Raw genomic sequence first — 57,671 nt, forward strand, 5'->3', positions numbered from 1 at the left:
TTATATTTATTGAGAATGTATTTTATTCCCTGAAACCATACCAGGTCTACCACACCGGTGCCATCGGAAAAGTGAGCAATCAGGCGCCGCTGACGTCCTTCGCCTAATGTTTCGAAACCCAGTATTTCTCCTTTCAACTGAATATAGGGCATATTACCGTCGATTTCGTGAACATAGTAAATCCGGCTACGGTCAACGTATTTATAAGGGAAATAATAAAGTAAGTCGTGTAAGGAGTAGACTTCTAATTCCTTATTCAGTAAAGCCGCTTTTTGTGGCCCTACTCCCGAGAGGTATTTTATATCGCGTGTACTTAAATCGAACATTCCAATAGTGCATTGGCTATTTTCAGGTCAAACGGTGTAGTTATTTTAATGTTTTCGCGGTTTCCTTCCGTCAGATGTATGGCTATTCCTATTGCTTCTACTACAGAGGCATCGTCGGTGAACGCATCGGTATATGGTTGATTGTAGGCTTGCTTTAAAAGAGTACTATTGAATACCTGCGGGGTTTGAACCAGTTTGTACTGATCCCGGTTTACTGTAATACTGCCGGCATCTTCTATTTTCCGAACTGTTTCAACAACTCCGATAACAGGAACTACAGCTTTGTGTTTGGCAGCTAAAGTATAACAGTTTTCAATAACCTGCTGTGATACAAAAGGACGAACACCATCGTGCACACCAACTAAGCCATCATTATCTACATACTGTAATCCGTTTTTCACGGAGTGATAGCGTGTTTCGCCTCCATCGGCTATTATATGAGGAATAGCAAAATTATGTTCCTTGCATAACCCCTTCCAATACTCCTGTTGCGAAAGGGGTAATACAAGAATTATTTTAATATCCTTATTATATAGATAAAAGGCTTCGATTGTGTACATCAGTACTGGTTTACCCGTACCAATGGGAATAAATTGCTTGGGTAATTCTCCTCCCATGCGTAACCCTTTGCCACCGGCAACAATCAAAGCGTATTTCATCATAATTATTTAATACACATTGCTTCAACAAGTTCGGCAACCTTTTCTTTACCACAAAGTTTATCAACAACAGTCAAAGCGAAGTCCATAGCAGCACCCGGGCCTTTGCCTGTTATAATGTTGCCATCCACTTCTACCATTTCTCCGGTACAGTTAGCGCCTTCCATATATTGTTCGAAGCCGGGATAGCAGGTTACGGTCTTTCCCTTAGCTAGTCCAAGTTTTCCAAACACCATAGGAGCGGCACAGATGGCTGCTACCGGTTTATTGGCTTTAAAGAATTCTGTAACAAGTGCTTTCAAACCTTCGTGATTAGATAATGTACCTGCACCGGGCATTCCACCAGGAAGCAACAATAGATCTGCATCAGCAAAATCATTATCTTTAAAGAAAGAATCGCATACAACAGGAACATCATGAGCGCCCATAACAACTTCTTTGTCTGTTATACTAACCATTTCTACATTCAGGCTGGCGCGTCTTAAAACATCAATTGATGTGAGGGCTTCGATTTCTTCGAAACCGTCAGCAAAGAAAACATAAATAGTACTCATAAGCCAATTTTTTTATTTACGATTAGACGATTAAACTATTTAAATTCAAATATATAAGTAATCGTCCCCATTTGGTTATCTACCCTGTTCACAGCGTTGAAGCGTGCTTTTTTGGCTGCTTCTTCGGCTGCTTTGCGTAATTGGGGGTTAACCGTATTTGTTAATCTGTTAATGCTGGTAGCTACCACGTAGCCTCCGGGATTAACAGTTATATTTACTACAACTTTTCCTTCTTCCTGAAGGTTAACTACCGGAACAGGTAATTTACCACCACCAAATAAAGAACGTCCATCCAAATCAAAACCACTAGAACCTCCACTTTTTGCATTCGATGAATTGTCTGATGGGGTTCCTGTTGGTGTGCCTTGAATACCTTCGCCTGTGGTTTGTCCACGGCTACCCATTTCCGAACCTTTGTTAAAAGCACCTGTCACAAGTTTATTGGCTGCTTCGGCTGCTGCTTTTCTTTCTTTCTCGGCTTTCTCTTCTTGCAATCGTTTAGCCTCGGCTGCTTTTTCGGCAGCTGTTTTCTCCGGTTTGGGTTTTTCTTCCGTTTTCTTGGGTTCAACAACTACGGTTTCTTCTTCGGTCTGGGTAATAAGATCCTGTTCGGATGGAAGTTCGGGAGTAACTCCTTCGTTTGGTTGCGATATCACATCTACCTCTACAAGGGTTGAAGGTTCAACTGCTCCTAAGGCTTCTTCTGCATTACCCATTACTACTTGTACCCCACTCTCCTCCTCTCTTTCGGGAGCAGTGATAACCATAAAGAGCAAAAGAGCAATAATAGCCACATGCACCAGTACTGCACCGATCATTCCTATGTATTTCCCTTTCTGATCTCTCATTATTTTTTCTCCGGTGGTCGTGTAGCCAACACCATTTTAAACTGGTTTTCGTTAGCTATATTCAATACTTTAACAATCTCTCTGTATGGAACAGATTCGTCGGCATACAGTGCAATATACATTTCGGGTTCTTTCAAAGCCGAGCTTTGAAGAAAGAAAGTCAGGTCTTCCTCAGCAAGCGCTTGCTCTTTCTCATTACCGAAAGCTGCAAAATAGTTAAGATCTTTGTCTATAATTACCCGTGTTAACGGTTTTGCCGAAGTTTGTTGCTTTCCTTGTGGTAACAGAACCTTGATGGCATTTGGCGATACTACTGTTGAAGTTATCATAAAGAAGATAAGCAACAGAAAGATAACATCCGTCATTGATGCCATACTGAAAGCAGGTGATATTTTATTTCTTCGTTTTAGCATTTTTTGAGTATTGAGTGGTGAGTGGTGAGTTATGAGTGGTGAGTTATGAGTTAAAGAATCATGCGGCATCGTTAACTCATAACTCAAAACTCATAACTCATTACTTCCTTGCCGGTTCATTAAGTAAATCCATGAAAGCCATTGTTTTGGATTCCATTTTGTTTACTACTCCATTAACCAGGGTTACTAAGTAGTTATAGGCAAACATGGCGATGATACCTACAATCAAACCTCCTACAGTGGTAATCATTGCTTCGTAAATACCACCCGATAGAACAGTTATATCAATATTGTTTCCGGCACTGGCCATTTCGTAAAAGGCGCGTACCATACCGGTTACTGTTCCAAGGAAACCAATCATAGGAGCACCTCCGGAGATGGTTGCCATAATAGTAAGTCCTTTTTCCAGTTTAGCTACCTCCATGTTACCTACATTTTCGATAGCTGCCTGAATATCGTTTACCGGACGTCCTAAACGGTTGATTCCTTTTTCAATCATCCGGGCCGACGGGGTATTTACCCGTTCACAATAATTGAGTGCCGATTTAATTTCGCCACTAAGCATATAGTCTTTAATACGATCCATAAAGTCGGGATCTTCTTTTCCGGCTTTACGAATCACATAGATTCTTTCGAATAAGATATAAAAGCAGATTACCGATAGTACAGCCAGTACAATCATTATCCATCCTCCCTTTATTGCCATATCGAGCATATTCATTTTTTCGGGAGTTACCGGTGTTAGTATCGGATTTTCAGTAGCTAAGGAGTCAGCTAGGTTTGTGCCCACCTGGGCCAGCATGATTAACAGATTCATTTAGTTAGGCATTTTTTATATTCTTGAATAGTTTTTTCTAACCCCAGATAAAGCGCATCACTAATCAGTGCATGGCCAATGGATACTTCGTCCAACCAGGGGATATTAACATATAAATAGTTCAGATTTTCCAGGCTCAGATCATGTCCGGCATTCAATCCCATTCCTAAGCTACGGGTAATTTTTGCTGCTTCAACAAAAGGCATCAGTGCTTCTTCCGGGTTTTTAGGATAAGCAGTGGCGTAAGGCTCGGTATATAACTCTACCCTATCAGCTCCGGCTTTTGCAGCATATTCAATCATTTCCTTATCGGGTGCTACAAAAACGGATGTACGGATATGGGCACTTTTAAATATGTCTAATACTTCGGTTAGCAATTCTACATTCTTTTTAGTATCCCATCCGGAATTCGATGTAATTTGTGCAGGTAAATCGGGCACCAATGTTACCTGATTGGGTTTTACTTTTAATACAAGGTCGATAAACTCTTTATCGGGATAGCCTTCGATATTAAATTCGGTTCTAAGCAAAGGGCGAAGTTCGTACACATCGCTTCTGCGTATATGTCTTTCGTCGGGTCTGGGATGAACGGTTATACCTTCGGCACCAAACTTTTCACAGTCTAATGCTACCTGAACCACATTTGGCACATTACCCCCACGGGCATTGCGTAAAGTCGCCACTTTGTTTATGTTTACACTTAATTTGGTCATATTCATCAAAGATTCACATCAAAATTACAAAATTTTCTTTACCAGGGAGTATATATACAAAAAAAATCCCACTTTTGCACTAAATTACATTGCAAATGTAATATGAATTATGTGATTTACGATTGAAATTAGGCTTATTTACCATTTTCACAAATCAAAATTATATGCGGTTTGCCATTTTTGGAAATACTTACCAGGCTCAGAAAGCCTTTCACACAAGAACCTTGCTCAAAGCACTTGAAAGCAGGGATGCAGAAATATTTATTGCCAGAGACTTTTATGAGTTTCTGGTATCTGAACTTAAATTAAACATAAAGGCAACCGGATTGTTTGATGAAAACAATTTCGATGCTGATATGGTAATCTGCATTGGTGGCGATGGTACTTTCCTCAAAGCAGCAAACCGGGTAGGCCGAAAAGGAATCCCCATTCTGGGAATCAATACAGGCCGATTGGGTTTTCTGGCGGATGTTTCGCCGGAAGAAATTGAGTCGACCATTGACGATATTTACCAGCAGCATTATACTATCGAAGAAAAAAGTGTTATTCAATTGGTGTGCGAGGATAATAAAATACTCCAAACGTCTCCTTATGCCTTAAATGAAATTGCGGTATTGAAACGTGATAGTTCGTCAATGATCACTATTCATACTTCTATTAATGGTGAAAATCTTATTACTTATCAGGCAGATGGTTTGATTCTGGCAACACCTACAGGCTCTACTGCTTATTCGTTGAGTGTTGGTGGCCCTATCTTAGTACCTCAACTAAATGCAATTACCATTACTCCGGTTGCTCCGCATAGTTTAAATGTTCGTCCTGTAGTTATCCGGGATGATTGGGAAATTACTTTAGACATTGAAAGCCGCAACCACAGTTTCTTAGTAGCTATTGATGGCCGGAATGAGACTTTGAAGGATAGTAATATTTTGACTATAAGAAAAGCTGATTATATGATTAAAGTTGTAAAAAGAGCTGATCAAAGCTTTTTTAAAACACTAAGGGGTAAGATGATGTGGGGGATTGACAGTAGAGACGCAATGCATTGCGTCTCCACAGAATAACCTAGAATCACAAATAAAATTTATCAAGAAATTTATCCATACAACTCCTCCAACTCCAATTTCTTAATCCTCGACCGGATTGCCCCATTAGTACGTTCAAAGTGTACTGCCATTTCAGCAACACTTACACCATTGCAATACATGATAGTAAGTTCATCATCTAACTCGGTAGTCCAGGGCTCATATGCTTTTTTATGAATTGTTCTCTGTCTTTGAGGGATAAGTGGTGTTAAGTTTCCGGTTCGATAAATTTCATCTCCCAATACCTTAATGTTATCGGTTGGTAATGTTACAAGTGGTATCAACTCATCTGGTAAATAAAGTAAATTCTGGGCACGGGTAACAGCCACATACAGCAAATTTATTTCTTCATTTAGCTTTGCAGGGCTGATAGGTTCCTCATTTTCTCGCTCAGCTTCTTGTATTTGCTCTTCTTTTATAAAATCTGGTGTGAGTTCCACACAATCGTATTCCATACCTTTGCAGCGATGTACTGTCGAGAATATTACTTCTGCCTCATGTTTATCCTCATCGCTTACATGCTTACCTTTTAGTTCTTCCAATATCTGCGGCATTCGTCTGCCGTATTTTTTTACCATGTGCACCATCATTGATAACTGCATATCGCCTGTATTATCAATATACTCTTCCAGTTCGGCCATGCTTTTCATTGCACGAATCAATTTATCTCTGATTCGTTCCGGTTTGTTTAAGTACAGATTAAGGATATCATACAATGATGCACCTTCATCAGCATAAGTGTACGAATTTATATTGCCTTCAAAATATATTTTCTTTACTTTACCCGATTCAATGGCATATTCAATAGCTTTCAGTAATAATCCTTGGTTGGTTCGGCCAATTACAGCTTTCGATGTGGTAGCTTGATTGTTGCCTTTACCTGTTATTTGTATGGATACAGGATTCCCGATATACGATTTCCAACCCAGATAGGTCATGGCCAGGTTTGCTAAATTCTGATTGAAACGGAAACTTACCGATAAATCGAAAGTACGAAAATCGACTTTCTCCATAGAGTTAACGGCAAATCTCCAGGCATATATTTGTTGATGAGTATCGCCCACAATAACTTTAATGGCCTTATCTTGTTTCAAAAACACATCGAGCATAGCAGGTGAAGCGTCCTGCCCTTCATCAAATAAAATATAGTCGTAAGGAAGTAAGGGAGATGATAATTGAAATTGCTTCAAATAAAAATCGTGGGTTATTTCGATTTCACCTTTATACATAAGAGCCAGATACTCACGAGTTTTTTCCAGAATAAATTTATAACGGAACTTTACATAACCTCTTGCTTTTTCGTCCGAAACAATATCCAGATAATTGAGTTCACTAACCTTATTTTTATTGCTGTTACAAAAGTAGGCTGCATATTTATCTACATGACTAGCTACAATGTAAGCATCTAGTCGACCAATCTTCTTGGTTAGCTCCAATATTTCTGCAATCTCGTGACTTTTATATCCGTTTTTCTTAATCTTATAGCCTCTTCCATATACAACATAACTATATGCCAATGAGTGGGCTGTTTCTACCCTAACATTAGCCACTCCTAAATTACTGAATTTATAAACGGCCTCATTCTTTACCGATTTATTGAAAGCCAGATATAGGATTCTGCTGGTAGGGCGCGCTTTGGCATATTCTATTATCGTTGTTGTTTTTCCGGATCCCGCAACAGCATTTATCTTTATATTACCTGTAGACTGAATAATAGCTAATTGTTGTGGTGTTAATGTCATCTGATTGTTTTTTCGATTAATCTGACAACAAACTTAGATAAAATCTTCGATTTATAAAAACATTCACCACAGTACACAGAGGACACAGAGTTTGTTTTTTCCTCTGTGTCCTCTGTACTCTATTCATAGGTTTCTTTTGTTTTTTTATTTTTTGATCCTCCCAGTGGCACCGATACCCCCAGATACACATTTGCATTCTTCGTACTGTCTCCCAGATACATATAATCTGTAGCCAGGAATAACGGTCCAACCTTTACTCCCAACCCAAAAGTTTTTAACCCGCTTTGAAGTAACGAGTAGCTAAATGTTGCATTAAACCAACTTTTCGGACGATAGTTTGCTGATAGGGTTATTTCCGATAATGTTTTTGGGTTTCCAAAGCGGGTTACAGATAAGAGTCCTGCACTTAATTTATTATTCAAAAAAGCATATTCGCCACCAACAACAAAAGTTGCTGCCAATGAAGTTGTACGCGATTTAGAGCCTACTATTTCATAGCCCGGCAACTCCAGATCGAATATTCCATCGCTACCCAAATAACCAGTACCATCATAATCTACACGGAAATCTTTTGCTGCTTTTCCACTGGTGGTTGAACCTGCGCTCCATGATATAAAACCCAGATCGAGCAAAGATGCAGATACGGTAAGATTATCTAATACGCGGTAGGTAGCTCCTAAATCTAAACCTGCACCATAGCCCGCAAAACCAAATTTATCGAAATCAATATCATCAATATATTCCTTGCCATCGTCTTCGTCAATAGAAGTTTCCAAGTCCATACCCGACATAGATACATCAATATGTCCCTTACTGCGAATCTCGGTGTAGGTACCACCTTCGTCGATGTAAAGCTGATCAAGCTTAATCTCAGCATTAGCAATTCCTAAAAGAAACTTTACCTTAGCACCTACAGTAAGTTTGTCAGTTATAATTCTGGAATAGCCCACACCAACTTCGGTATATGCATTGAGGTTGACTGATTGATTACGAATATCATAAACGCCCGTTTTTCCAACTCCTTCGTTATAGAAATCGCGTGCATATTCAAACATCCCTTTGGGTATTGATGCGCCTATATCAGTACGTAAACCAATATTTGCACTCCAAAAGCCTTTGCCTTTATAAAAACCAAAAGAAATTATATCCGTGTTTAAATTTACATTCAAACGGTTATCTTCTTTTAATCGGTTATACATTTTAGAACGGTTGTAGAATTCGTCTTCCGAATCAATAAAAGTTGTTATATCGCTTACACTAATAGCATTTGTTGATGCCGATACATTTAATGCTCCGATAGCCAGAATGTCAACAAATCCTTTTGTTGGACGCAATGCTGGGTTTAATTGAATTCTTTGTGATGCACCTTCCATGAAATAGGAAGTACGAGAATACTGTGCCGACGCATAAAAAGAGACGAATAGCACCAAAAACGTAGTGATTGTTTTCTTCATTTTCATAATATATTTTTTATTTATTCACTATTTTTTAGATTTCGGGTGCAAACATAAGAAAAAACCATTATTTATGTAACAAAACAGGCTTTTAAATACTTAAATGTAAAACAGGAGTGTTTGGGGTTACCTCCTTTACATTCTGACTTGAACCATAATACAGGGTATTAAGAAAATAAACACAATTGGTAATCAAAGACTTACAGTACCAACAGTTTTTTACCTGTGAGAAAAAAGTATCACGCCTGTGGTACAAAAGTATCATAGGCAAGATACAAAAGTGCCACAGGCAAGATACAAAAGTGCCACAGGGAAGATACAAAAGTATCTTAGGGAAGAGTATTTAGCGTTTCAATATTTATTCGTAAATAGACCTCTTTTCTTCCTTCACCTTACCCACATTATGTAATTCTTTCCTAACCACATCGAAAGACACTTCTTCCTGCGGATTAAACTCCGATGATTCCATATACTTCATCAAACTATAACGCAACTGACGGGCTACAGGGCGAGACTCCAATTGACTCGACAAATCGGAACTGCTTACTAACAGTTTTCCCTTTCCGGCTTTGGCCTCGAATACCAATCCCAGATTCCGGTTCTTATAGAAGTTATCAACCATACGGATAATAGGTTGCATGTTCTGTTTCAAGCCATCCAGTTCCATTGTCTTTGCATTTTTGCAGATATCCCACCATTGCCAGTTGCTGTGCATTTCGGTGGGGAAGTGTGCCAATGCCGGATGCGACGGATCGCAAAGTACACCCATTGTTCCCGGCTGATTGGGGAAATGAACCGGGCTCCAGAATACCTGTACAAACTTTCCTTCCAGTCCGTTGATATCCTCCTTTTTAGGATTAAGCAGTACTTTTTTACCTTGTTGAAGCGCTTTCTCTGCCTCGGCAAAGCTTTGGGTATAGAAAACTTCGTTACCTGCTGCTGGAATATCCTGCGGATATACCCACAAATCCCATGAGTTCTGATAATCGGTTCCTTTGAATTTCACAGATAGCGTTAGTTTATCAGCTGTAGTAACCGTATTTAACGGAACAGAGATGTTACCTAGTTTAAATCCGTTTCCTATAGCTACATCTTGTTTGTTTAATTCGCCTTTTGCTATAACCGTTCCGGTTGGATTGCTTAAACTCCATTCCGGTTGAATGCCACTTATTGCCCTATTGCTGAAATTAGCCACCTCGAATGCGGCTTCAAAGGTTTCATTATTCATATAAGTTGCCTTTGCAAATCGTACCAAAGGTACTACAGGTGCACAAAAACGACGGAACTCTTCGGGGGTAATTAATCCTTTGCTTTCCCAGAAAGCATCAATAATACCTACAAGCGCGGTACCTTGCCCGGGGAAGTCGTGTAAATCCAATAACTGGAAGCCACTGAAACCGGGAGTTTTAAGTGCCCGTTCTATTTCCTCTTTATACAGAATAACGGCTAGTTTACCACTTGCCTTTAAATTATCTTCTGCCAGATGCAAACGGCCTTTCTTTTCCAGGTCCTTTGCTACGGCTTTGAAGTTTAATGGCATAAGGTTACCTGTGTATTTATCAATCTCTTTCAGGTTAGGGAATACACTGTACTGACCTATTTCGTGGGTAATCAACGGAACAGGCAATCCCTGAATAGATGCAGAATAATCCATATTGAAGCCGGCCGGCTGATCATCGAATATACCCTGACCGCGAACCCAACCATTGTTTGTCCACTGGGTAACCCAGAAGTCATCGTTTGGTTCAGGCCATCCGCCATGTCCCTGTTCAAAGGTGAAAGAAGTAGTCATATACAGATGCCGGTTATCGCGTTCCTTTATATTGGTAAGTAATTTATCCATTGCAGTAAAGTCGCCTTGCAGTTCGTTACCCAAACTCCAGAAGCAGAACGACGGATGGTTTCCGTATTCTTTCATAATGCGGTTGGCCTCATCATAGAGGAAATTCATTGTTGGTTCGTCTTTGCCTACAGTCAACACCCACAATGGAAGTTCTACTTGTAGGTAGAATCCCATGCGGTCGGCTACCTCAAAAGCTGCTTTAGGAGGGCACCATGAATGGAAGCGGATATGGTTTAATCCGTAATCGCGTGCAGCATTGAATACCTTTTCCCATCCGGCTTTATCGGTTGGTGGATAGCCTTTCAATGGGAAGATACAGCATTCTAACGTTCCGCGAAGGAATATTCTGTTGCCGTTTATTTGTAACAGTGCATTGTTGTTGGTTAGTTTTCGCATACCAAAGGTTTCGCTCTTAGAGTCAATGCCGTTATCTGATTCTAATGTAGCAGTTGCTTCGTAGATATTGGGATTGAATTCATCCCACAACAATGGGTCTTTGATAGCATACTCAAAGCTTGTTTCCTTTCCATCAACTTGTACTTTTACAGCAGGTAATGTTTTTCCGGATGGACTTTTTACTGTTAACTGCATCTGTCCTGATACGGGCGAAGATACTTTTACGGCTACATTTACTTTGGCATTGTCTACATCGGGAGTTAGCCGTAATTCCTGAATATATGCTTTTTCCTTTACCGTTAGTGCTATTTGCCCCAAAATACCGTTCCACATGGTTTGTGTATCGTTGGTATAGGCATGGGCAAGGTCTCTCACAGAGATATCGTGTTGCTTACTGTTATCAATACGGATGGCAAGGATGTTACTTTTGCCTGGTTCAAGGTATTCGCCCAAATCGAAATAGTGCGGGGTGCTCAAACTTTGGTTAAAGCCTTCTACCTTCTTGCCGTTTATCCATACCTGCGAGTTCCATATCACCCGTTCAAGGGTAAGAATTATATTACAGTTTGCCCAATCGGTTGGAATAGTTATTTCTCTTTTGTACCAAGCCACACCTACATAATCGTACTTGCGTTTCAGGTTGAGGAATATTTCTTTCTCCATCACTGGTTCAAGGGTACAGGGAGTACCATATCCGGCATCGCAAAGGGTTCCGGGAAGGGTTATTTTATCCTGAAAAGTTTGCTCGTACCATTTCTCGGTTATGCCACGGTCGAGGCTATCGAGTGCTACTTCCCACTGACCGGACAGATTGATTTCATTCGCGGGTTGAGTGCACGACACTGCTATTGAAGCAATGATGCTTAATACAAGGAGAATCTTACTTTTTTTCATATAGCTTTATTTTATAATTTCCATTCGGTTTCTACTTTTATATTCTTGTCCTTTACCCGGATAATCAATGGGTAACAAAGGTGTGTGGGATATTTCTCATTAACCCGTTCGTTGCCCGGCGGTATACCCGGAGCTTCTCCGGTGATGATTTCGAATGTTTGGTTTTCGGGTAGCCGGATAATCAGTTCCGTACTTCCTGTTTTACAACTAACGGGTGCCGATGCTGTTCGGGTTTCTGCTTTTGTTATATAGTTGTAAACCGGGGCATCGTTCAGTGTAATTGGTTTCCCTGTTGCTGCAAAGATAGGTTTATCTGTTAATATCAATACATAATCGTATGTATGTTTATCTGTAGAGCGGGCGGTGAATACATCTGTTAGTTTGTTCTTTTTCAGGGTGAGTTGCCTGTCCATCTCTATGCCCGGATATGCATCGGACGATGCTGCACGAACCTGTCCCCCATCGCGGGTGGCTTTAAATGAAACCAGTTTTCCAATTGTTTCGCGTTGGTCTTTGGCATCAACAGTAAGGGTGCTGTGCGATAAGGTTTTCCGATACCAACGGGTGAAAGCAGGTACTCCGTAGGCCGATGTACCCATATCAGACACAACTTCTTTCTCTCCATTGTGTATGGAAATAGAGAGTTGTTTGTTGCTCCAGCCTTGGGGAACAAAGATATTGTCTTTTTCATACCAAGCAGCACCGCTGTATTCAAAGAGGCGGGTCAACCGGATGGAGGTCATATCCTGTGTTTTGTAACCTTTCCCGGCTTGGTCGGTTGAGCCGGGAAGCACAATTGTTTCGGGTAGCTTGCTTACCAGGTTGCTGCCTTTTACTGGTATGCTTACGTTCATGGGGTCGAGCTTAAAGTTCCATATCCCGTTCAGGGGGATGCTCTCGCGTTGTGCTGTTTGGGGTTGCATGTGGCAACAACAGGCCAGGAATAATAGGAGGAGGAGGTATCTGGGCATATTGATTGGTTATATAATTTTGATAAATATTCTTTCATAAAGATGCCGCATGGAACTCCTCTCCCTAGAGGGGAGAGGTGCCCATAGGGCGGAGAGGGGGGTAAATACCACAGCCAAGTTTCCAAGCGGGTGGTTTTACTCCCCGCCCCGGCCTGAAGGCCACCCCGCCCCTCAAGGGCGGGGAATTCCATGCGGCATATTACAATTTAAAATCCTCTGTCTTGTATTACATTCTCAATTCACTCCATTTCTCCCACAAACGTCACTATAGATTTAGGCGCTATCACCATTTCGTCCAAACTCACTGCTGTACCTTTTTGCAGATTCGATGTTTCGGAAGTTATATAAGGTATCAGTGTGTTGTTTTTCAACTTCTTATCTATATCAAGTTTGCAGGTGGTTTCTTTATCGCTTGCATTAATGGCTACTATCACAAGTTTACCGGTTGAGGTATCTTTATAGGCACTTACCATTACATTTGTTGCAGCCTGTTCATGGTTCTGGTTCTCTATTTGTATGCGTTTCATGCCGGGCCGGATGAAGAACGAATAATTGCCCAACGCCCACATTAATTTGGATGAACGTGCAAAACCATCGTACTTACAGTATCCGGTATCCTGACTGCCGGTGCCGTTTCCATCGTCCAGATAAATAAGACCGTCTTTAAAATCGGCACGGGTAAGTGCTGTCCACCATTGCCACGACGAGGCATTGGCTACCACCAAATCGTTATGGATGATACGTGCCACAAAGATTGCAGTTTGCATTCCCAAGTCGCGCTTACCTCCGCTACCGCCGGGTAACTCGCTTTCGCCCGGTTGTTCAAGGATACAGTATTCGGTTTGCCAGTATTTTAAACCGGGATATTGTTTTATACGGGCATTCAGTTTACGGCGATACTCCACCTGATCGGCCACCGGCCATACCGAGAAGTAACTGTGACCTGTAATAACCTGCTCAACATTGGGCAAAGAAGCTATGCAAAGAGGAGAAGCAGGGTCCCAGAAATCGCTCACCTGATTGTCGCGGGTTTCGTTGTTTACATCCTCATAGAGGTAATTAATAACTGCGGCTTCGCCTAGGGCGATGGTTGTATTCAACTTTCTTTCGCTAAGTTTTTTCGATAACAGTGAAGTGAAATCGTACAGCTCCCGGTTTGTGGCCGGGGTACCTTCTTGCGAAGCTTTACCGTTTCCTTTCTCCATCCAATCCCATTGCGGTTCGTTTATCGGACTTAGATAGTTGAAGGTTATGCCTTCGTTTTTTTGCAGATTCTCTATGCAATCTACCAAAAAATCGGCGTACCGGGGCAGCATTCCTTCTTTTATATTCAGGTATTCTTTTTGTGGTGAAAAGGCTTTCCCGTTAATCGTCATGTGTACGGGTGGGCTGATGGTGAAGGCAAGGTACTTTTCAACTCCCCGCTTACGGGCAGCTTGCAGAAACCAGCGTTGTCCTTCCTGTTTTTGCCAGTTATATGTTCCGTCGGGGTTCTGGAAACATTCGCCCCGGCGCCACTCGTCGTATATATCGCTTTCCTCGCCTTGTTCGGTGCTTCCTGCACCGAGATAAAAGCGCCAAATGGATAGCCCTATACCGCGGGGATTTCCTTTTTCGTCGACCTCGCTACTGAATAGCATGTCGGCTATGGCATTCTTTTTTTCTTCGGGCCAGTATTTTCCTACCATCTGGCAACGCCAGGCATCGGATGCACCAAAGCCATCCATGGTTTGTAGTTCCTGCTCTGCATTTATTTTAATGGTATGTATTCCGGTGTAAACGGGTGGTGGCGGATTCTTAACTTTCGACCCGCAAGCAGTGAATGTTATCACCATTCCTACTATTACCAGGGCTATTGAGCTAATTTTATAGTGCATTGTTGTTCTATTGATTATTGCTTTTGTTTGGTATCCCGATAGCTTTCGTTTTAAATGCTTATTGCTTTTATTTGGGAACACCCGGGTGTACACCCTTTGTACACCCGGGTCTACGGGCCTTGTACACCCGGGTGTTAGTGGCTTGTACACCCAGGTGTACAGAGGTTGTACACCCGGGTCTACCCAAACAAAAGCTATTGCATTAGTAATTGGGATTCTGTGTTATTTTACCCGAACTGCGGTCTATTTCCGATTGCGGGATAGGCCATAACAGATGCTTATTAATGTCGAAGTTGATACCTTTATTCTGCAACTCTTTCAAGTTGGTGGTTTCGTACTCGTCGGTAGATTGGGTTGTGTTGTAGCGTATAAAGCTACCATTTGCCCCCATTAAGCTGGCAATCACCGGTTTTTGGGTATCCGGATCAATCTGGCGACGTATGTCGTACAGGCGTATGTCTTCGAAAGCAAGTTCCATACGGCGTTCTTTCCAGATGGCACGTAACAGGTCGTTGCCGGTTACTGTTCCTTTTTTAGGAGCCAGATTAACCCTTGCACGTACAACGTCCATATCGTTAGCTGCCTGATCGAAGTTGTTTTGATAGTAAGCAGCCTCTGCTCTTGTTAAATACATCTCGGCCAAACGTAGTACGGGTACATTAAGTGGAGCATGGAAACGTTTATCTTCCAATGCGCGGCGGGTAGCTACAGGAAGGTAGAACTTACGGATAATACGGCCCGATTTGTTCTGTGCCAGATCAAAGATGTGTGTAGGATTGTCTACTTCGTCTCCATAGGCTGCCTCGCCACAGCGGGTAATGGTACTACGCCGGCGTATATCATCTTTTTCACTGATGTAGCAGTTTTCCAGATCGCTGGTAGGGGTTCCCCATCCCCAACCGTCCATCACATCGTCTGTGCTATTGCTGGGGAAGTTCTCTTTTTTCTCGCCACGGGCGCCTGTAAATGTACACAGCTCGTTGCCCTGCCATATACTGCTCGAAATGGTAATAGGATGAGTTTGCATCTCCAATATAGACTCTACACCGTTGTGATTGTTAACATCCCATATATTCACAAAGTTGGGTTCCAGTGTATAGCCACTGTTAACAATGGTTGTGTCGGCATAGTGGTAGGCTTGTTGCCATTTGCTTTGGAACAAACTTACACGTGCCAGCATTGCAGTACAAGCCCATTTATTTACCCGGCCTACATCGGTTGATCCGTATGATGCTTTTACACGGGGGATGGCTGCCTTAAGGTCGCTTTCAATCTGCGCATATATTTCCTCTTTACTTACACGTTCTTTGTTCATCTCGCTTGTTGAGAGGGTGGTAAGAATCAAGGGTACGCCACCAAAGTTATTTACCAGGTGATAGTAATTGTATGCACGCATAAACAATGCTTCGCCTACCAATTGATCTTTTTGTGCTTCGGAAACAGGGGCACCGGGTATGTTGTTAATTGCCAGATTGCAAGCAGAGATATTTTCGAATCGTTTTGCAAACTCGGTGCTGAGGTATCCCATCCGGTTGGGAGCTATAAGGTAATGTGCAGCCGGTTGAAAGCTGGATGCATCTTGTCCGGTGTTACCCATCCACGCGTCGTCGGTAGCAGTTTCGTTGGCAAGGCGTGTGGCCTGGTATTCCCAGTTGTTTATCATAAACGCACTTCGGTACAGGTCGTTTACAAACACCTGACACTCTTCGGCTGTTTGAAAGTAATTATCGAGGTTCTGGGTTCCGCGTTCATCGTGTTCGATGAAGTCATCGCAGGCAAACAGTCCCATGGTTACAATCAGGGCGGAGAATATTATCTTTTTCATAAGTTTTTGAGTTTTTGAGTTTTTAAGTTTTTAAGTTTGTGAGTTTGTGAGTTTTTAAGTTTGTGAGTTTTTGAGTTTAAGCTTAAATCCTTAAAAACTCAAAAACTCAAAAAACTTAAAAACTAACATTTACTCCCATTACATAGGTTCTTTGTACCGGATAAGTCCATCCACCAAAACCAAAACTTGTGATGCTTCCTGATACTTCGGGATCAACGCCGTTGTAATTGGTTAATGTAAACAGGTTTTGTGCCGACAGATATACTCTTAGTTTATTGAGTCCGGGAATCTTATTGAATGTATATCCCAATTGTAGATTCTTTAACCGTAAGTACGAACCATCTTCAATATAGAAAGATGAGAAGTAGGAATAATTCTGGTTGTTATCGTTCGATGCCAAACGTGGAATATCGTTCGATGTACCTTCGCCATGCCATGCTTTATTGATTAAACCGCTTACTTTATTGGTTTTTCCTACTGCGTTGTGCAGTTCGTTCTTGTTTTGATTAACCAAGTCGTTTCCTACACTGGCATAGAGATTAGCAATAAGATCGAAGTTCTTGTAACCGAAGTTCAGGTTAAGTCCCATCGTTGCATCGGCCCATGGCGATCCAATCTTAGTACGGTCGCTGGCGTTTAGTAACCCGTCGCCGTTTACATCCTTAAAGCGAATGTCGCCCGGAACTGCGTTTGGTTGCAAAAACTCTCCTTTGTTATTGGTATGGCTGTTTATTTCTGTTTTGTTCTGGAATATTCCATCGGCTACATATCCGTAGAAGAAACCTGGTGCTTCACCTTCTATTGTTTTGGTTTTTTCGCTGTTGCCGTACAAAGGTTCTTTATCGCCGGTCAACTCTGTCATTTCAACATTGAAGGTAGTCAGGTTGAAACTGGCTCCCCATTCAAAATCACCACAACGATCGTTATAGCCCAAGCTAATGTCGAAACCACGTGAACGCATAGAGCCTACATTTGTCCATATCTTAGCATCGCTGGGATATCCTGAGTAGTTTGGATATGCTTTTTGGAAGAGCATGTTTTTGGTTTTCTTTACGTAATACTCAACCGATCCGCTAAACTTGCCTTGCAATAAACTAAAGTCGATACCTGCATTGATGTCTTCAACAGTTTCCCAACGGATGTCTTCGTTCTTAATGGCACTTGGGTAAGTGGTGTTTTGAGGATTGCCGCCAATGGGATAGTAGTTCTGTCCCAGTTTCGACATGTAAACAGCAGCAGGCAGATTTTGATTACCTACTTGTCCCCAACCTACACGAACCTTAAGATCGTTGATAATCTCTTTGGTACTCTGCATAAATGGTTCGGCCGAAACACGCCATGCAAAGGATGCCGATGGGAACGATGCCCATTTGTTTTTCTTCATAAACTTAGAAGATCCGTCGGCACGATAGGTAGCTGTAAGATAATACTTGTTATCGTAGTTGTACATTATTCTACCCAGATACGACATTACCGAAGTTGTTGCCAATGTACCGGTGGCTGTTGCATTGCCTGTGGCTGCATCGAGTTCCTGTAAAACATCCGAGTTATTGGGTGTTTTCTCCTTGGTTCCGGTAAAGGTATTGGTGTTCCACTCTTCTAACGTATTACCCAACATGGCGGTAAAGTTGTGTTTATCTTTCAGTGAGAAGATGTAGGTTAACGTGTTTTGTACACTCCAGTTGCGATACATGGGCTGCTCGCGTGTTACCTTGTTATTGGTTTGAAACTCGTGTGCAGCATCAATCACAAAGTCGGGCGCAAACTTTTTATACAGGCGAGAATCCAGTTCGAAAGCTCCCTGCGAACGGAATACAAGATTCTTGATCGGGGTTATCTGGATGTACGCACTTGTTGATAGCGCATAGCTTTTGTAGTCCTCGTTCCAGCGGTGTACCGTTGCTACGGGGTTCCATACATACGACGGCGAACGAGAGTATACACTGTACTCGTTTTCTTCGCCTGTAAGGTCTTCGGCTGCTTTATAAATAGGTGTGATAGGATCAACACGGTCAAAATCGGCCCAGTTGGTGGGGTTACCCCAGTTTTCGTAACGTGGGTTAAGCATATAACCTACCGAAATGTATTTGTTGAAAACATAATCGTTAGTAAAGCGTGCTGTAAACCTCTTGTAATCTCCCTTCTTATAGAAAGAGTCTTGTTCGTAATAATTCAGACTGAAAGAGTACTTGCTCTTATCTGTTCCTCCCTGTACACCGAAGCTCATATTCATTTGCGGCGAGTACTTGCGGATACCTGCTCCCCACCAATCGGTAGTTTTACCGGCGTAATCGGCAGGGTTATCAAATTCTTTGGGATAGCCTGCATTCAGGGCAGCAGTATTTAGTATTTCGGCATATTCCTGTGCATCGGCCATGTTATAGGGATTCTTCATTTCCTGAAATCCATAACTCAGGTCGAGGCTGAATGTTGGTTTGCCTTCCTTGCCTTTGCGGGTACTAACCATAATTACCCCATTCGATGCACGGCTACCGTAAATAGCACTTGCCGATGCGTCTTTAAGTACTTCCATACTTTCAATCTCATTGGGGTTAAGAAAGTTGATACCTCCGCTAATGGGTACACCGTCTACTACATACAAAGGATCGGTAGAAAGAGACACTGTAGAGAATCCGCGGATAAGCACTTTGGGCTGTCCGCCGGGATTACCGGCACTAATAATCTGAACTCCCGCTGCTTTTCCTTGCAAACTTTGGTTGGCGTTTCCTACACTCATAGACTTTAGTTCGCTTCCTTTTACGGATGCTATGGAACTGGTAAGGTCGCTTTTCTTCACCACACCAAAACCTACAACCACTACTTCGTCGAGCATCTCGGTATCGTCGTGTAGGGTTACATTGATGGTTCTTTGTTGTCCTACACGTTGGGTTACAGTTTTATAAGCAATGTACGAGAATGTTATTTCGGATGCTTCGCCGGCAACAGTAATGGTGTATTGTCCGTTGATATCGGTTATTACTCCATTCTGTGTGCCTTTCTCAAGTATGTTTACGCCGATTAATGGTTCGTTCAAACCATCGGTAACAGTACCTTGTATTTTTATTTGTGCTGTTGCTGCCAATAAAGGTAGCAACAAGAGTGTTATGGTTAAAATAATGCTTTTCATGTTAATTCTTTTGTTTAGTGAGTTATTCATTACTCCTTGATGAGCCATGCCCGTTCAAGTTCGGTATCCATAACAAAACGGTATGTGCCTTCGGCTCCTGTATAGGTATGGTTTCCACCACCAAGGAATCCTATTTTTCCGTTTCAAGTCTCCACCAAGGGTTAGTCCATCCCGGTGCACTGATGGTCATAGAAAGATCTGTTCCATTAAGCGGCATGGATGCACGGTATAACTGGTAAGGATTTTCCGGATTAGCCGAAACAAGGAAGTCGGTATTTGCCGAATCCCAACCGGCACCCACAAAGCCACTACCACATATTGTAATATTACCCGGAGTATGAATCACCGACTCGGGAGTATATGGGGTTGCTGTATAGGTAAGGGCAGCAGGATCAACAGTTATCAGGTAGTATCCTTTGGTTGGTAGTACTACGGCTGGTGCTGTATCGCTGTTTTCGAGTTTACCATCGGCAATGGCTCCGAAGCAATGAGGTTCAAAAGAAGCCTCCTGTCCAAGGAAATAAATTTCTTTGTTATCGCTATCGGCATAATATTTAAAGGTAAATACGCCATCGGCTAGCGTGTGGAAGTACATGGGTACTCCAAAGACATCGGCAGTTAGATCGGTATCTTTCGATACATCGGCCAGGAACATTTCGGTAAGTCCTTCAGATACACTGAACTTGATAGTGGTTTTCCCCCTGTTAGGTTCTACGAAGTTATCAACTGTTGTAACTGCGATATCATACGATTTAAGTTCTGCCGGAACAGGATACGTCTTGGCAAAGCTGTATGTGTTACCACCTCCAACTTTAATCTTTTCGTTGATACCCAGTTCTTTGTTGTACACCAGTACCGAGTCTATACCTGTAACATCGGTTACGTTGAATGCTACATTAACCTTCATATCGTCGGCCATAAATATAACACTACCGTTAATTGGCTTGATGTTGCTTAGTGCCGGGGCATTAAAGTCACCATCCAGTTTAAGGTTGAGTTCTTTCGATACGCTGTTTTCCGATACATCTGTCAATGTAAGGTTCACTTTGTATGTTTCGGTTTCTTTTGTATCGGCGGGAGCAAGAAACTGATATTCCAACTTGTATTCAGTTAGTAATTCATCTGTTGGAAACAGAATTTCTTTATCCAGATAGAGCTCGGGGATGTATATCCTCAGACTCTTTAGTCCCAAATCATCTTTCAGATTGGCTTTAATCGTAAACTTCCGATTGGGTACGGAGTACAGTTCGTTTCTTTCTACTGTGATTTCGGGCATATCCGAAGCGGGATAGGATGTGTCGTTGTCATTACAACCTATCAGTAGAAAAAGCATGATGGATAGGAATAATAAATAACTTTGTCTCATGGTCTTTTTTTAGATTATTGGTAAACTATTAATTGGGTTGTTTAAAAATTAGGGTCTAAGGCCAACGGCCTTTGTTCAATAGCGTAGGGCAAAGCCCTACGTATTGTTGTGCGCGTTTCACCGACCCCAACGGGGTCAACTTTATATCAGTTGAGTTGACCCCTTTTGGGGTCATAATGCACAATGAATCCCTTGCGTAGGGCTTTGCCCTACGCTATTGCATTGAGGCCGTTGGCCTCCAGAAACTCTCGGATGAGAGTAATTGTTATTTCCTGAAAACTTGCTTGTTTACATCAAGCTCTTTTACCTTAGAATAATACATTTCCGAAGCCTCTACTTCGCCCAGTCCGCTATATCCCAATGCCATAACATAATAGCAATGTATTTTGTTGCGGATGTTTAAATCGTCTTCCCAAATGGCCAGATCGGGAAGAGATACTGCAAAGTAATCAATACGACAGTTGTCGAAGAGGTGTTTCTTGCCGTGGTCTATCAGTTTGTTGTAACGGCTATGTGCTTTATTTGTGTCTCCAAGGGCTTCCCAAGCTAAGCCCTGATAGAATATTTTATCCGGTTGCTGATCGTTATAATAGAATGCCTGTTGAGGCTCCGATGTTCCTACAGTAGCTTTTTGGAAGTAGAAGATTGCCTTTTCTTCATCACCCAAACCGCGGTAAGCTACTCCTTTGTAATAATTAACATCGTTTTCTTCGGCATTTGCCAATTTACCTTCGCCCAAATTATGTGGGTACGCATCTGTTTCGTGGAGAAGGAGTAAAGCTTCCCCGTATTGTTTATCCTGAATGGCTTGCTTGGCCAGCTCTAACCGGCATATAGTATATTGCCCTGTAATCTTTCCTTCGCCGCCTTCCCAGGGGTGGAACTTACATGAGGCAATCAGTTCTTTAGCTTCCGTATATCTGCCTAGCTGATTGTAAAGGGTGATGCGTTCAATGCAAAGATCATCGCGTTCTTCAACCAGTGCTGCATGTTTCTCTAATACAGCGAGGCGTTGGGCAGGGGCATCTCCCATTTTCTTGTATAACTGGTCTAACTCCATTAACAAACGAGAGTCGGTTGTATCCAAGGCGAATGCTTTTTCCAACAGTTCACGGGCTTCCTGTTTCTTGTTGTATTTATTGTAATAGGCTAACGCCAGATTACGTAGTACGGTGGGGAACGTTTCGTTTAGCCACATAGATTGTTCCCAACAATTGCGGGCTTCGTCGTACTGACGGGAAGCATACCAGAAGTTACCCAGATAGTAAGGAGCAAATGAGTCTGAAGGATTTAGCTTCATGGCATCTTGTAGGATATTCACATCCTCTATACGGTTGGGGAAACATCTGTCGGGATTCATCTTCGATGCTTTGCTATAATATTCCTTCGCCTTTGCCGTATCGCCCGATTGTGATGCGAAGTATCCCAGTGTGTAATAAACCATGGGGTAAACATTATCTGCATCGGTAATACAACAGGATAGTAATTGGATGGCTTCTTCAAACAATCCGGCTCCTGCAAAGTCGAGCGCATACTCGGTGTACGGATGAACAGCGCCACGCATAATGGTTTTCAGTTCATCCAGATCGGCCGGGTTATTGGTTAACAGGTACTTTTCGAACCGGCAACCCATGTTGAACTTATCTATCTTTAGTGATTCTTCAATTAAGGTCAGGGCTGCTTCTTTGCGACCCAGCTTTCTTAAAATAGATGCTTTCAGCTGACGGCCTTTGTGGTTGTGCCAGTTTCGTATCAGGCTGCGGTCTATTCTGTCCAAAGCATCTTCCCATAATCCTTTGCTTGCATCAATTCTTGCCAGCGCATAGTAAGCAGAGTCTTGCCATGCTGCATTCCAAGTGGCTTTGAAGAAGGCTTTATAGGCCTCGTCTTTTTTGCCTTGCATATCTAAACACCAGCCCAGGTTGTAATGGGGTTCGCCATCGTAAGGGTTAGGACTGCGTTCTATTTGTGTTTCTATGGCTCTTTGCAGAAAAGGCTCTGCTTTAACAAACTGCCCTTTGCGCATCAGCAACAATCCTATTGCATTGTTACAACGGATATCTCCGGGTTCACGGCTCAATGCTTCCATATAGTAATCCATTGGATTATAGGTAGCATGCCGATACTGTTCCAGATGAAGCCCTGTTAGGTACAGTTGCTCTATGGATGGTATATCCTTAGGATCTTTTGCTGCTTTCGCAGGATCGGGAGTTGGTTTAATCTCCGGTTTATCGGCTTTATAAGTCAGCAGTTCTTTGCCTTCGGCGGTATAAAGCTCAAAGATCAGGTCTTCGGGCAAGATATTGCCTACTGTTATTTCTTTTATATATGTTTCGGCTGGAGATGTGTTGGTATAGTCATCTACCAGAATCTTTCCTGTTGCATTCTTCAAAATAACCCGAAGGTTCTTAAATGCTGAGGTGGTATACAGTATAATAGTTGCTTTGTCTCCTTTTACATCAATGTTAACAATGGCATCTTTGTTGGCATTCTTAACATAACCTACTTCGGCATAAGGCATAAAGTATTGTACCCACGATTTCTCTTCGTTGGGTTGTAGCCATGTAAAATCAGGCTGATTATCGGTATATACACCAGTCATCAGTTCTATGTATGGGCCGTCTTCGTCTGTAAGGTTTCTGTCCCATGCAATACCAAAGTCGCCATTGCCCCATGTCCATTGTTTTTTACCGGGCGACACATGATGATTGGCTACGTGCAGCAATCCGGCTTTCACATCTTCTTCGTATCCGCCAACAAAGTCGAACTTAGACTGTATGGCCATATACGAAGTAGGTACAGGGATATTCTTGTATTTGGAAATATCCACTCCTGCCGAATAATCCTGTTTGTAATATTCTCCGGTTGCTATCGGGAAATTGGATACTGCCCGCTTACCATGATCGAATACAGCATGTACATCGGGTGGGAATACCGAGTGATATCCATCGTTAACCACTACAGCCGGATTGGCCCACCACAGGAAAGTCTGCGGAAAGGAGGTACGGTTGTACACCTTTACTTTGATTTCGATATAAGATTTCCCCGGATGAAGCGTAAAGCCCTGCATTCCTTTGGTGCGGAACATGCGTTCTACTTCGTTACACCAAACGGTGATACTTCCGTCGGCATTTTCTTCAATGAAGTAATCGGTTGGCAGAAAAGTGCTTGGGCGGTGGTGCTGTGGCCAGTTGAATTCAATTCCACCGGAAATCCAAGGACCGGTTAGTCCTACCAAAGCCGGCTTTATTACCTGATTGTAATAAACAAAATGGCGTTGCTTTACTTTATCATAAGCCATGTGAATGCGTCCACCCAGTTCGGGCAATATCATGACTTTGATATATTCGTTCTCAATAAATAACGCCTTGTATTGTTTATCTTTCTTCTCGTCGGATACTTTCTCAACTACCGGATAGGGGTATACAACTCCCGAGCTACCTTGATAAACACGCTTTTCAAGGAATATCGGATTCTTTTCTTCTTCTCCTATTTCGTATGTAGGCAGCATGATGTTTTCTTCCCATGCTTTCACTACATTCTTTTCGTTTACTGTAGATTGAATCAGATAACTGGTTATCTTTTCCATTGATTTAAGTTTTAATTAGTACTGAAGTGAGGTAAAGTGAGGTAGAGGAGGTAAAGTAGTTCCATGCGGCATCGAAACTTTATCTCCTATACCTCACTCTACCTCACTTTACCTCCTTTGAATTATTTTGTGAGCTCATTTTCTATTTCTTCCAACGTCTTGCCTTTTGTTTCGGGCAATTGCGAACGTATAAACAGGAAGCCGGCTACGCAGATACCACCGTAAATCCAGAAAGTTCCGGAAGCTCCCAGCGTTTCGTTCATTATAGGGAACGTGTAGGTAAGTACAAAGCTGGCTACCCACAGGAAAAAGGTTGCCACAGCCATTGCGGCACCACGTATGCGGGTGGGAAATATTTCGGAAAGTACTACCCATACAATAGGTGCCAACGACATTGCATAGCAGGCAATAGCAAGAACTACCAGAAGCAACATGGGCAAACCAGTAATACCGAAATAATAACAAGAACCCAGAATAATGTAAATAATAGCTAATCCGGCCGAACCTACAAACATCAACGCACGGCGCCCCCAACGGTCTACTGTGTAGATAGCAACAAAGGTGAAGATTACATTGGTAACTCCGGTTACAACGATATTCATTAACACATCGGATACAGCGTAACCTGCTGCCGAGAATATTTCGTGTGCATAGTTAAAGATTACATTAATACCACACCATTGTTGGAAGATGGCCAGTACAATACCTATAATCAACACTTTGCGAACATTCGGCTGGAACAATGCTTTCCAATCTGTCTTCTCCTGATTGCCTGCGGTCTTTTCTATTTCAAGCATTTCGGCGTCGGCATACTTCTCACCTCCAATCTTGGCAAATACGTTGTGTGCAGCACTCTTCTTCTGGTTTACAACCAGCCAGCGCGGACTTTCGGGAATAATAAAAGCTAATACAAAGAAGATAAGAGCAGGAACCAGTTCGGCCCAGAACATCCAACGCCAAGCCCATTCTACTCCATCGGGCGAAAGTACATTTTTATCGGGCATATAGTAATCGCCTATTTGCCAGTTAACAATCTGCGCTGCCAGAATCCCCAATACAATGGTTAACTGGTTGAGTGACACAAACCTGCCTCTTACCGAAGCGGGCGAAACTTCTGCTATATATATAGGTGAGATATTGGATGCAATACCAATTCCAAAGCCTCCAAGTATGCGGTAAATAATAAACCATGTAAAGTTGTCTACGGCTCCGGTTCCGTAAGCCGATATGGAAAACAGTGCGGCAGCAATAATCAGCATCTTCTTTCGGCCGTACTTATCACTCCAAAGTCCAGCCAGTAAAGCACCAACCAAGCACCCTATCAGGGCACTACTCATGGCCCAACCACGCATAGCAGCCGACCCGTCGAGCCCAAAGAAAGGTTCGTAGAATATTTTGGCTCCGCCGATAACTACCCAGTCGTAACCGAATAGTAATCCGCCCATGGCCGATACAAAAGTGATAAGTAATAGATAGGTTTTTTTGTGTTTATACATGGTTTTCATAAATTAAGATGATTACAGGACAAAAGTAGTGCATCGCCGCATAACAAAAATGTAAGATTGTATGCAAAACATGTAAAAAAGGACTATTTTTGCAGTGAGGTAAAGGAGGTAAAGTTAGGTAAAGGAGGTAAAGTTACCATGCGGCATCGTTACTTTACCTCCTTTACCTAACTTTACCTCCTTTACCTCACTCAACTACTCAAACATGGAAAACTTTCTTGCAGACGGATTTAAAGGCGAAAGGGCCATTGTTACACCTTATAATATAAGAACGTATCAGGCCGGGAACGAGATTACCAAACAGATGTACATAACCCACATCGGTTATTACCCCGATGCCCAGTTTCATCACCGGGTGCGTGATGAAGGAGCCAACGAAAACATTTTTATTTATTGCGAAAAAGGGAAAGGCTGGATAGAGTATAATAATGAGCGCATCTGGTTGAAAGAGAATTGCTTCTTTATTATTCCCGCCAACGAAAAACATGCTTACGGTGCCGATAGTCGCGATCCGTGGAGCATTTACTGGTTACACTTCAAGGGCGAGAACATTAATATGTTCAGTTCTATTATAGGTAAGCTGATGCATCTGGAACAATCGGAACGAAGCCGGCAGCAAGACCGCATACAACTGTTTTACGAAATGTATCAGAATCTGGAAATGGGGTACAACCCAGAGAACCTTGAATATATCAGCTTTTGCCTGATGCACTTTCTGGCTTCATTAAAATATGTGTCGCAGTATCGTGAAATCAAGAAACTAAAGGAGAGTGATATCGTACAAAAATGCATCCTGTACATGAAAAGCAATCTTGAGAATAAAGTTACCCTCGAGGATATTGCAAATGCGGTAGGCTATTCCAGTTCGCACCTGAATACATTATTTAGCCAACGTACTTCTTTTTCGGTGATTGAGTATTATAACCAGTTAAAGATTCAACGGGCATGCAGTTACTTACAGTTTTCGGAACTAAAAGTTAAAGAAATTGCTTTCCGGCTGAATTATTATGACCCTTTTCATTTCTCGAAAGCGTTTCATAAAGAAATGGAGATAACCCCGAAGGAGTATAGGAAAAGGTATCAGGATAAAGGGATGAGAAAGATAGGGGAATAATATCATAAATATTAGTCATTTTTTCTTGCTATTTATAACTTCTTCCGCAAAATAATATATATATTTGCCACCTGGATAGTCCATAGAGAGAGACTTTCATCCAAATACATTATTAATTAAAAAACATAAACTACTATGGGTTTATTTGACAAAGTATTCAAGAGCTCGGCTCCTGAAAACGTGAAACTGACACAGCAAGAATCATTTGCAGCTATCGCTTTAGCAATTGCCGGAGCAGACGGTTGTGTAGCACAATCAGAATGGGATGGTATTGTAACTTACATTCGTCGCTTAAGCATTTATGACAATTTCTCGGGCCCTGCATTCGATAAACTGTTCGATAAATTATTCACTATGCTAAAGAAAAGCGGTCCTGCTGCTTTGGTTGATGCTGCTAAAGATGGTATTGGCGACGACCTGAAAATGACAGCCTTTGCTTGTGCTGTTGATATCGCTTTGGCCGACGGAGTATTGGAAGAAGAAGAAAAAGATATTATTAATCAGTTAGCCGAAGCGCTTGAAGTACCCGAAAACATGGCTATTTCAATCATTGAGGTAATGATGATTAAAAACAAAATGTAATTAACAAACTTACATCAATAAAAAACAAAGGATACAATCCGGGTGTTACCAACTGTTAATACACAGTTGTATATATCATAAGTATTTTGTATCTTTAGCATAGCATAAAATATGCAGGTTTTATACGGGAATGCTAGTAATTCGAAATTACTGCCATTTCCGTATTTTGTTTTTGTAAAACTACAGAGTTCTCTGTAGAAAACTACCGACTTTTCCGCAGAAAGCTACAGAGTTTTCCAAAGAGAACTACAGAACTTTCCGAAGAGAACTACAGTGTTTTCCAAACACAACTACAAAAAGGGATATCAATAGTGCCGAAAAGAGATTTTGAGTGAGTTGCTAAAACCCACCGGGGGTTAATAATATATAAAACGCTTCCTCTTAAAACAAATAAAGCAACTTCTGTCCCCAAATAATTTTCTTTACCTGAAGCTCCAGATTTTTCGCAGCGTCACTACTGGCAAAAGTCACCACGATTTTATCATGCGATTGTTTAATCACCTTTGTACATTTACATACTGTGATATCTACTATTCCATCAATTAATCGCAGTTTATTGATAACCGACTCTACCTCAATGTCGCTATAACCAGGACAACAGGCCGAGGTTTCATTCAAAAGCATTTCCGTTTCCATATATTTGTTTTTTCATTAAACATTTATGGTAATGAAAAGGTTTGGATGCAATGATGGATGATAATGGAACCGCAGAGTTACGCAAGTTACGCAGAGTTTTAAGTTTTTCTGCGGTATCGTAATAAAAACTCTGCGTTAATCTGCGTAACTCTGCGGTTCAAAGAATTCAGCTGGGCCTTTGACCTAAAAGCCCAAAACAACAACACTCCTAAAAAAATATCACTTTTAACTTGTATATTCCAAAAAAGTATTACTTTTGCAGCACAATAAGAAACAAAACATCATTTTGATGAACGCATTCGTTTATACATATAGCTTCTTTTTTTACTTTTACTTTAGCCAGAAAGTAGAGCGGGAGTTTTTATGTATACAGTAAAATAGCAATTTAAATAATAAACTGAATATAATAACATGAATCCCGCTCCATTAGGAAGCGGGATTTTTTATTTTAAATAACTTGTTTTATGAAGAAAATAGCTATCCAGGGAACAATCGGCTCGTATCATGATATAGCTGCACATAAGTATTTCGAAAATGAAACCATTGAACTTATTTGCTGTGCACGGTTCGAAGATGTGTTTAGTGAGATTAAGAAAGACTCGCAAACCATTGGTATGCTGGCCATTGAAAACACGATAGCAGGAAGTCTTCTGCATAACAATGAGTTAGTACGCCAAAGCAACACACAGATTATTGGAGAATACAAACTGCGAATATCGCACTGCTTTGTATGTTTGCCTCAAGAGAACTGGGAGGATATTACAGAGGTTAACTCCCACCCTATTGCCCTGATGCAGTGCAGGGAATTCTTGGAAGAGCACGCTGGTATTAAAGTGGTTGAAGGCCAGGACACAGCCCGAAGCGCAGAACTGATAAAGACAAACAACCTGAAAGGACATGCCGCAATCTGTTCAAAAGCCGCTGCCAAAATTTATGGAATGAAGATTCTACAAGAAGGTATAGAAACCAATAAACGCAACTTCACACGCTTTCTGGTGGTTGCCGATCCGTGGATAGCCGATGAGTACCACCGCAATACCACAATTAACAAAGCAAGCATCGTTTTCACACTCCCCCACACCGAAGGAAGCCTCTCGCAGGTTCTTTCCATCTTATCATTCTACAATATAAATCTTACAAAGATACAATCACTGCCCATCATTGGCCGCGAGTGGGAGTATCAGTTCTATATTGATGTATCGTTCAAAGATTATTTACGATACAAACAGGCTATAGCTGCCATTGAACCATTAACCAAAGAATTAAAAATATTAGGCGAATATGCAGAAGGAAAATCAAACATATAACATTGCCCCAGCCAACCGGCTGATGGATGTAAGCGAATACTACTTCTCGCGCAAGCTGAAAGAGGTAGCCCAAATGAATGCTCAGGGAATGGATATTATAAGCCTTGGGGTGGGCAGTCCGGACATGCCGCCGGCAGATGCAACTATCGAAACCTTGTGCCGTACATCGAAAGACCCCAATGCACATGGATACCAGTCGTACACAGGAATTCCCGAACTAAGGAACAATTTTGCTGCGTGGTACAAACGTTGGTATAATGTTGATTTGAATCCCGAAACCGAGATACAACCACTTATTGGTTCTAAAGAAGGTATTTTGCATATCACACTGGCTTTTGTGAATCCGGGCGACCAGGTACTGGTACCCAATCCGGGATATCCAACTTATACTTCTCTAAGCAAGCTACTGGGTGCAGAGGTTGTAAACTACAACCTGAAAGAAGCAAACAACTGGATGCCCGATTTCGACGAGTTGGAAACAATGGATACAAGCCGGGTAAAACTCATGTGGGTAAACTACCCTAACATGCCTACAGGTGCAAATGCAACACCCGAACTGTTTGAACGTTTGGTAGACTTTGCCCGTCGCAAGCAAATTGTGATTGTTAACGATAATCCTTATAGCTTTATCCTGAACGATAAACCGTTGAGCATCTTATCGGTACCGGGTGCCAAAGAGTGCTGCATTGAGCTGAACTCGATGAGCAAAAGTCATAACATGCCCGGTTGGCGTGTAGGGATGCTTGCAACTAACCCAACATTTATTGGGTGGGTATTGAAGGTAAAAAGTAATATCGATAGCGGTATGTTCCGCCCGCTTCAACTAGCGGCGGCAACAGCATTGCAAGCGGATGCCGAATGGTATGAAACCAATAACAAAAACTATCGCAACCGCCGGCATCTGGCCGGAGAAATCATGAAGCATCTGGGCTGTACATTCAACGAAGATCAGGTAGGTATGTTTCTTTGGGGTAGGATTCCTGATATTTATACTAATGTAGAAGAGCTAACCGAAAAGGTTCTTCATCAGGCCAGAGTATTCCTTACCCCGGGATTTATTTTCGGAAGCAATGGTGCCAGATATATTCGTATATCCTTGTGTTGCAAGGATGAACGATTACGGGAGGCGCTGGAAAGAGTTAAACATGTAGAGACGCAATGCTTTGCGTCTTCTAACAACAAATAATAATCAATAAAATAAATGAGACGCAATGCATTGCGTCTCTACAAAGAAAAAATATGGAATTAGAATCAATCTTATTGCCCGGCGTAGATGCTAAACGTCCTTTGGTGATAGCAGGTCCTTGCAGTGTTGAAACAGAAGATCAGGTGATGAACACCGCCAAACAATTATCATCGAGAGGGATAAAGATATTCCGCTCGGGGATATGGAAGCCACGTACTAAACCTGGTGGATTTGAAGGAGTTGGCACAATTGGCCTCCCCTGGTTAAAAGAGGTAAAGAAAGAAACCGGAATGTATGTGGCCACCGAAGTAGCCACAGCTTTACACGTGTACGAAGCATTGAAAGCCGGAATAGATATGCTGTGGATTGGTGCCCGTACTACCGCAAACCCATTTGCTGTACAAGAAGTGGCCGATGCACTTAAGGGAGTGGATATTCCTGTACTTATTAAAAATCCGGTAAACCCCGATCTTGAATTGTGGATTGGAGCACTTGAAAGAATACATAACGCCGGCCTTAAAAAGCTTGGGGTTATTCACCGCGGGTTCAGTAGCTATGATAAGAAGATATACAGAAATCTTCCGCAATGGCACATACCTATCGAGCTTCGCCGAAGAATACCTAATGTACCTATTATTTGCGATCCCAGTCATATTGGTGGTAAGCGCGAATTGATTGCTTCGATCTCGCAACAGGCTATGGACCTCAACTTCGATGGATTAATTATTGAATCGCATTGCAATCCGGATGCTGCCTGGAGTGATGCTTCGCAACAAATCACCCCGGAGGTTCTGGAATATATCATCAACTTACTGGTTATCCGCAACGAAACGCAAACCACCGAAGATCTTCAAACCCTTCGCAAACAAATAGATGAGTGCGATAATAACCTGATTGAAGAACTTTCGAAGCGCATGCGCATTGCCCGCGAAATTGGTACCTATAAGAAAGAACACAATATGCCCATCCTGCAAACAGGACGTTACACAGAGATTCTGGATAAATATGGTGTACTGGGCGAACAGTGTGGCATGGATTCTGAGTTTATAAAGAAAGTGTTCGAAGCCATTCACGAAGAGAGTGTACGGCAACAGGCGGTAATTATTAATAAGTAAATATATTCAAGAATGGAAGGAGTTAAAGGGAGTTATCAGGAGCGAAGCGATAACTCCTTCCATTCTTAAATATCAAATCGTAAATACAAATGCGAATATTAATTCTTGGAGCCGGTAAAATGGGTTCCTTCTTTACAGATATATTGAGTTTTCAACACGAAACAGCTGTTTTCGATATCAATCCTCAACAATTGAGGTTTGTGTATAACACTTACCGGTTTACTACCCTCGAGGAGATTAAAGACTTTGAGCCCGAGCTGGTAATTAACGCTGTAACTGTAAAATATACAATTGAAGCATTTAAGAAAATACTTCCGGTATTGCCGCCCAACTGTATATTAAGCGATATTGCTTCGGTTAAGAATGGTTTAAAGAAATTCTATACCGAATCCGGCTTCCGCTATGTGTCCTCGCACCCTATGTTTGGGCCTACATTTGCCAGCCTAAGTAATCTGAGTAACGAAAGTGCCATTATTATCAGCGAAAGCGATCACTTGGGAAAAGTGTTCTTTAAAGACTTATACAGTAGTCTGAAACTGAACATCTTTGAATATACCTTCGACGGACACGATGAAACAGTGGCATACTCTTTATCTATTCCATTTGTTTCTACATTTGTTTTTGCTGCTGTTATGAAGCATCAGGAAGCCCCCGGAACAACATTCAAAAAACACATGGCAATTGCTAAAGGACTATTAAGTGAAGATGATTATTTGTTACAGGAGATTCTATTTAACCCGCGCACCCCTTCGCAAGTAGAGAATATCCGTACCGAGTTAAAAAAACTTCTGGCTATTATTACTGAAAAAGATGCTGAGGGGATGAAGAGGTATTTAACTAAGATTAGGGAGAATATAAAATAAGAAATGACTCAAATTAGAGAAACGAAATATTATCCCTAAGACTGGGATAATATTTTGATGATATTTCAATCAATAAATCATTAAAAGGCGGATAAAAAACACAATACCGCTTTTTACCTTCGTTCTTAATAGAAAAAAGATAATTGATATTTATAATATGATGTTGTGAAGACTGAAAGAAATCCGAATTAAGTTTAAGGATCTCGTCTCCTTTGGTTGAATATTTAAGTGGGTAACTGGTATTATCAGCCAGAATAGCCTTCCATAGCCTGTTTTCTTTTCCACCATATTCAAAATAAACCACCTGTGATGTCTTTACAATAAGATGTTCGGTTTTCATATTAAGAGCAATCAAACCATTTTTGTGTGTCAGGTTCTCAACTTCTTGTTTTATGTTGAGTTTCTCATTAATCAGTTTATTTTTCACCCGGTTAATTACGCTGTCAAGTTCTACTTTTTTGTAGGGTTTGAGCAAATAATCGAAAGCAGAATGATGTATGGCCTCCATCTTATAATCGTATGCCGTATAGAATACAACACACATTTTTTTTCCATCAATAACATCCGCCATTTGCTGCAAAAAATCAAGTCCATTCATATCGGGCATTTCCATGTCGAGAAATAGCAAATCGGGCATATTTGTTTCTAAAGAAGATAAAGCAACTGTAGCAGCTGTATATGTGGCTGCAACCGAAATTTCATTATAGCCAGCAAGGTCTTTCTGCAAAACATCAATACAGGCCTGCTTATCATCTATTATAATTGTTTTAATTTTCATAATTCGTATTTGTAAGATATGGGAATGGAAATTTCTACAAGTGTGCCTGGTTTCGGCGAATCCATGACATTCAGATTCCGGACATCAAACTCTATTCTTTCAACATTATGTGAATTAAGCAGTTCAATGGTTTGCTTTAAAATCTGTAATCCCTTTTTTGTTCCATTATCACTGGTATTTATATTTTTAACCTGAAAACCAACTCCATTATCTGCTATCGCTATTTTAATCCAGTTAGAATGAATCCGGGCAGATATCTCAATGCGATCGTTCTGGTTTGGTAGAGGAAAAGCTGATTTAATAGCATTCTCTACTGGTATTTGAATTATCATGGAGGGGACATTCATATTGGTATCGATTGCACCATCTATTTTCCACTCTATCTGGGGAAAAGTAGTAGCAATGCTACAAGTGAGATCCAAATAGTTACGTACAATCTCAAGTTCGGTGCCAAGAGATGTGAATATTTTGTCGGACATTAACAGTTCATTTCTCAATGACTTCACCAGTAAATCAATGGTTTCATATTCTGCAGTGTTGCGCAAAGAAGGCAGTATGGCCGTTATTACATTTTTCACATAGTGTGGGGTCATCCTGTTTTTTATATTCTTCGCTCTGAGTGCAGTTAATTGGCTTAATTGCTTATTGTATTCCTGCTTTTTTCGGCTTCTCCAATAAAATGCGATAACAATAAACACAACACAAATAAATACTGCGGCCAGTAAAATTAAATAATTCTGATTTTTGAGTTTCAATACACTCTGCTCTCCGGTTATAATACGAATATCCCTATTCAGTAGCATTGTATCTCGCTCGTGACGTAAATTCATTTCGGCAATGTTGTTTTGCAGGGTGATATTCCGTAGCGAATCATTGAATTCATCGGCCAGTTCACGATACTTATACGCTTTAGGGTAATCTTTTCTTTTCCGATATAGTTCTTCCAAACGCTTATTATTATAATAGATATAAATAGGTGCTATGGGTACAGATGAATAATCTTTAAGAAGTAACTGTTCGGCACCTGACAGATTTCCGTTCAATAAATTTAATGAAGCATACAATCCGTCAAGGTAATAATCCATATCAGAAAAACCAGGGCCTCCTATATTTTCTTTTGCTTTATCCAAATAGTACCGGGCAGAATCGGGTTGATTCAGAAGCAGATAAATTTCTCCTAAATTAATATCAGATACCCTGATGGCAGATGCATATCCAAATTGATTGGCTATCTCTTTTGATTTCTTAAACCAAGGTAGCGCACTTGCATATTCTTTCTTTGAATAATAATAGTTTCCCCTGCTTGCTGCATAAAAATTTCTTTCATTAATAGGACGATTATCGAAGTCATCCTCTATCTCACTAAAATAGGCTTCTGCTTTAGCAAAATTCTTTAAATCCGTATATACCTTTGCCAAACCGCTGTGAAATGCAAACTTCATATCTAAAAGTCCTAAAGAATCGGCTGTCAATAAACCTTTTATATAATAATCTATAGCCAAAGGAAGTTCGCCTGTTAAAATGTAGCAATCGGCAATATTGATACAAATATCAGGTATTTGTTGTTTGTGCCCTATTTTTGTTAAGCATTCTGCTGCCTTCTGATAGCAAACTATTGCCGAATCGTTCATGCCAACAAAGTAACTATATATTCCTCTATCATTCAGTGCTTTTGCTCTTAGTTCTTCTATCTGATTACTGCTCTTTTGTCTATCACAGAATGATAATACTTGCTTATTTATGATGAACGCCGAATCAATATTGTTCTCCATCCAAGAGCCATTGGAATACAATGACCATAATTTATAATAATAAAAACTATCTGTACAATGGTTAAGGTGAGTAATCAGTTCTTGCTTTGTTGCTGCCGGATCAATATTGAGTTCTTTTTTTAGCTTATTGAATAATGAGTCCTGTTGATTATTGACATCAGTATAAACAAAACGTTTACAACTAGTAAACATAAATATCATGGCACAAAACAGGAGGGCATATTTGCTTACATTCATAGTATTTCGAGAATTGGCATTTAAACACGAATTTAACTCCAATGATGAATTACAAAGATAATCTTTTCACATTATAATAGCTATAAAAACAAAAAAAATGCAGATAAAAAATCATCTGCATGTTATAGATCAATTTGAAAATGTAAAGTTCACATAATCTGAATTAGCTATAAATTTTCGTGTTGCTTCTTCATAAATTTGGACGTTAAATTTCAAAGCAACATTTTTTTGACCACTTTGTATGTGCAACTCGGAATACGGCATAAATAGTGTAAAGTCATTATATATAGTATTTACATACTCAGGTGTAAAATTATCACTGACAGAAACCTGCCCATCTGTTGTTCGATATGACTGATTATAGTCTAATAGTTTATCACCATTTTTGAAATGAAAATAGGCGACGCATCTTCCTCGTTTTCCTAACATATTGTTTGCAGAGAATTTTACATGAATCAACATTCCTTTCACATAGTTGCTGTTATATTGATCAAAATCTACCCAAACAGATTCAATCTTTCCTATGCTTTTATCATCTCCTTTCTGTATTATATCAATTCTAACTTTTTTATTATCTGCACGAACTTCCAAATAATCCTTTCGTTCAGAAGAAGATGTATTCTTTTGAAGTCGTAAAACAAAAGAATTAGAAGTTCTATTTTCTAAACTACACCATGAGGGTATTCCCCAAAGTGTATACTTATCTGCGTCTGTTGAGACTGAGTAAGAGATAGTGTTTTCACTGGAAGGAGCTGTTGTAGATACAGATGTAGCATTATTAACTTTTAAATAAGTAACTTCATTATTCTTCTTATATAAAGTGAATGTTTTTGAAAACAACATTTTTCCTTCATACCAAATTTCATAACGATAATCTCCAGGCCTATAGGTACCACCGGTCTTAGTGCCCCAACCTCGTAAGGCTATAGTACTATTCGTTCCTGAGGTTACATTTATATCATCCGATGATGTATAGCCTGAGGGTGAAGAAGTACCTGTACTTAAACTTCCATCGGGTTTATATATTTTTTTGTATATCGTTATTTTTTGTGGTTTATCTGTTAGGCCATTATAAATAATGCGAGCCTTTAGATATTTAATATCAGAAGCATACAGGCGCGAACCATAATTACTGATAATCTTTACGCTGTCTTCATTAGCAAATTCTATATCTTTAATGTCCATAAAACCTTTTGCAGCAAGGACTTTTTCATTCTCTCTTTGTTTTTCCTTTTCTCTCTCTCTTTCTTTCTCCAGTTCTATTTGCCGTAATCTTTCTTTTTCAGCAGCCTTTTCTTTGTTGTTAATACCTGTATTACACTTCTGAATCCATGATTGCAAATCGTTCCCTATTGGCTTGTCTGGACAGTCTTTTGCTGCTTCAAAGACACTAATTGCATCTTTATATTTACTTTGATTATATAATGATATACCTTTGGAGCGTGTATCATTATAACAGTTTTGCGAAAAACAAATTCCGGTAACGATTAACAATAAAAATAATAAAATGTGCCTTCTCATGTTTATTCTATGTTTTAACCTGATCTGCTATTAATTGATTTTAAAACTTTTGCTGAACAACATTTTGCCTTTATACCATATTTCAAGACGATGTGTACCGGAATTGTAAGCTCCAGCCGTTTCATTGCCCCAACCTGAAAGCGTTACTAAATTGTTTTTTCCGGGACGAACCGTTATTTCATCTTCAAAAGTGTATCCTGATGGCGATGAGGTTCCCTTACTTAAAACTCCGGATGGATAAATTAACTTCCATGATAATTTTATCTTATTATCCTGTTCTGGTAATCCATCATATTTTATACGGGCATATAAATATTGTATCTTAGATGCATATAAGGTCTTTCCATACTCATCAATCGTTATGTCTCCATTACCATTTTGAAATTCAATATCTTTTATTATCATATTTCCATATTCGTTGACCATAGAATTATAAGTTCGTTTTGTCGTAGGGTCATTTTTTAACTTTAATGCCAATTGATAGAATTCTACAGCTTTTGGAAAATCTTTCACTTTTTTATATTGTGCATCCGCTGCTTTACTCCATGCATTGTGGGCAGCATCTATTTTATCATCAAGCATTTTACTTAGAGAAGAGTAATTACTATATCCTGACATTTTAGACGAATATTTTATTTCCATTTCTTGTATGGAAGAAAGAATTTTTTTTGCTTTCAACAAGGATTCAGTATCAGTATTGCTTCCGCTACTAATATATGTTTGACATGAATCTAACTTAGCACTATAATTTGACCAGTGTGCTTCAGCTTCTTCTTTTAAGGGATCTTTTGAATTCTGAATTATAGATATAACGCAAGGTATAAGCAGGATCAACAATACTAAAAGAATATTCCTGATAGGATATTTTTTCTTTTTTTGTACCTCTGATTTCTTGGTAGGTTTAGGATCCTTTCTTCCTTCCAGTTTTGCTTTTGCAATCTCAACAATTTTCTGAGCAGTAGGTCGGTCCCATGTTTCTTTTGCAAGACATACCCGCATAAGATGATTTAATTCGCGCGACCATCTTCTATCCAGTTCGGGAATTTCTGCACCATTAAGCAACATGCTACCACCCATACCACAAAACGGTAAATCACCTGTAACTATTTCGTAGATGGTAACACCTAAAGACCAGATATCACTTGCTTTTACTGGGGCTGGATCTTTTGTAAATCGTTCAGGTCCCATATACGACGTTGCCCCTGCTGTAATAGCCCTACCCGATTGTTTACGCATAGTTGAGCGTATCTTTTTGCTAATGCCAAAGTCGGTTATCAGGAAATTATTATTTTCATCAATCAGTATATTGTCCGGCTTTATATCCTGATGCACAATAGGTTCTGGCTCTTGTTTGTGTAAATAGGCCAGTCCTGTTGCAACATCATGGATAAATTGCCAAATCACTCTTTCATTAGATACATTTCCTACCATATTGGCAGCCGATCCGTTAGGGCAATATTTCATTACGAGATAAGGGCGTTGTTCCCATACATCAAAATGGGTTGCAATAAGGAGGTTTTCATGATTCAGGCCGTAAGCTGTACGGTATTCCTGTTTAAATTCGTCAATACCTCGTACATCCAGTGATATATATATTTTTATGGCTACATCAATTCCTAAGAATTCATCGTGTGCCAGCCATACTTCGCCAAAGCTGCCACTTCCTTTAGATTCTTTGAGGATATAACGATCGCTAAATTTTAATCCTTGTTTTAGTTCTGTCATAATCAAACCATTTTATCGGAGGTAAATCTTTATATTTATTAATGCATAAAAAGAAATGATAACTATTATTGCGAAACAAGCATATAAGTATTTGTTTTCCTCTATTTTAAATGAATTATCTAGTTGTCCCCATGTAGAATATCCATTTTTCTTTATCTTTAGTATACCATAAACAAGTAGTAAAAACGTAAAAGAAATCAGTATATGGAACACTGTAATATAATGCATAAAAACTAACAAACAAGCAAATGTTAGAATACATAAAACCCAATATCCATATTTCAGCCATTTCCAGAGCATAATACCAGCAAAAGCCATAGATAAGCTTGTTAGTGCAAGAAACACATTTTCCCATCCAGTAATGAGTAATGGTAAGGATAAACTAGGATAAGTAAAATCTATTATAAAAAAAGCAATTGCTGCAAATGAACTTATTAAAGTAAATAACATTAAAAACACCGACACAAAAGGATGCCTTTTGTAAGGAATAACCTGAACTGTTGATTTGTTTTTTGGATTTTCTTTTTCTGGATTTTCTTTTTTCGGTGATTCTTTACTTAGCCAGAAAGGACGAACAGCCTGATAAGGATTCTTACACTTATCCGCAGCATATTCATAAAGCTGTTGAGCAGTGGGTCTATCCCATGGTTCCAAAGCCATACAAGCATGAATAACTTCGCTTAAATCTTTAGACCATTTAGATGGAAGTTCCGGCATTTCTGCACCATTTCTGAGCATCACGCCTCCCATGCCGCAAAAGGGTAATTCATCCATAGCCAATTCATAGATACTGGCACCTAATGACCATATATCACTGGCCTTTATGGGTGTTGGGTCTTTAGAAAAACGTTCCGGGCCCATATAGCCAGTTGCACCTGCTGTTATATCCCGTCCGGATTGTTTTCGCATTGTATTGCGGACTTTCCTACTGATTCCAAAATCAGTTATTGCAAAATCACCATTTTCTTTAACCAGAACATTATCCGGTTTTATATCCTGATGTACAATGGGATCCGGTTTTATATCGTGTAAATATGCTAAACCGGAAGATACATCCCGGATAAATCTCCATATAGTATCTTCTGTTACATGTCCCGAAAGTTTTCCGGCAGAACCATTCGGGCAATACTCTAAAACAAGGAATGGACGTTGCTGCCATACATCAAAATGTGTCGCTACCAATAAATGTTCATGCTTCAAGCCGTAAGCTGTACGGTATTCCTGTTTGAATTCTTCTATTCCTCTTGGATCTAAAGAAACATATACTTTCACTGCAACATCGAATCCGAGAAATTCATCATGGGCAAGCCATACTTCGCCAAAGCTTCCGCTTCCAACAAATTGTTTTAATAAGTAGCGGTCATTTATTCTTGTATTTTGTTGTAAATCGGGCATGCTATTTTTCTATTAATTTGAGGGAGAAAACTAAAATGTCACCTGGATATAAAGGAGATGATTCATTTATTACTTCGTTATTTCTTTTTATGCTAACTATTTCATATTCAGGATTCTCCTTTTTAATATTTCTGTTTGCACTGTCAAATCCTTCACTTTTTTCAACTCTGTATTCTACTTCTTTGTATTCTTTCTTAATTGGAGTCAAATCATTTTCCGAATGCGTTGGTCCAATATCTTCTGTTCCGGTTTCTGGATCAATAGTTGTCTGTGCTGGTGAAGCTTTTACCTCTATAATTTCGTTTATTTTCTTATTTATACTATCCGTTTTTTCGATTGAAATAATGCATTTCTTTTTCTCTTCCAGAATCTGAATATTCCTTTCTATTTCATCCAATTTAGCACTATCAGCAAGATTGATATCATCTACGATAGCTTTAATTTCCAAAAAATCTTGAATTTCTTTTAACCGCTTCGTTAAATCAATTTTTCTTTCCTCTAAAGTCGGTTTATTATTCGTTTGTACAATTTCATCTGTATCTTCTGGTGGGGGTGTTTCACGAATATTATTCCATACCAAGTAAACTGCGCCAAGAACCAGTAAAGAAAACACAACTGCTATAATAGCCAGAAGGCTTTTTCGGCTGGTACGGATATTAACCGTTTTATTCCAGTATGTTTTTTCTTGTTTAACCATCTCCGGCTCTTTATTAAAAAATTCTTCCGGAGTCTCCGATGCACCATTTAATATTTCACATAAAATAGTGGTTACATTATCATACCAGCCTGCTTTCTCGGCAGCATCCCATAGTGCTTCCCTGCATTCCTGCATGGTTGAACAGTTATTGCGGATGATGGTTTCAATTTCCTCATCACGTAATACCCCACTCAGCCCGTCACTGCATAGCATAATGATATCCGAGTTATATACCTTGAACAACCGGGTTTCGGGTTTTGCCTTTTTAGAAGGATCACCCAGACTGCGGGTAATTATATTACCCTGTGGATGATCAAAAGCCTGATCATATGTTATAATGCCTTGGTTAACCAGTTCCTGTACATACGAATGGTCTTCTGATAGAGGCTGCAAACCATTTTGAGCATTGAAACGGTAAGCCCGGCTGTCACCACACCAGCTTACTGTTAATTCATCCCCTGAAAGCCAGGCAACAATAATGGTGCTTCCCATGCCTTCGTGCTCGGAATTATTTTTTGCATCTGCTTTTATTCTCTTGTCGGCTTCCACAATAACATCTTCTATAAAGCGTTTTCGTGATTCGTGGGTAGCAGCCAGTTCTGGAGTTATTTTTCCGGGCGAGAAGTATTCTTTTACCGTATTAACAGCGATTTCGGATGCTACTTCACCTGCATTCATTCCTCCCATGCCATCGGCCACAGCCATAAGCATTCCACAATCGGAGAGAACAATCTCTTTATCGGTATGGAAACTTTGGGGAATTTTATCGGCAAGATTATCATCAACAAAAAAGTTATCTTCGTTACCTTTGTTGGGGGCCTCCTCGTTATATTTGCCAGCTGCTTCGGTATAAGCAGTAATCCTGAAGGTTATATGATTTTTCATACGCTGTTATTTCTTTTGTTTTCGTGTTTTCTTTTTTGTACTTTTTTCTTCAACAAGAGTTAATTCCTCTATTGTCTCTTCGGGAACTTCAATTACTGTTGTGCCTGCATTTTGCAATGTAAAAGGGGTTATAATTCTCCATTTATCTTCTTTTTTCATAAGAATACCTGCCAAACGGAATGTTATTTGCCCAATAGCAGTTTGTTCGGGTACAATGAATATACCCCCCCAAGGATGTTGGTTGGTAGAAGGTGCATCTATTTCGTACTCATTTTTACCCGTTTCCCTGTTCAATTCTTTTCGGTAGATTATGTAAGATACCGTAACAGAATCTGCCTTCTCTATGGTGTTAGCAGCTACTAACCATACAAGCCAACCATTCCTTTTGCCAACAGAGGTATCTGTTTCGAACCCTTGTTTATTAAAAGTTGAATCAGTGAGTTGATAAAGCTCATTGGGATGAATTTCTGTTAGAAGACGATTGTGAAATTCCAAAGTTTCATAATAACAACTATCACACAGTTCTTTGTAATGTGTTTTGATAATAATAGGCACATAGTTACTTGAACGATAACGATTAAAATTCTCATCATGTTCCCAGGGACGAATTGCTTTATCTGTAACACAGTAGCTTTGTTGCAATTTTACTCCTAGCGAAAACAAAGTACCAAAATCATTACGTCCTCCACGGCCATAATATTCATTAGTGAGTGTATCTTTTAGCTGATAGGATTGACGAAGTACAAAAAGAGAGTTTTCAATTGCACTAACAACCAATTGTTGGTTATCGGAATAAACAAATTGCGCTTTTACCACGAATGGCAAAACTATTATACACAAAGAAATAATTATTTTTTTCATTTCAGTTTCACTTATTTTATTGAGCAAATAGGTACAGCCCAATTATGTTCATTTGTTTTCTCATCTCCTCTGGAAACAATACCCACAACAACTAATTTACCATCTTTCAGAGCTAAAATAGGTCCACCGGAATTGCCATGATCTGTTCCCCGGGAATGCAAAATGCAACCATTATTAGCCAATCCGTTTCTGGAAGCAGTACATTTTACACCTATTGGTTCTATCATATTTTTCCCGTCGAGCACTCCAAGGCCTTTTGGATATCCACATACTATCAGTTCTTGCATAACCATCAAATTCCGGCTTAGAATTTCATCTGTTTGCAGATTTCCACGCAATCCCCCAGTATTAGTTGTGTACGCCCAGTCAGTAGCCCATATTTCATCAGACCATTTAACTCCTTCAACTGGAACCGGATAAGGGAATTGCCATAAAACCGGGTTTCCATTATTTTCATCTACTCCTACCTGAATGATTTTGTCCTTATTTTCATCCTTTTTAAAATCAGTACTTTTAAATTGAAGCTTTTTACCAGAAGGAGATACAGCTATAAAATATGCTACAATATTTGTCTTCTTCTCAGCTGCGGCACGAACTGCTTCTGTTGTTTTGGATATATTATCACTAAAGTCCATATATAACCAACCGTATACACAATGTCTGGCTGTTACCAATTTTCCATCATTCAATAAAAATCCGGTTCCGCTCCAACCGTAAGGAACTACTTTTATATTTCCATTTTCATCATGTACAGGTTGTCCGTTTCTATCATAGTAAGGATGTGTCAATACAGTTTCAGTACCATTATCAATACGTACAACCTTCTCTGTTTGTATATAGAAAACATCTTTCAATATATTCTGTTCTTGTAACAATGCGCTGATTCCGGTAGTTTTACCTCCTGCTTTCTTTAATGCATTATTAATTGCACGCCCCATTTCATCCTTAACAGTAGCTATCTCTTTTTGATATTTCTTTTTTTGATTTTCCAGTTCTATCCGATTAATAGAATCTTGCTTTAAACGTTCTTTCTCTGCTGTGGCCAAAGCTTCTTGCATATCTTGTTCTATTCGGATATTTTCCGTATGATATTCCTTTATCTTTTCACTTTGACCATACATTATATATCCTCCCACACAAGCAAAAAGTAAAAAAACAAACGATAGCGCTGCAAGCGCCTGTTTATATGGCCTTAATGCCTGCTGCCTGAAAAGGTTGAGCCGGGCAGTCATGCCAATACTTTTCACCAGACCTTTCTCGCCCTGCGGAACAATGAATCCCAATTTAGGACCATTAGTAGAAAGCTGTATCTCGTCTCCACTTTGCAGATACCATTCTTTTTCTATTTTCCGTCCGTTAAGGTAGGTAGAATTTGTTTGGGATAGTTGTACCAGTTTCCAGTTATCAGCGTCTTTTATGATTGCTGCATGCCGACGACTTACAGTGCCGAAAGATTCGTCGAAGCGAATTTGGCATTTCGGATCGCGTCCCAGTTCAATCTGATCTACAATGATCTTTTGCGACTCGCCAGCTTTATGAAATTTGGATGAAACTTTGTGTTCTAATACATAATACCGACGATTGTTTCCACCAAGTATTGATTTCATGCCGGAACCTACCGATCCTGTAAATGAGCGTTTGTAGCGTTGTGTCTGTTTGGACATAAGAAACTATTTATAAAATCTATTAATTAAATTTTCAATTACATAAGAATTCATGCGGGTAAACAAATTGTCCTGTTTCATTTGCAGGTAATGAATTCCATACATCAATACAATACTTAATATAAGTGCAATCAAGGTTGTGTCGAAAGCTACGGCCAGCATTGATGTTACGTTTTCAATGCCTTGGGCAGTGGAAGCATCTTTTGCAAATCCCAGAGAGGCAGCAATACCTAATACGGTTCCGATAAAGCCTACAGAGGGTATTGCCCAGGCGGTATAACGGATGAAGGATTGTTCGCTCTCCATTTCGGCGTTATAGATGCGTATCTGCGAATCTACCAGTCCTAAAACTTCGGATGATGATTTACTCAACCGATATTTGATACAGGACTTCTTTATTAAATCCGTCATCAGAAACTTTTGAGAGTGCTCCAACTGCTGCATATTAAGTTTCAGTTGGTTAACATCTTCCACGCTCAATACCCAGTTCTCTTTTTCGGGTAACAAATGGGCACTGAATGCATCATTTTCATAATTTATCTTTTGCAGTAAAGCTAAAACTTCGAACCCCCCAAAGAAGAAAAGGAAATATGTAAACCCCTGAATAATCCCTTCAGGCATTACTCCACCCATCATTACTAATATTCGTGGTGGGTCTTTATCGGGGGTTATGGCTACCAGAATAACCATAAACAATGTGGTGATAATTCCACTGGCTACTAACCGGATTATCCTTGAATTCATATTGTTATTTTATTACTTCACCTTCCCCCCATTGTGGTTCACGGTGACTGATTATTTCAAAACCAAAATTACTTAATCGGAAAGAAACTACACACTTAGTTGTTCTACTTGAAAGATATATCGGTCCTATTTCCTTTCGTTGCTCATCTGGTTTTCCGGGATGAAAAATTAGTATACATGTTACATTTGCATTTGTACCAGATGATTTTTTATAAATATTAATCCAAACTGTATATTCATCGGGATATATCTGTGGTACATAAAATAGCTCGAATCTTTCCTGATCACTTATTTCCCGCTCTCTTACATCCTCACCCAATATACCCCATGATTTGGATGGATACATGCGCCAACATTGTTCCGGCGACATGCCAAAACGTTGTACACCCATATCTACATCTGTATTTGATTCTTCCCATTTGCACAAAATGCCAAATTTGGCAAATACTCCCAATGTTTTTTCTACCGTATTAGCTGGTTTGTTTTTTTCTTCGGCTTCTGTAGCTCTGGTTGTCATTTCGGCAAGTTTGGCTTTAAGTTTTTCTATTTCTTCCTGCTGGGTTTGAACCGTTTCTTTTAATGTTCTGTTTTCTTCTGTTATTTGCTGTATTTCTTTTTCCAGTTCGGCTAGTTTGTTTTTCAATTCACTCATCTTAGATTTGATTGTTTCCATCTCTTCTTTAAGTGTATTAAATACTTCTGTAGGAACACTGTTCTTTACCTTTTCCAGAAGTTCTTCAACATCCGAAGCTATAACTTCTATTTCTTTTACTTTTTTTATTAATTCCACATTTTCCTGTGTCATTTTAGGGACAATGATGAACAAGATAATAACCGCGCCTAATGCACCCGATAGTAAATCAAGGAAGGATGTTCCGAATATGTTTATCTCTTTGCGTGCCATATTAATATCCTTCGACCCTAAGTTTCACATCTCCAACAGATATAATATCACCGGGCGATATATAAAAGCCATTCGTAGTTACTTCTGTAGAATTTACATAAGTGCCATTCAAAGAAAGCTTCCATCCTGTAGAGAGTGTTTTTTCCCATTGTCCGTCACGTATTAACCATACAGCTTTTGCCGAATCATATTCAAGAGTACAATGTTTCCGGGATATATAACTACTTTCATCTTCTTTAATGGAAATAGCATTTGGAGTCATTCTGTCCTCACGCCCCAATGTAATGATCCGGCGTTGTCCTGAAAGCAATTCATTGAGTTTATATATTTTCCCAAATTCTTCTCCCTGCATCACTTTTAGCAGAATACCATTTCTCACCTGCATATTGGGCTTTTCGCCAGACGAGATAGACTGGTATTTATAACTTTCATTGGTGCTTTTAGGTAATAATGCCAGAACTTGGTCAACATTTTGCAACCGCTTTTTAAAGTCGGGTTCCAGACAGCCTTCCATCATTCCCATCCAATGTTTACCAGTATGGGAGTTTGCTAATAGCGTTCTGTCCCATTTTCCTTTTTTTCCGTTTTCTACGTATGTAGGTAAATCTCTTTCGGAACTTAAACTACCAAAAGGCATCTCGTATGTCAGCATTTGGTAAAACATGACTCCGAACGAGAAAATATCCGTGGTTGGTAGTACGGTAGCGTCGCCCCGCCGGGGATTGATCTGTTCGGGCGGCATATACCCATAGGTTCCGAATATTTGTTTGGGAGTACCAAGGATACCACGTTCCGTCATTCTTTTGTTCTGGTCGCCGGCAATACCAAAATCAGTTAGTACAGCTGTTCCGTTTTGACGGATTAATACATTCTCCGGTTTCAGGTCACGATGTACTTTGCCGCAATTATGGAGATCACGAAGTCCAAACAACACTTGGCTAGCTACTGCTTCAAAATTAAGTTTACGTGTCTCAGCTGCAGTAAGCAAATCTCCTCCGGGGCAATATTCCATTACAATGTATGGATTTCCTTGTACAATGCCTTTCTCGTGTGAGTGGACCAGATAATTGCTTTGTATTTGTCCGGCCTCAAACTCCATGTCGAATCTCTTCATTAACTTATTTCTTTCATGAGATTCAACTGTCCATAATTTAAGTAGTTTGAGCGCGTATATTTGCCCGGAAGAATTCTTTACCTGAAACACTTTACCAAAGGTTCCTTCTCCCAATTGTTTAAGGATAGTATAATGTTGGTTTATACAATCTCCAATTCGAAAATCACAACGTTCACATGGAATATAACCAGTCATTTTTATCCCTTAAATTCAAATAATCTGTTTCCGAGTACCACTATATCTCCGTTTTCCAGCTTTATCTTTTTTCCGGCACGAATGAATGTTGTTTGCTGTTCACTTTTGTCTTCAATGTACCATTCATTACCTTCGCAAATCAATACAGCCTGTTCTTTAGATGTTATAGTATTGTTATTAGGATCTGTATTGGCTCGGTTGAGTATAATGAGTTTCCCCGAATATGTAATAGGATTGTAGGTTACTTCTTCTCCTTTCCATGGTATAGGTTTCAGCGTACAAAAGTTACCTTGCTGTGGCGACTCCCAAGCATTTACTGTTCCCATTTTCAGAGAAGAACCACAAGAAGAACAAAATTTCATGGTGGGAGATACTGAATTTCCACATTTGGGACATGTTTTAGTCTTTTGTTCCGGACTTATTTTGACTTTTGATTTTCCAATATCATTTCCGCAATTGGGGCATACATTCATTTTATCACTGATAATGTATCCACACGCCGAACAATTGGTATTTTCACTGGGATCAAGATCATTCCCTGTATTAAGATGTTTGCCATTTTCGGGTACAGTTCCTCTTAGTACATCAGCTATAGGTTCTGATTTCCTGCCTGAAATATTATTTTCAATCATCGAACCCATTAAGGGTGCGTTACATTTTTCACATTTCTGGTTTTGGTCCGGATTTTCCCAACCACAGTTTTTGCATCGCATAGATAGTGTTTTATAATTCTTGAATGCAAGTATAATGTTTTATTTAGTTAAATCAAATTACACATTTTCACATAAATTCTAAATAATTGCACACAAAAAACACAATTCAATGCTCGTTTTTATATTTTTTATGTTTATCTCATAATGTATTCTGCTCAACTTAAGCTGAAAGAGTTTACTTTCCTTACATATTTAAAAACACAAAAAAAGTTAATCGCTATATTAATGCAATCTTTGTTAAATAATCATCATGCCATACGATTCTCTACATGTTACCATATGTTAACCCCAATTTGGAAATCTCAAAAAATACCCATAACTTTCGTATAACAAAGATATACGGGAGGTATACCACAAACGGGCTGGAAAACATATTGTTTCCAGCCCGTTTTTTTTGTGCAATTATTGTTTTTGTGGTTACCACTGACATTTCTGTGCTTAACAAAACAGGTGTTCTTGGTAACCACAACCAGTACTCTTGGTAACCACAACTGTATTCTTGGTAACCACGGCTACCAGTTTTGGCATGCCGTGTGAAAAATGAAATTAAGCAGGGTATTTTTCGATTGAATGTAGAATCTATGCAGATATGGAAAAGTTAATAATACGCAAAAATATTTTAGGAGAACAAAAAAGGCTATCTCATATTTTCTTTTGAGACAGCCTTTTTACTATTGAATTGTTTTCTTTTCCTTTCCGAATCATAACTCTAATTATTCAAGGATGATACCTTTGTTTTTCAGAGTTGTATTCATTAGTTCTAAATACTTAGTGTATTGTTCTTTTGTTAATGTCTTTTTCATCAACTTCAGGTTACCATATACTGCATTGTGAATTTTGGCTTTCTGATTCTTTTTAGCACGGGTTGCCTGACTCATCTGCTCTGTAAAGAACACAGTGATGTTTCTAACCTCATCAGTTTGAGAAGCTTCCAACTCTAAATACTTACCCAATTTGCTTACATTAATATTGGTATCCCATTTTACTACAGTTGGCTGATTGCTTACAGCAAAAGAACTAACACCAACACAAAATACAGTAGCTATTGCTAATACTAAACGTTTCATAATACTTACTTTTTTAATTATAATCCTAAAAACTAATACCTATTGAAAAAACTTAAGCGCTTAATATTTTTTTTCTCTTTGCAAAGATAGAAAATATGTTTTATAACATAACAACGAAGCAAACTAAAATATGTTCTTCAGCATGTTTGTTTAACTAATGTTGTTATATTCAGTATTATTGTAACACTTTTGTAATATAATACATCTGTTCTTATGCACAGAGACATAGAAATGCAGTAATTTCAAATAAGAATATGTATTCATGCAAAGAACTCTATATATCTGTATCTCTATGTTTTATCCCTCATATTATATTTATTTATATCTTTGCGCCAAATCATAAAAAAACATTAAAATGAAGAAAACACTTACGCTTGCATTGCTATTATGCAGTTTTTTAGTTCTTAATGCACAAAACATTCAGTTTCATTACGACTTTGGTAGTATGTTGTACGATGAACTGGATACACGTCCTAAACTAACTACTACAGTAGAAATGTTTAAACCCGACAAATGGGGAAGCACATTCTTTTTTGTAGATATGGATTATACCGGAAAAGGAGTAGCTTCGGCATACTGGGAAATAGCACGCGAATTGAAATTCTGGAACGGCCCAATTTCTGCACATGTTGAGTACAATGGCGGTTTAAGATACATTGATAATGCTTTTCTGTTTGGTCCAACCTATACATATAACAGTTCCGATTTCAGCAAAGGGTTCTCTTTTACACCGATGTACAAATACATCCATAAAAACTCTTCATCGCATAACTTCCAGCTAACCGGAACATGGTATCTGCATTTTGCACAACAAAAGCTAACCTTTACTGGCTTTGTTGACTTCTGGCGCGAGAAGAATCCTTTTACCGGCAAAGAATATATATTCCTCACCGAACCACAGTTCTGGGTAAACCTCAACAAGTTTAAAGGGGTAGATAAAGATTTCAACATGAGTGTAGGTACCGAATGGGAACTCAGCAACAACTTTGCTGCCCGTAAAGGCTTCTACTGCCTTCCAACACTTGCTGTAAAATGGACGTTTAATTAGTTGAAAATTGAGAGTTGAGAGTTGAAAGTTGCCATGCGGCATCGTAACTCTCAACTCTCAACTTTCAACTCTCAACTAATTTAATCATGTTAGAAAAACTATTTGGCTTTACTAAAAAGCACAATCTGAGAATAGAAATACTGGCCGGTATAACTACTTTCCTTACTATGGCTTACATTCTGGCTGTTAATCCGGCTATATTAAGCGAAACAGGAATGGATAAAGGGGCATTGTTTACCTCTACTGTTATAGCTTCGGTTATTGCTACGCTTCTGATGGCCACACTGGCTAAACTTCCTTTTGCATTGGCTCCCGGCATGGGATTGAACGCATTCTTTGCTTACACCATTTGCCTGACAATGGGCTACAGCTGGCAATTTGCACTCACTGCTGTACTAATTGAAGGTATAATCTTTATTGTTCTTACACTTACAAATCTTCGCGAAGCAATAGTAAACCTTCTGCCCGAAACTATAAAGAAGTCAATCAGTGCGGGTATCGGACTGTTTATTGCTTTTATCGGTTTGCAAAACTCCGGAATTATTGTTAGCAATCAGGCTACACTGGTTAGCTTGGGCGATATTACCAGCGGAGCACCATTATTGGGATTAATTGGATTACTGATTACCGGTGTTTTACTGATTCTACGTGTAAAAGGCGCTTTGCTGATTGGTATCCTTGCAACTACTTTAATTGGTATCCCATTAGGAATTACTCATTATAGTGGGGTGGTTAGTACACCTCCTTCTATCGAACCTATTTTCTTCCAGTATGAGTTTCATAACATATTTACCAAAGATATGGCTATTATTGTCTTTACCTTTCTTTTTGTAGATATGTTCGATACCATTGGCACACTTGTAGGTGTATCAACCAAAGCAGGCATGCTAAAGAATGGAAAAATACCTAATGCACGTATGGCTTTTATGGCCGATGCTGTTGGTACTACCATCGGTTCGGCTTTGGGAACAAGTACAGTAACTACATTTGTAGAGAGTGCTGCTGGTGTAGGCGAAGGCGGACGCACCGGAATGACATCCTTTGTTACGGCTATCTGTTTCTTGCTGGCTCTTTTCTTTGCACCTCTTTTCCTGGCTATTCCGGGTTCGGCTACTGCTCCGGCGCTGGTTTTGGTTGGGCTAATGATGCTTACACCAATTAAAGATGTAGATTTGCACGACTACTCGGAAGCTATTCCGGCATTCATTTGCATTATCTTCATGCCGCTGGCTTATAGCATTTCGGATGGTATTGTGCTTGGAATGATTAGCTATGTTATTATTAATTTGCTGTGTGGCAAACACAAGAAGTTAAGTATAGGCATGTACATTATTGCTGCACTGTTTATATTGAAGTATTTGATATAACTGAGGAATACCTATAGGTATAAACGTGAAAGAGGGTGTAACCGCAACGATTACACCCTCTTTCTATATATAAGTAATGAAAATTAAAGTGCGCCTACTTCTTTCAATGCAGCATTTGTTGAGCGTACAGCATCAGCACTTGCTTTGAATTTTGCTTTCTCGTCTTCGTTCAATGGAAGATCAACAATCTTTTCAATACCGTTGCGTCCAAGTATTACAGGAACACCAATACAGATATCGCTTTCACCATATTCGCCTTCCAATGCTACAGAGCAAGGAATCATTTTCATTTGGTTGTGCAGAATAGATTCTACTACGAAAGCTCCTGCAGCACCTGGTGCATACCATGCAGATGTACCCAACAGTTTAGTAAGTGTTGCACCACCTACCATAGTTGCGCTAACAACTTCGTTTATTTTTTCTTCGGAAAGAAAGTTAGAGATCGACATACCTTTGTAAGTAGCAAAACGAGCCAAAGGAATCATTGTAGTATCGCCATGACCACCAATTACCATACCATCAACTTCGTTTGCATTGCAACCGATAGCTTGCGACAAGAAGTATTTGAAACGTGAGCTATCTAAAGCACCACCCATACCAATGATACGGTTCTTTGGTAAACCAAGAGATTTCAATGCAAGATAAGTCATTGTATCCATTGGGTTCGAAATTACTACAAGAATAGCATTGGGAGAATATTTCAATGCACTTTCGGCAACGCCTTTCACAATACCGGCATTTACACCAATAAGTTCTTCGCGAGTCATACCTGGTTTACGAGGTATACCCGAAGTTATCACAATAACGTCCGAATTTGCAGTTTTTTCATAATCATTTGTGCAACCAACAAGCGTAGTATCAAAACCGAGCAATTGAGCGGTTTGCATCATATCCATTGCTTTTCCTTCCGAAACGCCTTCTTTAACGTCTAACATTACTACTTCGTCGGCCACTTCATTGAAAGCCAACACATTTGCACATGTAGCACCTACGTTACCTGCGCCTATTACGGTTACTTTTGACATAAATAATATACTTTTTAAGTTTATGAATTTAACTAAAAGAATTTGATGACAAAATTACCAATGTTAATCTGATTAAGGAAATATTTCCATAATAAATTTAGTTAAAGATAACTGCAAATTCATTGTATTTCTATTACTTTTGCCCAATTAACACTTAACCACTACCCTTTATGAAAAATAAAAACCTGGTTATATATATAGCAGTTGGAGTTTTAATTGCTGCCATGTTTTTGGTAACATGGTTATTAATAGCCGAAAAGCAGAGCAACAAAGAGCTGATTGAGGCCTTTGAGCTGGAAAAGGAAGAGTTAGAGAATGAATACACTTCTTTTGCCAATAGGTACGACGAACTTCAACTCACTATTACCAACGATTCGCTTGCTTTGTTACTGGATCAGGAAAAGGTTAAGGTTCAAAGACTGCTCGAAGAACTACGTACGGTTAAAAGCAGCAATGCTGTAGAAATCCGCCGACTGAAAAACGAACTATCTTCTTTAAGAAAAGTAATGGTGAGCTACATCAACCAAATTGATTCTTTAAACCGGGTAACAGCCCAACAAAAACAGGTTATTGCCGAAGTTACAAAGAAATACAATGATGCTTCGCGACAGATTTCTAACTTATCCGAAGAAAAAGAAAAGCTCAACAAACAAGTAACTCTGGCTGCACAATTAGATGCAACCAACATCCATATCGAACCAAAGAATAAACGGGATAAGAAGGCTAAAAAAGTAAAAGACGTTGTTAAGTTAAACATTGGCTTTACTATCACTAAAAACATTACGGCCGAAACCGGCGAGCGCACTTTATACATCCGTATTACCAAACCCGATAATGATGTGCTTACCAAAGATGCATCGCACACCTTCCCCTACGAAAACCGTACGCTGAATTATTCTATCAAGAAATATATAGAATACAATGGCGAAGAACAACAGGTTACAGTGTACTGGCATGTTGAAGAATTCCTGTATGCAGGAAATTACCGTGTAGACATCTTTGCCGATAGCGGACTGATTGGCTCGCAACAATTTACATTAGAATAACATCACAAGGGCGGTTCACAAACCGCCCGCATTGTATCCTACCTACATTCCTCCCCCTATCCTAAAACAGATTTTGCCATGAAATATAACCTGTTTTTAATCTTTTTCTTCTCTACACTTACCTTATCATGTAAAGTGAGAGATAATATTGAACCACAGAGAATTATGCTTGCCGATAACGATTGGAAAGTGCAATCGTCCGAAAAAGCAACCGCCCCCGGAAGCGAAATATCAACCCCAAATGCAACAGTAAGTAACTGGTATAATGGTTTTGTGCCCTCTACAATAATGGGAGTACTAACGCAAAACGGCTTGTACAAAGATGTTCTTACCGGATTAAATTATAAGGAGATAGATCGTACCCCATTTAATTGTTCATGGTGGTACAGAAAGGAGTTTACCCTACCGTTGTTAACAGACAATCAGCATGCCCGCATACATTTTGATGGCATAAGCTACTATGCAAATGTATGGCTGAATGGTGTGCAGATAGCCTCTCGCAATGAACTGTATGGGCCCTTCAGGCAATTCTCTTTTGATGTAACCCCGTATCTGGCAGAAAATAATACGCTGGCAGTAGAAGTGTTCCGTGCACAGCCCGGTGATCCTAATATTGGTTTTGTCGACTGGAATCCACGTCCGGCCGATGAGAGTATGGGCATCTTCAGGGAAGTATATCTCGAAGTATTTAATGTGGTAGAGATGAAAAACACCTATGTGCATTCTAAAGTAAACACACAAACACTCGATGAGGCCTGGCTGACAGTAGAAACGACACTTAAAAACTACTCGGACAAGAAAGTTAAAGGCAAGTTGTTGGGGCAGTACGAAGAGAAAGAGTTTACCATACCTGTTTTGTTAGAGGCAGGCGAAGAGAAAGTAGTGAAACTAACTTCGGAAGAGGTAGAAGAGTTGTATATAGAGAATCCGCGAATATGGTGGTGCAACAACCTGGGAACCCCCGAAATGTACGAACTTAAATTGCAGTTCGAAACAGATGGAAAGATATCCGACAGTGATACAATACCCTTTGGGATTCGTGAGATAAAAGATTATTTCATTACCAAAGATGATCGTGGTTTTATGCTTAACGGCAAAAAAGTACTGATAAAGAGTGCCGGCTGGACCGATGACATCTTCCTGCGCGATACCCCTGTTACCAACGAAATACAGGTGCAGTATGTAAAAGACATGAATATGAACTCCATACGTTTAGAAAACATCTGGGGAACTTCGCAAAACATTTACGATCTGTGCGATAAGTACGGCTTACTTGTTCTTGTTGGTTGGAGTTGTCAATGGGAGTGGAAAAACCATTTAGGCGGCCCGGTTGATAAATACGGAGGTATCAAAACAGAAAAAGACATGGAGCTGATAGCCAACTCTTTCAGAGATCAGGTAGTATGGTTGCGCAATCACCCCAGTATTATTGCATGGTATGTGGGCAGCGATATGACACCACGCCCGGCACTGGAAGAAAAATACCTGAAAGTTTTAAAGGAGGTTGATAGGCTACGGCCTTATGTAGCAGCGGCTTCAAAAAGAAACAGTTCGGTAACAGGCTCAACAGGCATGAAAATGAATGGTCCTTATGAATATGTAGGCCCCAACTACTGGTACGAAGATAATAAATATGGTGGAGCATTTGGCTTTAATACCGAAACCGGAATAGGTGCCCAGTTACCTGTTATTGAATCATTAAAGAAAATGATTCCCGAAGATAAGCTATGGCCATTAAACGAATATTGGGATTACCATTGCACCCGCTCAATGAAGTCGCTGGATATACTTACCGAAACTATTGAAAAAAAATATGGTAAGGCCACCGATTTAAATGATTATCTACGTAAAGCCAACCTTTTAAACTATGAGGGTACAAAAGCCATGTTCGAAGCTTTCCGTGTAAACGTGCCTAAGACAACAGGAATTGTTCAATGGATGTTAAACTCGGCATGGCCATCTCTTTACTGGCAGGTTTACGATTATTACCTCATTCCCACAGCTGCTTATTATGGCATTAAACGAGGCAATATGCCTCAACAGCTTATCTATAATTATAAAGATAATGGCATTTATTATGTAAACGAGGGTATTGTTCCTGTGGAAAGAAAAGCCAGAATAGCTCTTTATGGACCCGATTCGCAACTAATTCAAGAGGCAAATATAGATTTTCGTGTAGAGGTAGACTTATCTAAGAAAGTATTTCAACTGGATAGCATTGCAGCCAATGTATTCCTGGCCTTGGAACTGTATGATAAAGAAGGTGCTTTCATTGCCCGCAATTTCTATTGCCTGTCTGGAACAAAAGATCAACACGATTGGGATAAAACAAACTGGGTACGTACACCATTAAAAGCGTATGCCGATTTTAAAGCATTGAGTTCAATGCCCACAGCAACTCTGGATGTAAAATCATCGGTAGAAACCCAAGATACTAACCATGTGGTAACTCTGGAGGTCACCAATAGTTCATCGGTAATCAGCTTAATGACTCGCTTTGTTCTTCGTAACAATAAAGGCGATGTTATTTATCCGGTTTTCTGGGACGATAACTACACAAGCATTCTTCCCGGCGAGCAACGTACCGTGCAATTAACCGTAAACAGTTCGCTTACTGATAATTCAAGTCTATTTGTTTCGGCATGGAACATGCCCGAAAGCAATGTATCTTTAGGCTGGTAGTACTGGGATAAACGATAGATGCTACTGCATTGGGTTTTGGTTCCTTATAGCATTTATTTGCAAACACCCGGGTGTACGATGCTTGTACACCCGGGTGTTCATATTCCGTAGACCCGGGTGTTCAAGTCTTGCAGACCCGGGTGTACACATGGTTAACACCCGGGTGTACGTAAATAAAATCCAGTAGCAGTAGTAAGTGATGTTATTTTTCCCATAGAATTCTATAATAATATCCTGGTTCCGGGTCTATTAAATTGTAAGTATAACTTTTAGTTATTGCATCAAATGGAATACTTCCTATTTCGATGTATTCTAATGGGGTTTTAGAGTCAATCGGTTTTCTCAAAAACTTAGCAGATTTATTAAATGTTTCTGGTTTATGGCGTAGAATAACTCTGTAATGAACTACAGGAATAACAGAGTCTACTCTAAAATCCAGATGAGGTTTAGCTTTATTATCATGATCATCCAATTCTGCTTTAAAGTGTGTTAGTCCTATTTCGTTATATAACAATGGTCTTTTAAATTGTAGTATAGCCTTATCATAATGATTGCTATCATTCGAAATAATACTCTTAACGCTTTGACATTCAGAAGAAATTATTGGCATCTTTGATCCAGACCATTTAAAGTTTTGATCGACATTATTTAAGATAAGTCTTTTATTTTGTATTACTCTGTATGTTTCAAAGACACACCTTGTAGAATCTAATGTTTCGAAAGTAGTAAATACACACGATTTAATACAATCTGAATTATGTTCTTTTTTAAGGAATTGAACAATTGCAATTAATATAATAGCTAATATTATTGCTAGAAAAACAAATAACGCAGTCAATGCTATTATTGCATTTGTTTTATCACTAAAAATAAATAGCAATATACCAGCAACCGACGCTATTCCTGCGATACAATTCAATCCTGTTAATAGATTTGCTTTTAGGAATCTCATAGATAAAAGATAATAGATTTTGAATTAATTAAAAAAGCAATGTATTATTATACATTGCTCATAATACGGTGTAATGTGTTAGTCAGATCCCATAATAAAGTCCTCCTTTTAAATTGAGAAACAGTTCGTTTCTATTATTTGTTCTGCAAATATACACAATCCAACAGCAACAACAATAACAGCAACAACAATTTACATTAATTAATCTACTTCTTCTTCCTTACATCCCTTCTTTCAAAAGCCGTAACAGCTTCTTTCCAGTCCTCCGGGATTTCAATAGAATCGTGAGTTTCCATGCTAAAAGCCACCATTATTGATTTGCAGTAACATTTAACCTCATTGGTATGCGTGTTTATTACACGTTGTATAATTGTCATGCTTTTGTTACCAATTTCAAGAACTGCAGTTTGCACTGCAACGGTATCAGTACCAAGAATTTGCGAAATGAAATCCGCCTCAATATGTACCACCA

The 57,671-nt window shown here is 39.6% G+C and carries 45 protein-coding genes (2 of these 45 running past the window's edge); 11 read left to right on the forward strand and 34 right to left on the reverse strand.

Annotated features, from left to right (window positions below):
• The 7 genes from recG to D0T85_RS06920 form a co-directional block, all read right to left on the reverse strand.
• A protein-coding gene (recG, locus tag D0T85_RS06890) for an ATP-dependent DNA helicase RecG (protein WP_163211591.1) crosses the window boundary here: on the reverse strand, positions 1–326 show its 5' end (the start). Its footprint begins 1,771 nt before the window's first position; 326 of the gene's 2,097 nt are visible here — the first part of the coding sequence; the start codon lies at positions 324–326; the stop codon falls past the left edge of the window.
• The gene (locus D0T85_RS06895; protein ID WP_163211593.1) at positions 314–988 is read right to left on the reverse strand and encodes a 2-C-methyl-D-erythritol 4-phosphate cytidylyltransferase; all 675 of its coding nucleotides are present in this window, start codon (positions 986–988) and stop codon (positions 314–316) included. The genes recG and D0T85_RS06895 overlap by 13 nt, the downstream gene beginning before the upstream one ends.
• Positions 989–990: 2 nt before the next feature.
• Positions 991–1,539: a DJ-1 family glyoxalase III gene (locus D0T85_RS06900; protein WP_163211595.1), complete on the reverse strand. Its 549-nt coding sequence runs from the start codon at positions 1,537–1,539 to the stop codon at positions 991–993.
• A gap of 35 nt (positions 1,540–1,574) precedes the next feature.
• Positions 1,575–2,387, reverse strand: a complete 813-nt coding sequence (locus D0T85_RS06905; RefSeq protein ID WP_239060658.1) for a TonB family protein — start codon at positions 2,385–2,387, stop codon at positions 1,575–1,577.
• Positions 2,387–2,800, reverse strand: a complete 414-nt coding sequence (locus D0T85_RS06910; RefSeq protein ID WP_163211598.1) for a biopolymer transporter ExbD — start codon at positions 2,798–2,800, stop codon at positions 2,387–2,389. Before D0T85_RS06910 ends, D0T85_RS06905 begins: the two co-directional genes overlap by 1 nt.
• A 100-nt stretch (positions 2,801–2,900) precedes the next feature.
• The gene (locus D0T85_RS06915) at positions 2,901–3,617 is read right to left on the reverse strand and encodes a MotA/TolQ/ExbB proton channel family protein (RefSeq protein ID WP_163211600.1); all 717 of its coding nucleotides are present in this window, start codon (positions 3,615–3,617) and stop codon (positions 2,901–2,903) included.
• The gene (locus tag D0T85_RS06920; RefSeq protein WP_163211602.1) at positions 3,614–4,330 is read right to left on the reverse strand and encodes a pyridoxine 5'-phosphate synthase; all 717 of its coding nucleotides are present in this window, start codon (positions 4,328–4,330) and stop codon (positions 3,614–3,616) included. Before D0T85_RS06920 ends, D0T85_RS06915 begins: the two co-directional genes overlap by 4 nt.
• A 164-nt stretch (positions 4,331–4,494) precedes the next feature.
• On the opposite strand from D0T85_RS06920, the gene D0T85_RS06925 reads away from it, so the two are divergent.
• Positions 4,495–5,394, forward strand: a complete 900-nt coding sequence (locus tag D0T85_RS06925; RefSeq protein ID WP_163211604.1) for an NAD kinase — start codon at positions 4,495–4,497, stop codon at positions 5,392–5,394.
• 32 nt (positions 5,395–5,426) lie between these two features.
• On the opposite strand, the gene D0T85_RS06930 is transcribed toward D0T85_RS06925, so the two are convergent.
• The 10 genes from D0T85_RS06930 to D0T85_RS06975 form a co-directional block, all read right to left on the reverse strand.
• On the reverse strand, positions 5,427–7,157 hold the full coding sequence (locus D0T85_RS06930) for a UvrD-helicase domain-containing protein (protein ID WP_163211606.1): 1,731 nt from the start codon (positions 7,155–7,157) through the stop codon (positions 5,427–5,429).
• Between the two features lie 119 nt (positions 7,158–7,276).
• Complete coding sequence (locus D0T85_RS06935) at positions 7,277–8,617, reverse strand: DUF5723 family protein (protein WP_370459935.1); 1,341 nt, start codon at positions 8,615–8,617, stop codon at positions 7,277–7,279.
• A 352-nt stretch (positions 8,618–8,969) separates the two neighbouring features.
• Entirely contained in the window at positions 8,970–11,744 is a 2,775-nt protein-coding gene (locus tag D0T85_RS06940) for a glycoside hydrolase family 2 protein (RefSeq protein WP_163211608.1), read from the reverse strand.
• A gap of 11 nt (positions 11,745–11,755) precedes the next feature.
• Positions 11,756–12,715 carry a heparinase II/III family protein gene (locus tag D0T85_RS06945; protein ID WP_239060659.1) on the reverse strand — a complete coding sequence of 320 codons (960 nt, stop codon included), beginning with the start codon at positions 12,713–12,715 and terminating at the stop codon, positions 11,756–11,758.
• Between the two features lie 239 nt (positions 12,716–12,954).
• Positions 12,955–14,592 carry a glycoside hydrolase gene (locus D0T85_RS06950; protein WP_163211610.1) on the reverse strand — a complete coding sequence of 546 codons (1,638 nt, stop codon included), beginning with the start codon at positions 14,590–14,592 and terminating at the stop codon, positions 12,955–12,957.
• A 202-nt stretch (positions 14,593–14,794) separates the two neighbouring features.
• Complete coding sequence (locus D0T85_RS06955) at positions 14,795–16,417, reverse strand: RagB/SusD family nutrient uptake outer membrane protein (protein WP_163211612.1); 1,623 nt, start codon at positions 16,415–16,417, stop codon at positions 14,795–14,797.
• A 115-nt stretch (positions 16,418–16,532) separates the two neighbouring features.
• Positions 16,533–19,544 (reverse strand): TonB-dependent receptor, encoded by a 3,012-nt coding sequence (locus tag D0T85_RS06960; RefSeq protein ID WP_163211614.1) that lies wholly within the window; start codon positions 19,542–19,544, stop codon positions 16,533–16,535.
• 130 nt (positions 19,545–19,674) lie between these two features.
• Entirely contained in the window at positions 19,675–20,910 is a 1,236-nt protein-coding gene (locus D0T85_RS06965; RefSeq protein WP_239060660.1) for a hypothetical protein, read from the reverse strand.
• A 265-nt stretch (positions 20,911–21,175) separates the two neighbouring features.
• Positions 21,176–24,499, reverse strand: coding sequence for a DUF5107 domain-containing protein (locus D0T85_RS06970; protein ID WP_163211616.1), 3,324 nt, complete (start codon positions 24,497–24,499; stop codon positions 21,176–21,178).
• A gap of 122 nt (positions 24,500–24,621) precedes the next feature.
• Positions 24,622–26,004, reverse strand: a complete 1,383-nt coding sequence (locus tag D0T85_RS06975; RefSeq protein WP_370459936.1) for a sugar porter family MFS transporter — start codon at positions 26,002–26,004, stop codon at positions 24,622–24,624.
• Between the two features lie 205 nt (positions 26,005–26,209).
• On the opposite strand from D0T85_RS06975, the gene D0T85_RS06980 reads away from it, so the two are divergent.
• Both D0T85_RS06980 and D0T85_RS06985 read left to right on the forward strand, forming a co-directional pair.
• Positions 26,210–27,118, forward strand: coding sequence for an AraC family transcriptional regulator (locus tag D0T85_RS06980; protein ID WP_163211620.1), 909 nt, complete (start codon positions 26,210–26,212; stop codon positions 27,116–27,118).
• A gap of 135 nt (positions 27,119–27,253) precedes the next feature.
• Positions 27,254–27,700, forward strand: a complete 447-nt coding sequence (locus tag D0T85_RS06985; protein ID WP_163211622.1) for a tellurite resistance TerB family protein — start codon at positions 27,254–27,256, stop codon at positions 27,698–27,700.
• Positions 27,701–28,081: 381 nt separating this feature from the next.
• On the opposite strand, the gene D0T85_RS06990 is transcribed toward D0T85_RS06985, so the two are convergent.
• Complete coding sequence (locus D0T85_RS06990; RefSeq protein WP_163211625.1) at positions 28,082–28,336, reverse strand: hypothetical protein; 255 nt, start codon at positions 28,334–28,336, stop codon at positions 28,082–28,084.
• Between the two features lie 464 nt (positions 28,337–28,800).
• Here D0T85_RS06990 and D0T85_RS06995 point away from each other — a divergent pair, with 464 nt between their 5' ends.
• From D0T85_RS06995 to D0T85_RS07010, 4 genes are all read left to right on the forward strand, one after another.
• Complete coding sequence (locus D0T85_RS06995) at positions 28,801–29,643, forward strand: prephenate dehydratase (protein WP_163211626.1); 843 nt, start codon at positions 28,801–28,803, stop codon at positions 29,641–29,643.
• Complete coding sequence (locus tag D0T85_RS07000) at positions 29,618–30,829, forward strand: pyridoxal phosphate-dependent aminotransferase (protein WP_163211629.1); 1,212 nt, start codon at positions 29,618–29,620, stop codon at positions 30,827–30,829. The genes D0T85_RS06995 and D0T85_RS07000 overlap by 26 nt, the downstream gene beginning before the upstream one ends.
• 53 nt (positions 30,830–30,882) lie before the next feature.
• Positions 30,883–31,944 (forward strand): bifunctional 3-deoxy-7-phosphoheptulonate synthase/chorismate mutase type II, encoded by a 1,062-nt coding sequence (locus tag D0T85_RS07005; protein WP_163211631.1) that lies wholly within the window; start codon positions 30,883–30,885, stop codon positions 31,942–31,944.
• A gap of 89 nt (positions 31,945–32,033) precedes the next feature.
• Positions 32,034–32,807 carry a prephenate dehydrogenase/arogenate dehydrogenase family protein gene (locus tag D0T85_RS07010; protein WP_163211633.1) on the forward strand — a complete coding sequence of 258 codons (774 nt, stop codon included), beginning with the start codon at positions 32,034–32,036 and terminating at the stop codon, positions 32,805–32,807.
• Between the two features lie 13 nt (positions 32,808–32,820).
• Here D0T85_RS07010 and D0T85_RS07015 read toward each other — a convergent pair whose 3' ends face one another.
• The 13 genes from D0T85_RS07015 to D0T85_RS07075 all read right to left on the reverse strand — a co-directional run bounded on the left by D0T85_RS07015 (position 32,821) and on the right by D0T85_RS07075 (position 49,079).
• Entirely contained in the window at positions 32,821–33,585 is a 765-nt protein-coding gene (locus D0T85_RS07015; protein ID WP_163211635.1) for a LytTR family DNA-binding domain-containing protein, read from the reverse strand.
• Positions 33,582–35,594, reverse strand: coding sequence for a histidine kinase (locus D0T85_RS07020; protein WP_163211637.1), 2,013 nt, complete (start codon positions 35,592–35,594; stop codon positions 33,582–33,584). Before D0T85_RS07020 ends, D0T85_RS07015 begins: the two co-directional genes overlap by 4 nt.
• Positions 35,595–35,723: 129 nt before the next feature.
• On the reverse strand, positions 35,724–37,115 hold the full coding sequence (locus D0T85_RS07025; RefSeq protein ID WP_163211639.1) for a BACON domain-containing protein: 1,392 nt from the start codon (positions 37,113–37,115) through the stop codon (positions 35,724–35,726).
• Positions 37,116–37,145: 30 nt separating this feature from the next.
• Positions 37,146–38,840 carry a serine/threonine-protein kinase gene (locus tag D0T85_RS07030; protein WP_163211641.1) on the reverse strand — a complete coding sequence of 565 codons (1,695 nt, stop codon included), beginning with the start codon at positions 38,838–38,840 and terminating at the stop codon, positions 37,146–37,148.
• Between the two features lie 12 nt (positions 38,841–38,852).
• Complete coding sequence (locus D0T85_RS07035) at positions 38,853–40,235, reverse strand: serine/threonine-protein kinase (protein ID WP_163211643.1); 1,383 nt, start codon at positions 40,233–40,235, stop codon at positions 38,853–38,855.
• 1 nt (position 40,236) lies between these two features.
• The gene (locus D0T85_RS07040; protein ID WP_163211645.1) at positions 40,237–41,817 is read right to left on the reverse strand and encodes a PP2C family serine/threonine-protein phosphatase; all 1,581 of its coding nucleotides are present in this window, start codon (positions 41,815–41,817) and stop codon (positions 40,237–40,239) included.
• A 6-nt stretch (positions 41,818–41,823) separates the two neighbouring features.
• Positions 41,824–42,678 (reverse strand): hypothetical protein, encoded by an 855-nt coding sequence (locus D0T85_RS07045; protein WP_163211647.1) that lies wholly within the window; start codon positions 42,676–42,678, stop codon positions 41,824–41,826.
• A gap of 11 nt (positions 42,679–42,689) precedes the next feature.
• Entirely contained in the window at positions 42,690–44,342 is a 1,653-nt protein-coding gene (locus tag D0T85_RS07050) for an FHA domain-containing protein (RefSeq protein WP_163211649.1), read from the reverse strand.
• Positions 44,343–44,348: 6 nt separating this feature from the next.
• On the reverse strand, positions 44,349–45,086 hold the full coding sequence (locus D0T85_RS07055; RefSeq protein WP_163211651.1) for a MotA/TolQ/ExbB proton channel family protein: 738 nt from the start codon (positions 45,084–45,086) through the stop codon (positions 44,349–44,351).
• A gap of 4 nt (positions 45,087–45,090) precedes the next feature.
• Positions 45,091–45,990, reverse strand: a complete 900-nt coding sequence (locus D0T85_RS07060) for a hypothetical protein (protein ID WP_163211653.1) — start codon at positions 45,988–45,990, stop codon at positions 45,091–45,093.
• A gap of 1 nt (position 45,991) precedes the next feature.
• Positions 45,992–47,299 (reverse strand): FHA domain-containing serine/threonine-protein kinase, encoded by a 1,308-nt coding sequence (locus D0T85_RS07065; RefSeq protein ID WP_163211655.1) that lies wholly within the window; start codon positions 47,297–47,299, stop codon positions 45,992–45,994.
• 2 nt (positions 47,300–47,301) lie between these two features.
• A complete protein-coding gene (locus D0T85_RS07070; RefSeq protein ID WP_163211657.1) occupies positions 47,302–48,012 on the reverse strand; it encodes a zinc-ribbon domain-containing protein in 711 nt (236 codons plus the stop codon).
• A gap of 713 nt (positions 48,013–48,725) precedes the next feature.
• Positions 48,726–49,079 carry a hypothetical protein gene (locus D0T85_RS07075; protein WP_163211659.1) on the reverse strand — a complete coding sequence of 118 codons (354 nt, stop codon included), beginning with the start codon at positions 49,077–49,079 and terminating at the stop codon, positions 48,726–48,728.
• Between the two features lie 355 nt (positions 49,080–49,434).
• Between D0T85_RS07075 and D0T85_RS07080 the strand changes: the two genes are divergently transcribed.
• A complete protein-coding gene (locus tag D0T85_RS07080) occupies positions 49,435–50,127 on the forward strand; it encodes a DUF5020 family protein (RefSeq protein WP_163211661.1) in 693 nt (230 codons plus the stop codon).
• Positions 50,128–50,213: 86 nt separating this feature from the next.
• Positions 50,214–51,494: an NCS2 family permease gene (locus tag D0T85_RS07085; protein ID WP_163211663.1), complete on the forward strand. Its 1,281-nt coding sequence runs from the start codon at positions 50,214–50,216 to the stop codon at positions 51,492–51,494.
• Positions 51,495–51,577: 83 nt separating this feature from the next.
• Here D0T85_RS07085 and mdh read toward each other — a convergent pair whose 3' ends face one another.
• Positions 51,578–52,519 carry a malate dehydrogenase gene (gene mdh, locus D0T85_RS07090; protein WP_163211666.1) on the reverse strand — a complete coding sequence of 314 codons (942 nt, stop codon included), beginning with the start codon at positions 52,517–52,519 and terminating at the stop codon, positions 51,578–51,580.
• A gap of 170 nt (positions 52,520–52,689) precedes the next feature.
• On the opposite strand from mdh, the gene D0T85_RS07095 reads away from it, so the two are divergent.
• Both D0T85_RS07095 and D0T85_RS07100 read left to right on the forward strand, forming a co-directional pair.
• Positions 52,690–53,565: a hypothetical protein gene (locus tag D0T85_RS07095; protein ID WP_163211668.1), complete on the forward strand. Its 876-nt coding sequence runs from the start codon at positions 52,690–52,692 to the stop codon at positions 53,563–53,565.
• Positions 53,566–53,643: 78 nt separating this feature from the next.
• Positions 53,644–56,247 carry a sugar-binding domain-containing protein gene (locus D0T85_RS07100; protein WP_239060661.1) on the forward strand — a complete coding sequence of 868 codons (2,604 nt, stop codon included), beginning with the start codon at positions 53,644–53,646 and terminating at the stop codon, positions 56,245–56,247.
• 202 nt (positions 56,248–56,449) lie between these two features.
• Here the strand turns inward: D0T85_RS07100 and D0T85_RS07105 are convergent, their stop codons facing one another.
• Entirely contained in the window at positions 56,450–57,199 is a 750-nt protein-coding gene (locus D0T85_RS07105) for a hypothetical protein (RefSeq protein ID WP_163211670.1), read from the reverse strand.
• A 206-nt stretch (positions 57,200–57,405) separates the two neighbouring features.
• Positions 57,406–57,671, reverse strand: the 3' portion of a protein-coding gene (locus D0T85_RS07110) for a thioesterase family protein (protein ID WP_163211672.1). The gene runs 172 nt beyond the window's last position; only the last 266 of its 438 coding nucleotides appear in the window; its start codon lies beyond the right edge, outside the window — the gene reads right to left on this strand; the stop codon is at positions 57,406–57,408.

The sequence above is a fragment of the Bacteroides sp. 519 genome (assembly GCF_010500955.1).
Lineage (GTDB): Bacteria > Bacteroidota > Bacteroidia > Bacteroidales > Bacteroidaceae > Bacteroides.

What these genes read in the sequence shown, in the direction of transcription:
- D0T85_RS07010 (WP_163211633.1), top strand. Translation starts at nt 32,034, where the DNA reads ATGCGAATATTAATTCTTGGAGCCGGTAAAATGGGTTCCTTCTTTACA.
- D0T85_RS06930 (WP_163211606.1), bottom strand. Translation starts at nt 7,157, where the DNA reads ATGACATTAACACCACAACAATTAGCTATTATTCAGTCTACAGGTAAT.
- D0T85_RS07070 (WP_163211657.1), bottom strand. Translation starts at nt 48,012, where the DNA reads ATGCGATGCAAAAACTGTGGTTGGGAAAATCCGGACCAAAACCAGAAA.
- D0T85_RS07095 (WP_163211668.1), top strand. Translation starts at nt 52,690, where the DNA reads ATGAAAAATAAAAACCTGGTTATATATATAGCAGTTGGAGTTTTAATT.
- D0T85_RS06935 (WP_370459935.1), bottom strand. Translation starts at nt 8,617, where the DNA reads ATGAAAATGAAGAAAACAATCACTACGTTTTTGGTGCTATTCGTCTCT.
- D0T85_RS06980 (WP_163211620.1), top strand. Translation starts at nt 26,210, where the DNA reads ATGGAAAACTTTCTTGCAGACGGATTTAAAGGCGAAAGGGCCATTGTT.
- D0T85_RS07075 (WP_163211659.1), bottom strand. Translation starts at nt 49,079, where the DNA reads ATGAAACGTTTAGTATTAGCAATAGCTACTGTATTTTGTGTTGGTGTT.
- D0T85_RS07065 (WP_163211655.1), bottom strand. Translation starts at nt 47,299, where the DNA reads ATGACTGGTTATATTCCATGTGAACGTTGTGATTTTCGAATTGGAGAT.
- D0T85_RS07000 (WP_163211629.1), top strand. Translation starts at nt 29,618, where the DNA reads ATGCAGAAGGAAAATCAAACATATAACATTGCCCCAGCCAACCGGCTG.
- D0T85_RS07030 (WP_163211641.1), bottom strand. Translation starts at nt 38,840, where the DNA reads ATGACAGAACTAAAACAAGGATTAAAATTTAGCGATCGTTATATCCTC.
- mdh (WP_163211666.1), bottom strand. Translation starts at nt 52,519, where the DNA reads ATGTCAAAAGTAACCGTAATAGGCGCAGGTAACGTAGGTGCTACATGT.
- D0T85_RS06920 (WP_163211602.1), bottom strand. Translation starts at nt 4,330, where the DNA reads ATGACCAAATTAAGTGTAAACATAAACAAAGTGGCGACTTTACGCAAT.
- D0T85_RS07055 (WP_163211651.1), bottom strand. Translation starts at nt 45,086, where the DNA reads ATGAATTCAAGGATAATCCGGTTAGTAGCCAGTGGAATTATCACCACA.
- D0T85_RS07020 (WP_163211637.1), bottom strand. Translation starts at nt 35,594, where the DNA reads ATGAATGTAAGCAAATATGCCCTCCTGTTTTGTGCCATGATATTTATG.
- D0T85_RS06985 (WP_163211622.1), top strand. Translation starts at nt 27,254, where the DNA reads ATGGGTTTATTTGACAAAGTATTCAAGAGCTCGGCTCCTGAAAACGTG.
- D0T85_RS07035 (WP_163211643.1), bottom strand. Translation starts at nt 40,235, where the DNA reads ATGCCCGATTTACAACAAAATACAAGAATAAATGACCGCTACTTATTA.
- D0T85_RS06995 (WP_163211626.1), top strand. Translation starts at nt 28,801, where the DNA reads ATGAAGAAAATAGCTATCCAGGGAACAATCGGCTCGTATCATGATATA.
- D0T85_RS06925 (WP_163211604.1), top strand. Translation starts at nt 4,495, where the DNA reads ATGCGGTTTGCCATTTTTGGAAATACTTACCAGGCTCAGAAAGCCTTT.
- D0T85_RS07025 (WP_163211639.1), bottom strand. Translation starts at nt 37,115, where the DNA reads ATGAGAAGGCACATTTTATTATTTTTATTGTTAATCGTTACCGGAATT.
- D0T85_RS06900 (WP_163211595.1), bottom strand. Translation starts at nt 1,539, where the DNA reads ATGAGTACTATTTATGTTTTCTTTGCTGACGGTTTCGAAGAAATCGAA.
- D0T85_RS06965 (WP_239060660.1), bottom strand. Translation starts at nt 20,910, where the DNA reads ATGAGACAAAGTTATTTATTATTCCTATCCATCATGCTTTTTCTACTG.
- D0T85_RS06915 (WP_163211600.1), bottom strand. Translation starts at nt 3,617, where the DNA reads ATGAATCTGTTAATCATGCTGGCCCAGGTGGGCACAAACCTAGCTGAC.
- D0T85_RS07050 (WP_163211649.1), bottom strand. Translation starts at nt 44,342, where the DNA reads ATGTCCAAACAGACACAACGCTACAAACGCTCATTTACAGGATCGGTA.
- D0T85_RS06905 (WP_239060658.1), bottom strand. Translation starts at nt 2,387, where the DNA reads ATGAGAGATCAGAAAGGGAAATACATAGGAATGATCGGTGCAGTACTG.
- D0T85_RS06940 (WP_163211608.1), bottom strand. Translation starts at nt 11,744, where the DNA reads ATGAAAAAAAGTAAGATTCTCCTTGTATTAAGCATCATTGCTTCAATA.
- D0T85_RS06895 (WP_163211593.1), bottom strand. Translation starts at nt 988, where the DNA reads ATGATGAAATACGCTTTGATTGTTGCCGGTGGCAAAGGGTTACGCATG.
- D0T85_RS07015 (WP_163211635.1), bottom strand. Translation starts at nt 33,585, where the DNA reads ATGAAAATTAAAACAATTATAATAGATGATAAGCAGGCCTGTATTGAT.
- D0T85_RS07040 (WP_163211645.1), bottom strand. Translation starts at nt 41,817, where the DNA reads ATGAAAAATCATATAACCTTCAGGATTACTGCTTATACCGAAGCAGCT.
- D0T85_RS07005 (WP_163211631.1), top strand. Translation starts at nt 30,883, where the DNA reads ATGGAATTAGAATCAATCTTATTGCCCGGCGTAGATGCTAAACGTCCT.
- D0T85_RS06990 (WP_163211625.1), bottom strand. Translation starts at nt 28,336, where the DNA reads ATGGAAACGGAAATGCTTTTGAATGAAACCTCGGCCTGTTGTCCTGGT.
- D0T85_RS06960 (WP_163211614.1), bottom strand. Translation starts at nt 19,544, where the DNA reads ATGAAAAGCATTATTTTAACCATAACACTCTTGTTGCTACCTTTATTG.
- D0T85_RS06955 (WP_163211612.1), bottom strand. Translation starts at nt 16,417, where the DNA reads ATGAAAAAGATAATATTCTCCGCCCTGATTGTAACCATGGGACTGTTT.
- D0T85_RS06945 (WP_239060659.1), bottom strand. Translation starts at nt 12,715, where the DNA reads ATGCCCAGATACCTCCTCCTCCTATTATTCCTGGCCTGTTGTTGCCAC.
- D0T85_RS06975 (WP_370459936.1), bottom strand. Translation starts at nt 26,004, where the DNA reads ATGAAAACCATGTATAAACACAAAAAAACCTATCTATTACTTATCACT.
- D0T85_RS07105 (WP_163211670.1), bottom strand. Translation starts at nt 57,199, where the DNA reads ATGAGATTCCTAAAAGCAAATCTATTAACAGGATTGAATTGTATCGCA.
- D0T85_RS06970 (WP_163211616.1), bottom strand. Translation starts at nt 24,499, where the DNA reads ATGGAAAAGATAACCAGTTATCTGATTCAATCTACAGTAAACGAAAAG.
- D0T85_RS07085 (WP_163211663.1), top strand. Translation starts at nt 50,214, where the DNA reads ATGTTAGAAAAACTATTTGGCTTTACTAAAAAGCACAATCTGAGAATA.
- D0T85_RS07060 (WP_163211653.1), bottom strand. Translation starts at nt 45,990, where the DNA reads ATGGCACGCAAAGAGATAAACATATTCGGAACATCCTTCCTTGATTTA.
- D0T85_RS07080 (WP_163211661.1), top strand. Translation starts at nt 49,435, where the DNA reads ATGAAGAAAACACTTACGCTTGCATTGCTATTATGCAGTTTTTTAGTT.
- D0T85_RS07045 (WP_163211647.1), bottom strand. Translation starts at nt 42,678, where the DNA reads ATGAAAAAAATAATTATTTCTTTGTGTATAATAGTTTTGCCATTCGTG.
- D0T85_RS06950 (WP_163211610.1), bottom strand. Translation starts at nt 14,592, where the DNA reads ATGCACTATAAAATTAGCTCAATAGCCCTGGTAATAGTAGGAATGGTG.
- D0T85_RS06910 (WP_163211598.1), bottom strand. Translation starts at nt 2,800, where the DNA reads ATGCTAAAACGAAGAAATAAAATATCACCTGCTTTCAGTATGGCATCA.
- D0T85_RS07100 (WP_239060661.1), top strand. Translation starts at nt 53,644, where the DNA reads ATGAAATATAACCTGTTTTTAATCTTTTTCTTCTCTACACTTACCTTA.